The 56,335-nt window shown below is 68.7% G+C and carries 51 protein-coding genes and 1 tRNA gene (1 of these 52 cut by a window edge); 31 read left to right on the top strand and 21 right to left on the bottom strand.

Going from position 1 to position 56,335, the window contains the following annotated elements; all coding sequences use genetic code 11:
- Positions 1 to 95 precede the first annotated feature (95 nt).
- The 5 genes from HNR24_RS00540 to ahcY all read left to right on the top strand — a co-directional run bounded on the left by HNR24_RS00540 (position 96) and on the right by ahcY (position 4,675).
- Positions 96 to 578, top strand: coding sequence for a DUF3499 domain-containing protein (locus tag HNR24_RS00540; protein ID WP_182494683.1), 483 nt, complete (start codon positions 96 to 98; stop codon positions 576 to 578).
- Positions 579 to 714: 136 nt separating this feature from the next.
- The gene (locus HNR24_RS00545; protein ID WP_375139258.1) at positions 715 to 1,095 is read left to right on the top strand and encodes a helix-turn-helix domain-containing protein; all 381 of its coding nucleotides are present in this window, start codon (positions 715 to 717) and stop codon (positions 1,093 to 1,095) included.
- Between the two features lie 189 nt (positions 1,096 to 1,284).
- Positions 1,285 to 2,808 carry a SulP family inorganic anion transporter gene (locus tag HNR24_RS00550; RefSeq protein ID WP_058887304.1) on the top strand — a complete coding sequence of 508 codons (1,524 nt, stop codon included), beginning with the start codon at positions 1,285 to 1,287 and terminating at the stop codon, positions 2,806 to 2,808.
- A gap of 91 nt (positions 2,809 to 2,899) precedes the next feature.
- Positions 2,900 to 3,100 carry a hypothetical protein gene (locus tag HNR24_RS00555; protein ID WP_058887303.1) on the top strand — a complete coding sequence of 67 codons (201 nt, stop codon included), beginning with the start codon at positions 2,900 to 2,902 and terminating at the stop codon, positions 3,098 to 3,100.
- Between the two features lie 84 nt (positions 3,101 to 3,184).
- Positions 3,185 to 4,675 (top strand): adenosylhomocysteinase, encoded by a 1,491-nt coding sequence (ahcY, locus tag HNR24_RS00560; protein WP_058887302.1) that lies wholly within the window; start codon positions 3,185 to 3,187, stop codon positions 4,673 to 4,675.
- Between the two features lie 108 nt (positions 4,676 to 4,783).
- On the opposite strand, the gene HNR24_RS00565 is transcribed toward ahcY, so the two are convergent.
- The 7 genes from HNR24_RS00565 to HNR24_RS00595 form a co-directional block, all read right to left on the bottom strand.
- Positions 4,784 to 6,382, bottom strand: coding sequence for an NAD-dependent succinate-semialdehyde dehydrogenase (locus HNR24_RS00565; protein ID WP_182494684.1), 1,599 nt, complete (start codon positions 6,380 to 6,382; stop codon positions 4,784 to 4,786).
- 3 nt (positions 6,383 to 6,385) lie between these two features.
- Positions 6,386 to 7,801 (bottom strand): 4-aminobutyrate--2-oxoglutarate transaminase, encoded by a 1,416-nt coding sequence (gabT, locus tag HNR24_RS00570; protein ID WP_058887301.1) that lies wholly within the window; start codon positions 7,799 to 7,801, stop codon positions 6,386 to 6,388.
- Between the two features lie 108 nt (positions 7,802 to 7,909).
- A complete protein-coding gene (locus HNR24_RS00575) occupies positions 7,910 to 9,661 on the bottom strand; it encodes an amidase (RefSeq protein WP_058887300.1) in 1,752 nt (583 codons plus the stop codon).
- The gene (locus HNR24_RS00580; protein ID WP_232301657.1) at positions 9,658 to 10,779 is read right to left on the bottom strand and encodes an agmatine deiminase family protein; all 1,122 of its coding nucleotides are present in this window, start codon (positions 10,777 to 10,779) and stop codon (positions 9,658 to 9,660) included. Before HNR24_RS00580 ends, HNR24_RS00575 begins: the two co-directional genes overlap by 4 nt.
- A gap of 9 nt (positions 10,780 to 10,788) precedes the next feature.
- Positions 10,789 to 12,315 (bottom strand): APC family permease, encoded by a 1,527-nt coding sequence (locus HNR24_RS00585; RefSeq protein WP_182494685.1) that lies wholly within the window; start codon positions 12,313 to 12,315, stop codon positions 10,789 to 10,791.
- 14 nt (positions 12,316 to 12,329) lie between these two features.
- Positions 12,330 to 13,214, bottom strand: coding sequence for a universal stress protein (locus HNR24_RS00590; protein WP_182494686.1), 885 nt, complete (start codon positions 13,212 to 13,214; stop codon positions 12,330 to 12,332).
- A complete protein-coding gene (locus HNR24_RS00595; protein WP_182494687.1) occupies positions 13,207 to 14,679 on the bottom strand; it encodes a flavin monoamine oxidase family protein in 1,473 nt (490 codons plus the stop codon). The genes HNR24_RS00590 and HNR24_RS00595 overlap by 8 nt, the downstream gene beginning before the upstream one ends.
- A 172-nt stretch (positions 14,680 to 14,851) precedes the next feature.
- Between HNR24_RS00595 and HNR24_RS00600 the strand changes: the two genes are divergently transcribed.
- Positions 14,852 to 15,556 carry a TetR/AcrR family transcriptional regulator gene (locus HNR24_RS00600; RefSeq protein WP_182494688.1) on the top strand — a complete coding sequence of 235 codons (705 nt, stop codon included), beginning with the start codon at positions 14,852 to 14,854 and terminating at the stop codon, positions 15,554 to 15,556.
- Here the strand turns inward: HNR24_RS00600 and HNR24_RS00605 are convergent.
- Positions 15,537 to 16,967: an aminobutyraldehyde dehydrogenase gene (locus HNR24_RS00605; RefSeq protein ID WP_182494689.1), complete on the bottom strand. Its 1,431-nt coding sequence runs from the start codon at positions 16,965 to 16,967 to the stop codon at positions 15,537 to 15,539. The two genes, HNR24_RS00600 and HNR24_RS00605, sit on opposite strands and share 20 nt — an antisense overlap.
- Positions 16,968 to 17,118: 151 nt before the next feature.
- Here HNR24_RS00605 and HNR24_RS00610 point away from each other — a divergent pair, with 151 nt between their 5' ends.
- Positions 17,119 to 17,607, top strand: a complete 489-nt coding sequence (locus HNR24_RS00610; RefSeq protein ID WP_182494690.1) for a DUF4188 domain-containing protein — start codon at positions 17,119 to 17,121, stop codon at positions 17,605 to 17,607.
- Positions 17,608 to 17,720: 113 nt separating this feature from the next.
- Here the strand turns inward: HNR24_RS00610 and HNR24_RS00615 are convergent, their stop codons facing one another.
- Both HNR24_RS00615 and HNR24_RS00620 read right to left on the bottom strand, forming a co-directional pair.
- The gene (locus HNR24_RS00615) at positions 17,721 to 18,533 is read right to left on the bottom strand and encodes an RDD family protein (RefSeq protein WP_182494691.1); all 813 of its coding nucleotides are present in this window, start codon (positions 18,531 to 18,533) and stop codon (positions 17,721 to 17,723) included.
- A gap of 85 nt (positions 18,534 to 18,618) precedes the next feature.
- Positions 18,619 to 19,392, bottom strand: a complete 774-nt coding sequence (locus HNR24_RS00620) for an isocitrate lyase/PEP mutase family protein (RefSeq protein ID WP_182494692.1) — start codon at positions 19,390 to 19,392, stop codon at positions 18,619 to 18,621.
- Positions 19,393 to 19,481: 89 nt separating this feature from the next.
- Between HNR24_RS00620 and HNR24_RS00625 the strand changes: the two genes are divergently transcribed.
- From HNR24_RS00625 to cuyB, 3 genes are all read left to right on the top strand, one after another.
- Positions 19,482 to 20,471 (top strand): stage II sporulation protein M, encoded by a 990-nt coding sequence (locus HNR24_RS00625; RefSeq protein ID WP_179440670.1) that lies wholly within the window; start codon positions 19,482 to 19,484, stop codon positions 20,469 to 20,471.
- Between the two features lie 312 nt (positions 20,472 to 20,783).
- A complete protein-coding gene (locus HNR24_RS00630) occupies positions 20,784 to 22,481 on the top strand; it encodes a TIGR01906 family membrane protein (protein ID WP_182494693.1) in 1,698 nt (565 codons plus the stop codon).
- Positions 22,482 to 22,537: 56 nt separating this feature from the next.
- Entirely contained in the window at positions 22,538 to 23,269 is a 732-nt protein-coding gene (gene cuyB, locus HNR24_RS00635) for a cysteate racemase (protein ID WP_182494694.1), read from the top strand.
- 28 nt (positions 23,270 to 23,297) lie between these two features.
- On the opposite strand, the gene HNR24_RS00640 is transcribed toward cuyB, so the two are convergent.
- Positions 23,298 to 24,029 carry a GAF and ANTAR domain-containing protein gene (locus HNR24_RS00640; protein WP_179440667.1) on the bottom strand — a complete coding sequence of 244 codons (732 nt, stop codon included), beginning with the start codon at positions 24,027 to 24,029 and terminating at the stop codon, positions 23,298 to 23,300.
- A gap of 261 nt (positions 24,030 to 24,290) precedes the next feature.
- Between HNR24_RS00640 and HNR24_RS00645 the strand changes: the two genes are divergently transcribed.
- From HNR24_RS00645 to HNR24_RS00660, 4 genes are all read left to right on the top strand, one after another.
- Positions 24,291 to 24,722 carry a CBS domain-containing protein gene (locus HNR24_RS00645; protein ID WP_182494695.1) on the top strand — a complete coding sequence of 144 codons (432 nt, stop codon included), beginning with the start codon at positions 24,291 to 24,293 and terminating at the stop codon, positions 24,720 to 24,722.
- A 156-nt stretch (positions 24,723 to 24,878) separates the two neighbouring features.
- A complete protein-coding gene (locus HNR24_RS00650; protein WP_182494696.1) occupies positions 24,879 to 25,964 on the top strand; it encodes a hypothetical protein in 1,086 nt (361 codons plus the stop codon).
- Entirely contained in the window at positions 25,961 to 26,386 is a 426-nt protein-coding gene (locus HNR24_RS00655; protein ID WP_182494697.1) for a phage holin family protein, read from the top strand. Before HNR24_RS00650 ends, HNR24_RS00655 begins: the two co-directional genes overlap by 4 nt.
- Positions 26,383 to 26,961, top strand: a complete 579-nt coding sequence (locus tag HNR24_RS00660) for a DUF3618 domain-containing protein (RefSeq protein ID WP_182494698.1) — start codon at positions 26,383 to 26,385, stop codon at positions 26,959 to 26,961. The genes HNR24_RS00655 and HNR24_RS00660 overlap by 4 nt, the downstream gene beginning before the upstream one ends.
- 261 nt (positions 26,962 to 27,222) lie before the next feature.
- Here HNR24_RS00660 and HNR24_RS00665 read toward each other — a convergent pair whose 3' ends face one another.
- Complete coding sequence (locus HNR24_RS00665; protein WP_182494699.1) at positions 27,223 to 27,867, bottom strand: VOC family protein; 645 nt, start codon at positions 27,865 to 27,867, stop codon at positions 27,223 to 27,225.
- A gap of 137 nt (positions 27,868 to 28,004) precedes the next feature.
- Between HNR24_RS00665 and HNR24_RS00670 the strand changes: the two genes are divergently transcribed.
- Both HNR24_RS00670 and HNR24_RS00675 read left to right on the top strand, forming a co-directional pair.
- A complete protein-coding gene (locus HNR24_RS00670; protein WP_182494700.1) occupies positions 28,005 to 28,850 on the top strand; it encodes an SURF1 family protein in 846 nt (281 codons plus the stop codon).
- A gap of 6 nt (positions 28,851 to 28,856) precedes the next feature.
- On the top strand, positions 28,857 to 29,420 hold the full coding sequence (locus HNR24_RS00675) for a DUF3817 domain-containing protein (protein ID WP_179440660.1): 564 nt from the start codon (positions 28,857 to 28,859) through the stop codon (positions 29,418 to 29,420).
- Here the strand turns inward: HNR24_RS00675 and HNR24_RS00680 are convergent.
- Complete coding sequence (locus tag HNR24_RS00680; RefSeq protein WP_182494701.1) at positions 29,414 to 30,823, bottom strand: MFS transporter; 1,410 nt, start codon at positions 30,821 to 30,823, stop codon at positions 29,414 to 29,416. The genes HNR24_RS00675 and HNR24_RS00680 overlap by 7 nt on opposite strands.
- Before the next feature lie 190 nt (positions 30,824 to 31,013).
- Positions 31,014 to 31,811 (bottom strand): alpha/beta fold hydrolase, encoded by a 798-nt coding sequence (locus HNR24_RS00685; protein ID WP_182494702.1) that lies wholly within the window; start codon positions 31,809 to 31,811, stop codon positions 31,014 to 31,016.
- A gap of 283 nt (positions 31,812 to 32,094) precedes the next feature.
- Between HNR24_RS00685 and guaA the strand changes: the two genes are divergently transcribed.
- Entirely contained in the window at positions 32,095 to 33,675 is a 1,581-nt protein-coding gene (gene guaA, locus HNR24_RS00690) for a glutamine-hydrolyzing GMP synthase (RefSeq protein WP_182496040.1), read from the top strand.
- Positions 33,676 to 33,687: 12 nt separating this feature from the next.
- Complete coding sequence (locus HNR24_RS00695; protein ID WP_182494703.1) at positions 33,688 to 34,200, top strand: DUF456 domain-containing protein; 513 nt, start codon at positions 33,688 to 33,690, stop codon at positions 34,198 to 34,200.
- A 142-nt stretch (positions 34,201 to 34,342) separates the two neighbouring features.
- On the opposite strand, the gene HNR24_RS00700 is transcribed toward HNR24_RS00695, so the two are convergent.
- The gene (locus HNR24_RS00700; protein ID WP_198144663.1) at positions 34,343 to 34,870 is read right to left on the bottom strand and encodes a hypothetical protein; all 528 of its coding nucleotides are present in this window, start codon (positions 34,868 to 34,870) and stop codon (positions 34,343 to 34,345) included.
- 1 nt (position 34,871) lies between these two features.
- Between HNR24_RS00700 and HNR24_RS00705 the strand changes: the two genes are divergently transcribed.
- The 3 genes from HNR24_RS00705 (at position 34,872) to cpaB (ending at position 40,198) form a co-directional block, all read left to right on the top strand.
- The gene (locus HNR24_RS00705; RefSeq protein ID WP_198144662.1) at positions 34,872 to 38,651 is read left to right on the top strand and encodes a DUF4011 domain-containing protein; all 3,780 of its coding nucleotides are present in this window, start codon (positions 34,872 to 34,874) and stop codon (positions 38,649 to 38,651) included.
- Positions 38,639 to 39,019 (top strand): hypothetical protein, encoded by a 381-nt coding sequence (locus tag HNR24_RS00710; protein ID WP_182494706.1) that lies wholly within the window; start codon positions 38,639 to 38,641, stop codon positions 39,017 to 39,019. Before HNR24_RS00705 ends, HNR24_RS00710 begins: the two co-directional genes overlap by 13 nt.
- A 450-nt stretch (positions 39,020 to 39,469) precedes the next feature.
- Positions 39,470 to 40,198, top strand: a complete 729-nt coding sequence (cpaB, locus tag HNR24_RS00715) for a Flp pilus assembly protein CpaB (RefSeq protein WP_182494707.1) — start codon at positions 39,470 to 39,472, stop codon at positions 40,196 to 40,198.
- Here cpaB and HNR24_RS00720 read toward each other — a convergent pair.
- The 4 genes from HNR24_RS00720 to HNR24_RS00735 all read right to left on the bottom strand — a co-directional run bounded on the left by HNR24_RS00720 (position 40,178) and on the right by HNR24_RS00735 (position 44,350).
- Positions 40,178 to 40,531, bottom strand: a complete 354-nt coding sequence (locus HNR24_RS00720; RefSeq protein ID WP_058887278.1) for an FmdB family zinc ribbon protein — start codon at positions 40,529 to 40,531, stop codon at positions 40,178 to 40,180. The genes cpaB and HNR24_RS00720 overlap by 21 nt on opposite strands.
- A 72-nt stretch (positions 40,532 to 40,603) precedes the next feature.
- On the bottom strand, positions 40,604 to 41,419 hold the full coding sequence (locus HNR24_RS00725; RefSeq protein ID WP_058887277.1) for a 5-formyltetrahydrofolate cyclo-ligase: 816 nt from the start codon (positions 41,417 to 41,419) through the stop codon (positions 40,604 to 40,606).
- Positions 41,420 to 41,423: 4 nt separating this feature from the next.
- A complete protein-coding gene (locus tag HNR24_RS00730) occupies positions 41,424 to 42,578 on the bottom strand; it encodes a hypothetical protein (RefSeq protein ID WP_058887276.1) in 1,155 nt (384 codons plus the stop codon).
- Between the two features lie 92 nt (positions 42,579 to 42,670).
- Positions 42,671 to 44,350, bottom strand: coding sequence for a dolichyl-phosphate-mannose--protein mannosyltransferase (locus HNR24_RS00735; RefSeq protein WP_232301656.1), 1,680 nt, complete (start codon positions 44,348 to 44,350; stop codon positions 42,671 to 42,673).
- A 52-nt stretch (positions 44,351 to 44,402) separates the two neighbouring features.
- Between HNR24_RS00735 and rsmI the strand changes: the two genes are divergently transcribed.
- The 3 genes from rsmI (at position 44,403) to HNR24_RS00750 (ending at position 48,365) form a co-directional block, all read left to right on the top strand.
- Positions 44,403 to 45,338 (top strand): 16S rRNA (cytidine(1402)-2'-O)-methyltransferase, encoded by a 936-nt coding sequence (gene rsmI / locus HNR24_RS00740; RefSeq protein WP_058887274.1) that lies wholly within the window; start codon positions 44,403 to 44,405, stop codon positions 45,336 to 45,338.
- A gap of 54 nt (positions 45,339 to 45,392) precedes the next feature.
- Complete coding sequence (locus HNR24_RS00745) at positions 45,393 to 47,267, top strand: AMP-dependent synthetase/ligase (RefSeq protein ID WP_182494708.1); 1,875 nt, start codon at positions 45,393 to 45,395, stop codon at positions 47,265 to 47,267.
- A 174-nt stretch (positions 47,268 to 47,441) separates the two neighbouring features.
- Positions 47,442 to 48,365, top strand: coding sequence for a PDDEXK family nuclease (locus tag HNR24_RS00750; RefSeq protein ID WP_182494709.1), 924 nt, complete (start codon positions 47,442 to 47,444; stop codon positions 48,363 to 48,365).
- 53 nt (positions 48,366 to 48,418) lie between these two features.
- On the opposite strand, the gene HNR24_RS00755 is transcribed toward HNR24_RS00750, so the two are convergent.
- On the bottom strand, positions 48,419 to 48,568 hold the full coding sequence (locus tag HNR24_RS00755; protein ID WP_182494710.1) for a hypothetical protein: 150 nt from the start codon (positions 48,566 to 48,568) through the stop codon (positions 48,419 to 48,421).
- A gap of 1 nt (position 48,569) precedes the next feature.
- On the opposite strand from HNR24_RS00755, the gene HNR24_RS00760 reads away from it, so the two are divergent.
- From HNR24_RS00760 to HNR24_RS00775, 4 genes are all read left to right on the top strand, one after another.
- A complete protein-coding gene (locus HNR24_RS00760) occupies positions 48,570 to 49,589 on the top strand; it encodes a TatD family hydrolase (RefSeq protein WP_310735358.1) in 1,020 nt (339 codons plus the stop codon).
- Positions 49,586 to 50,644, top strand: a complete 1,059-nt coding sequence (rsmA, locus tag HNR24_RS00765; RefSeq protein ID WP_182494711.1) for a 16S rRNA (adenine(1518)-N(6)/adenine(1519)-N(6))-dimethyltransferase RsmA — start codon at positions 49,586 to 49,588, stop codon at positions 50,642 to 50,644. The genes HNR24_RS00760 and rsmA overlap by 4 nt, the downstream gene beginning before the upstream one ends.
- Positions 50,645 to 50,653: 9 nt before the next feature.
- Complete coding sequence (locus tag HNR24_RS00770) at positions 50,654 to 51,643, top strand: 4-(cytidine 5'-diphospho)-2-C-methyl-D-erythritol kinase (RefSeq protein ID WP_058887271.1); 990 nt, start codon at positions 50,654 to 50,656, stop codon at positions 51,641 to 51,643.
- A gap of 124 nt (positions 51,644 to 51,767) precedes the next feature.
- The gene (locus HNR24_RS00775) at positions 51,768 to 52,502 is read left to right on the top strand and encodes a hypothetical protein (RefSeq protein WP_182494712.1); all 735 of its coding nucleotides are present in this window, start codon (positions 51,768 to 51,770) and stop codon (positions 52,500 to 52,502) included.
- 52 nt (positions 52,503 to 52,554) lie between these two features.
- On the opposite strand, the gene HNR24_RS00780 is transcribed toward HNR24_RS00775, so the two are convergent.
- Positions 52,555 to 54,441 (bottom strand): ABC-F family ATP-binding cassette domain-containing protein, encoded by a 1,887-nt coding sequence (locus HNR24_RS00780; RefSeq protein ID WP_182494713.1) that lies wholly within the window; start codon positions 54,439 to 54,441, stop codon positions 52,555 to 52,557.
- 128 nt (positions 54,442 to 54,569) lie between these two features.
- Here HNR24_RS00780 and HNR24_RS00785 point away from each other — a divergent pair.
- The 3 genes from HNR24_RS00785 to HNR24_RS00795 form a co-directional block, all read left to right on the top strand.
- Positions 54,570 to 54,641, top strand: a tRNA-Gln gene (locus HNR24_RS00785).
- A 68-nt stretch (positions 54,642 to 54,709) separates the two neighbouring features.
- Positions 54,710 to 56,194, top strand: a complete 1,485-nt coding sequence (gene glmU, locus HNR24_RS00790; RefSeq protein WP_182494714.1) for a bifunctional UDP-N-acetylglucosamine diphosphorylase/glucosamine-1-phosphate N-acetyltransferase GlmU — start codon at positions 54,710 to 54,712, stop codon at positions 56,192 to 56,194.
- A 67-nt stretch (positions 56,195 to 56,261) separates the two neighbouring features.
- Positions 56,262 to 56,335: the start of a ribose-phosphate diphosphokinase gene (locus HNR24_RS00795; RefSeq protein WP_058887268.1), read on the top strand. 907 nt of this gene lie beyond the right edge of the window; the window shows 74 of its 981 coding nt (coding positions 1-74); its start codon is at positions 56,262 to 56,264; the stop codon falls past the right edge of the window.

Consider the following 56,335-nt stretch of genomic DNA (forward strand, 5'->3'; position numbering starts at 1 on the left):
GAGCTGCGGGCCGATCCGCCCCGATCAGCCCCGATCCGTCGCCTGCCGTTGCGCCTCACGGAGGTCTGGGGGAGTGGTTGCTAGGGTGGTCTCTCGTGGATTCCTTGCGTCGATGCACCAGAAACAGCTGTGAGCGGCCCGCAGCCGCCACTCTGACCTACTCGTATAAGGACTCCACGGTGGTGGTGGGCCCGCTGAGCGTCTACGCGGAGCCGCACACCTACGATCTCTGCGATCGGCACGCCGCCTCGGTCACGCCGCCGCGCGGCTGGGAGGTGCTGCGGCTGACGCTCAGCTCAGCACCGAAGCAGGAGGATGACCTGCTGGCACTGGCCGACGCCGTGCGCGAGTCTCCCGAGGTCCAGGCCGCCTGGGCGCTGGCACAGAAGGCTCAGCGCGAGGCGGAGCAGTCCGGCCGCGAGCAGTCCGGCCGCGAGCAGTCCGGCCGCGAGCCGGAAGCCGAGCGTGCCGTGGAGCCCGAGCTGCCCAGGCGCTCCTCCCGGGACCGGATGGCTCCACCCGTGCGCGCCGGGAGCCCCGGGATCTCACGCCGGCACCTGCGCATGATCCAGGACTGAGCTGAAGACTCCGCCCAGGATGCGCCGGAGGGTGCGCCGAAGAGTGCATCGGGCCGGCAGGGCGTGAGTGCTCAGGCCGGTCCACAGCATCGTCGCGCATTGGTAGAGTGACGTGCCAAAGACTCCGGGAGGTCACGTGGGAACAGGTCCGCACGCGCAGACGATGCACATCGGTGAACTCGCAGAACGCACCGGGCTCTCCCTGCGGACCATCCGCCACTACGGCGATGTCGGGCTGCTGCCAGCAAGCGGCCGCACCGAGGGCGGATTCCGGCTCTACAGCGAGGCGGATCAGCAGCGTCTGATGCGGATCAAGTACCTCAAGCCGCTGGGGTTCAGCCTCGAGGAGCTCACCGAGGTGGTGGCGCTGCTCGAGCTGGATTCCCTCGATGCTGACCAGCGGGAACGGGCACAGGCGTCTCTGGAGCACGTGGTGCGCGAGCGTGAGAAGCTCGCGGCCTATCTGGTCCAGGCAGACCTGTTGGCTGATCAGCTGCGCGGTCAGCTCAACAGCTGACGCTTCCCCGCAGCTGAGGCGTCGCTCACACAGTTCTAACCCTACCCTTACGTTAGGGTAGAGTCTTTGGTGTCACCGGTGGGAGCCTGCCTCACCGCGCCCCCATTCTTCTCCCGCATCGCCGCGCCCCCGCACGTCGCGGTGCTTCGCCTGGACCCGACTGTGTCCACAACCCGAGAACGGAGCCTCATGGCACCCACGCCGACCGCCGCCACCGAGGAGCTGACCCCGGAAGAACGTCAATCGGTTCTCCGGACGCTGAGATCCCCACGCCTGCTCAAGACCGAGCTGCTGGCCGGTCTGGTCGTGGCACTGGCCCTGATCCCCGAGGCCATCGCGTTCTCGATCATCGCCGGAGTCGACCCGCGGTACGGGCTCTTCGCCTCCTTCACCATGGCGGTCTCCATCGCGTTCCTCGGCGGACGCCCGGCGATGATCTCCGCCGCCACCGCGGCCACCGCCCTGGTGATCGCCCCACTGGTGGAAAGCCACGGCATCGACTACCTCATCGCGGCGGTGATCCTGGCAGGTGTGTTCCAGGTGCTGCTCGCGGTGCTCGGTGTCGCGAAGCTGATGCGTTTCATCCCGCGCTCCGTCATGGTCGGCTTCGTCAACGCCCTGGCGATCCTGATCTTCACCTCCCAGTTCCCGGATCTGATCGGGGTGCCCTGGCTGGTCTATCCGATGGTGGCGCTGGGTCTGGCGATCATCTACCTGCTGCCACGGATCACCGCAGTGGTCCCGGCGCCGCTGATCGCGATCGTGCTGCTCACCGTGTTCGCGGTGGTCTTCGCGTTCAACGTGCCCACCGTGGGAGACAAGGGCGAGCTGCCCGAGACGATCCCGTCGTTCTTCATCCCGGATGTCCCCTTCACCCTGGAGACCTTCCAGATCATCGCGCCCTACGCGCTGGGCATGGCCGCCGTCGGGCTGCTGGAGTCGCTGATGACGGCGAAGCTGGTCGACGACGTCACCGACACCCGCTCGGACAAGGTCCGTGAGTCCTGGGGTCAGGGTGGCGCGAACATCATCACCGGATTCTTCGGCGGCATGGGCGGCTGCGCGATGGTGGGCCAGACCATGATCAACGTGAAGGCCTCCGGGGCCCGCACCCGGATCTCCACCTTCGTGGCCGGCATCATGATCCTCGTGCTCGCGGTCAGCCTCGGTGAGATCGTCGCGATGATCCCGATGGCCGCGCTCGTGGCGGTGATGATCTTCGTCTCGATCGCGACCTTCGACTGGCACAGCATCAAGCCCTCCACGCTGAAGATGATGCCCAAGTCCGAGACCTCGGTCATGGTGGTCACCGTGATCGCCACGGTCTGGACGCACAACCTGGCCATCGGTGTCGGACTCGGTGTGCTCACCGCGATGGTGCTATTCGCTCGCCGCGTGGCGCACCTGGCCACGGTTCAGCGCCGGATCGAGACACACTTCGGGGAGAAGATCGCGAAGTACGAGGTCACCGGTGAGCTGTTCTTCGCCTCCTCGAATGATCTCTACACCCAGTTCAACTATGCGGAGGATCCCGATCACGTGGTGATCGACATGTATAACTCCCATGTCTGGGACGCCTCCACGGTGGCCTCACTGGACGCGATCACCGAGAAGTACTCCAAATACGGCAAGCGGGTGGAGATCTCCGGGCTGAACACCGCCAGCGCTGACCTGCACGGCCGGATGGCCGGCAACCTCGGCGCCGGTCACTGACCACCCGGCTCAGCAGGGCCGCACAGAGGGCCGGTGTCCGCAGATGACGACGCCGGCCCTCTGGCATGCCCTGCGCGGTAGGCTTGGAGACATGCCAAGTGCCCAGCCCTCCGCCGCGCCCAGACCGAACCGGGCCGCCGCCGCACTCCCCGCAGAACTGCTGGCGATCCTGCGCTGCCCGGTCAGCGGCAGCACGCTGCGGCAGGACGGGGATCAGCTGGTCTCCACCACCGACCCCAGCCTGCGCTACCCGATCGAGCGCGGCGTGCCGAAGCTGCTCGCCCCGCGCTGAGCCGGGCTTCTGCACCGCCGCGCGCCCTGACCGGCGCGCAGGCCCATGATTTTCCATCCGCGACCCGCAAAGGATCCCATACCTATGAGTTTTGACTACCGCATCGCGGACATCTCCCTGCACGAAGCTGGCCGGCACCAGATCCGTCTGGCCGAACATGAGATGCCCGGACTGATGTCCCTGCGCGCGGAGTACGGCGACTCCCAGCCGCTGGCAGGGGCTCGGATCGCCGGCTCGCTGCACATGACCGTGCAGACCGCCGTGCTGATCGAGACCCTCACCGCGCTGGGCGCCGAGGTCCGCTGGGCCAGCTGCAACATCTTCTCCACCCAGGACGAGGCGGCAGCCGCCGTCGTCGTCGGTCCCCATGGCACCGTGGAGGACCCGCAGGGCGTCCCGGTCTTCGCCTGGAAGAACGAGACCCTCGAGGAGTATTGGTGGACAGCCAGCCAGATCTTCGCCTGGCCCGGCGTGGATGAGGACCCCACCGTGGGGGCGAACATGATCCTCGACGACGGCGCGGATGCCACCATGCTGGTGCACAAGGGTGTGGAGTTCGAGGCCGCCGGCGCGGTGCCCTCGGCCCAGGAGACTGATCCCGAGGAGTACCACTACGTGCTGGCCACGCTGCGGAAATCTCTGGAGGAGAACCCGCAGCGCTGGACCGGGATCGCGAAGAACCTGCGCGGAGTCACCGAGGAGACCACCACCGGTGTGAACCGGCTGTACCAGTTCGCTCGCGAGGGAAAGCTGCTGTTCCCGGCGATCAACGTCAACGACTCGGTCACCAAGTCCAAGTTCGACAACAAGTACGGCGTCCGCCACTCGCTGCCTGACGGCATCATGCGCGCCACCGATGTGCTCATCGGCGGCAAGGTCTCCGTGGTCTGCGGCTACGGCGACGTGGGCAAGGGTGCCGCCGAGGCGCTGCGCGGACAGGGATCCCGCGTGATCATCACCGAGATCGACCCGATCAACGCGTTGCAGGCAGCCATGGACGGCTATCAGGTCGCCCGCCTGGAGGACGTGCTGGAGATCGGTGACATCTTCATCACCACCACCGGCGGCAAGGACATCATCTCCGCCGAGGCGATGCAGAAGATGAAGAACAAGGCCATCGTCGGCAACGTGGGCCACTTCGACAACGAGGTGGACATCGCCGGGCTGGCCGCGATCGACGGCGTGCAGAAGGTCGAGATCAAGCCGCAGGTGCACGAGTGGGTCATGCCCGCCGACGGCACCCGCGCCGAGGGTCACTCGATCATCCTGCTCTCCGAGGGCCGGCTGCTGAACCTGGGCAACGCCACCGGGCACCCCAGCTTCGTGATGAGCTCCTCCTTCGCGAACCAGACCATCGCGCAGATCGAGCTCTTCGCCAAGACCGCCCCGGACTACACCGGGGAGGACCGCTACGAGACCGACGTCTACGTGCTGCCCAAGGTCCTGGACGAGAAGGTCGCCCGACTCCACCTCGATGCCCTGGGGGCTAAGCTCACCGAGCTCTCCAAGGAACAGGCCGACTACCTCGGCGTGGACGTGGCCGGGCCGTACAAGCCCGAGCACTACCGCTACTGATCCACCGCGACCACGACGACGGCGCGCCCGCCAGCCTTGTGCTAGTGGGCGCGCCGTTCGCGTATGGCCCCGGCGAAGAGAAAGCTGCGTGCCGAAGCCGGCGCCAGCTCATCCGCTCCAGGGGTTCTCGATCCCGATGTACTGGGTGCTGGTGTACTCCGCGAGGCCCTCGGCGCCGCCCTCGCGTCCCAGCCCGGACTGCTTGACTCCGCCGAAGGGCGCCGCGGCGTTGGAGATCACCCCGACATTGAGGCCGAGCAGGCCGAAGTCGATTCGGTCCCCGATGCGCAGCCCGCGGGAGATGTTCTCCGTGAACACGTAGGAGGCCAGCCCATACTCGGTGGCGTTGGCCATCGCCACCGCCTCATCCTCGGTGCTGAAGGTCAGCACCGGCGCCACCGGCCCGAAGATCTCCTCGCGCACCACCCTGGCATCGGGGGAGACGTTGCGCAGCAGCGTGGGTTCGAAGAAGTGCCCGGGGCCCTCGCCCCGCTGGCCCCCGACCACCACTTCCGCGCCCCGGCGCACCGCGTCCTCGACCAGCTCCGCCACCGAGGTGCAGGCCTTCGCGTCGATCAGCGGGCCGACGTTGACGCCGTCCTCGAGCCCGGACCCGACCTGCAGCGCGGACATGCGCTGAGCCAGCTTCGCGATGAACTCCTCGGCCACCGATTCCTGGACCAGGATCCGGTTGGCCGCGGTGCAGGCCTCGCCCATATTGCGGAGCTTCGCCGCCATCGCCCCGGCCACAGCCTTGTCCAGGTCTGCATCCTCAAACACGATCAGCGGCCCGTTCCCGCCGAGCTCCATAGATGTGCGCAGCACGTTCTCGGTGGCCTGCTTCATCAGATGCTTGCCCACGGCGGTGGAGCCGGTGAAGGAGATCTTGCGCAGCCGAGGGTCCGCCATCAGCGGCCCAGAGATCGCCGCGGGGGAGTCGGTGGGCAGCACGTTGAGCACCCCGCTGGGCAGTCCCGCCTCAGACATCAGAGCCGTGAAGTACAGCGAGGTCAGCGGCGTCAGGGCTGCCGGTTTCAGGATCATCGTGCACCCAGCGGCCAGAGCCGGGGCGACCTTCCGGGTGGCCATCGCCAGCGGGAAGTTCCACGGTGTGATCAGCAGGCAGGGGCCCACTGGTTTGCGGGTGATCAGCATCCGCAGGTTCCCCTCCGGAGTGTCCGCGTAGCGTCCATAATCACGCACCGCCTCCTCGGAGAACCAGCGCAGGAACTCCCCGCCGTAGCTGACCTCTCCGCGGGACTGCGCCAGCGGCTTGCCCATCTCCAGGGTCATCAGCAGCGCGAGCTCCTCGGCATGGTCCTGGACCAGGTCGAAGCCACGCCGCAGGATCTCCGCGCGGACCCGGGAAGGGGTGCGCGCCCAGGAGTCCTGGGCCTCGGCTGCCGCGTCCATGGCGGAGAGCGCATCGGTCTCATCCGCGGAGGCCACCCGGGTCAGGGTCTCTCCGGTGGCCGGGTCCTCCACCGCGAAGCTCGCCCCTGAGGAGGCCTGCCGCCACTGCCCGTTGATGAACAGGTCGGTGGGCGTCGCGGCGAGCAGCGCGTCGATGCGCTGCCGGCTTGGAGTGGTTCGGCTCTGCGTGGTGCGGCTCTGCGTGGTGCGGCTCTGCGTGGTGCGGCTCTGCGTGGTGCGGGTCTGGGCGGCGGCGTCGTCCTGGACCGGGTGCTGGGATGCTGGGGTGTCCATGGTTCAGCCCTCTCCGCCGGTGATGCTGTGCCGACGCAGCGCGTTCTCCAGGACTCCCAGTGCGTCCTCGAGCAGCTCCTGGCTGATCACCAGCGGGGGCAGGAGTCGAATCACGTTGCCGTAGGTGCCGCAGGTCAGGATCAGGACACCCTGAGCCAGGCACTCCGCGGCCACGGCCCGGGTGGTCTCGGGGTCCGGTTCGGTGGTGCCGGGCTTGACCAGCTCCAGGGCCAGCATCGCGCCACGGCCCCGGATGTCACCGATGGGGCCTTGATCGGTGCCCAGCTCATCGGCCAGGGTGCGCAGCCGAGGCAGCACCAGTGCTTCGATGGCGCGGGCCCTCCCGGCGAGGTCGTGGTCCTTCATGGTCTTGATCGCCGCCAGGGCTGCGGCGCAGGCGACCGGGTTTCCGCCGTAGGTGCCGCCGAGCCCGCCGGGGTGCACCGCGTCGAGCAGCTCGGCGCGTCCGGTGACCGCTGAGAGCGGCATGCCTCCGGCGATCCCCTTGGCCATGGTGACCAGGTCCGGGACCACTCCTTCGTTCTGGGAGGCGAACCAGTCGCCGGTGCGGCAGAACCCGGACTGCACCTCATCGGCGATGAAGACGACGCCGTGCTTCTGCGCCCAGTCCGCCAGGGTGGGCAGGAACCCTTCGGCAGGAACGATGAATCCACCCTCGCCCTGGATGGGTTCGATCAGGATCGCGGCGATGGAGCTGGCGCCGATCTGCTTCTCCATCTGATTGATCGCCCGCTTCGCCGCGGTCTTGCCGCTGATCTTCGGGTGCGCGTCGCGGTAGGGGTAGCTCATCGGCATCCGGTAGACCTCCGGGGCGAAGGGCCCGAAGTTGGTCTTATACGGCATGGACTTCGCGGTCAGCGCCATCGTCAGGTTGGTGCGCCCGTGGTAGGCGTGGTCGAAGGCCACCACGGCCTGCCGGCCCGTGGCGAGCCGGGCGATCTTCACCGCGTTCTCCACCGCTTCGGCTCCGGAGTTGAACAGCACGGTGCGCTTGGCGTGCTCGCCCGGGGTAAGCCGGGCCAGCTCCTCGGCGACTTCGATGTACCCCTGGTAGGGGGTCACCATGAAACAGGTGTGCGTGAAGTGCGCCACCTGCTCCGCCACCGCGGTGACCACGGCGGGGTCGCTGGCGCCCACCGAGGTGACCGCGATCCCGGAGCCCAGGTCCACGAAGCTGTTGCCGTCGACGTCGCGGATCACGCCGCCGTCGGCGTCGGCGACGTAGACCGGCATCACGGAGACCGCGCTGGAGGGCACGGCGGCCGCACGGCGCTGCGCCAGCTCCCTGGAGGCCGGTCCTGGGACCTCGGTGAGCAGCTCGCGGCGCTGCGGGAGCCGGGTCGGCAGGTCCGCGAGCGACTGGGGCGGGCCGGGGGTGGTGCTGGTCGGGGTGGTCATCGGAGTCTGCCTTTCACAAGAGGGATGTGCTGCGCTGGGGTGGGAGCGGGGAGTCGGCGCGAGGTGCGCGCGCCGGCCCAGTGTCGGTTCTGGCGTGAACGGTGCGGTTCAGAGCCGCGGGGTCAGCGGCGGCTCGGTGCGGCGCCTGCCCGTGGCCTCGAATGCGGCGGCGATCTGCAGCAGCCGGGTGTCGTCATGGGCGCGCCCGGCGAAGGTCAGCCCCACCGGCATCGATGTGTCGGCCATGGTGCCCATGGGCACGGTCACGGTGGGAATCCCCAGGTGGCGCCAGACCAGGTTGCCGTTGGCCACCCAGACCCCGTTGCGCCAGGCCAGCTCGGCCGATGCCTCGGAGGTGTCGGCATCGGCGGGGCCCACGTCGGCCACGGCCGGGAAGGCGATCAAATCGAAACCGTGCTGGTCCATCCACTGCTCGAAGTCCAGCTCCCGGGTGCGCAGGAGACCCTCGATGCCCTCGCGCATCAGCGGCAGGGTCTCCAGGCGCAGGTTGGGGTGCTCGCGCACAAGCTCGGGCAGCGTCGCGATGTCATCCTCGAAGCCGTCGTAGCGATCCGGCAGCGCCCCGGGCGGAGCCGGGAAGATCTGCGCCCCGTCCACGCGGACCATGCTGTGCAGCGCAGGATCCGCGTTCGCGGCCAGAAAGTCCTCGCAGGCCCAGGCGGAGAGCAGCCCCACCTCCTGGCGCAGGTACTCCGGCGGGACGAGCCCCCGGGTCGTGATTCTCGGCGCATCGGGCCGGTCGCCCTCGTAGTTGGAGACCACGGGCAGGTCGCTGCGCGTGAGCCTGGCACCGGCGGCGCGAAGGCTCTCTGCGGCGGTCTCCCACAGGGTGAGCACCGAGGCGCGCGGAGATACCGGGCGCCCGGTGGACCCGCCGATGCCGGTGATCCCACTGGGACCCGGGCCACGGGTCCCGGCCTCCGGGTCCTCGCCCAGGTACATCCGTGGCACGCCGATGCTCACCCCGGTGAGGACCTCGCGGGCGGTCTCCTCATCTGGTGCGCCCAGGCTGGTGTAGGAGGCGGGGCGCAGGGCTGAGGTTGGCGGCAGCCGGTGCCAGGGCTGGACGCGCCAGAAGTCTCCCCGGGGGTGCGGATCATCGGCGACGACGACCTCCAGGACCTCGAGCATGTCGGTCATGCTGCGGGTGTGCGGCACGACGACGTCCATGGTGGGCACCAGCGGCCAGTTCCCGCGCATGGAGATCACCCCCCAGGAGGGGGTGTACGCGCAGAGCGCGTTGTTCGACGCCGGGGCGCGGCCAGAGGACCAGGTCTCCTCCGCCAGGCCGAAGCTGGCGAAGCTGGCCGCGGTGGCGGTGCCGGACCCGTTGGAGGACCCCGAGGCGAAGGCCGAGGTCAGGTACTCGGAGTTGTATGGGCTCTCCGCCCGGCCGTAGAGGCCGCGCTGCATCCCGCCGTTGGCCAGCGGGGGCATGTTCGTGAGCCCCAGCAGGATCGCGCCGGCGCCGCGCAGCCGCCCCACCACGAAGGAATCCTGACCAGCCACCAGTTCCGCGAAGGCGGGGGAGCCGGCGGCCACGGTCAGCCCCTCCGCCTTATAGCTGTCCTTGGCGGTGTAGGGGATCCCTTCCAGGGAGCCCAGCGGCTCACCGGCGGCGCGCCGGGCGTCGCTGGCCCGGGCTTCTTCAAGGGCGCGTGGATTCAGCACGACCACGGAGCCCAGCGCGGGTCCGTGGCGGCTGGCACGCTGGTCATAGGCCTCGATCCGGTCCAGGTAGGCCTGCACCAGCGCCTCGCTGGTGACCTCGCCGCCCTCCAGAGCCGCGCGGAGCTCGGGGATCGTGGCTTCGACGACGTCAAAGGTCGTGGCGCTCATCCGCGACCCGGTCCTGCGCTCTGGCCTGGCGGTGTGCTCTGGTCTGCCGGTGTGCTCTGGTCCAGCGGAGCGGCGCGGTTGACCGGGGCCGGCTGCTGCTGGGTGATGCAGTGGATGCCACCGCCGAAGCGCAGGATGTCCCGGGCGTCGAGAAGCTCGATGCGCCGGTCGGGGTAGGCCTGCGCCAGGATCGCGGCGGCGTCGTCGTCGTGCGGGTCGTCATAGGCGCACAGAAGCACCACACCGTTGGCCACATAGTGGTTGATATAGGTCCAGTCCACGTGCTCACCGTCGTCCAGGATGGTCTTCGGAGCCGGCACGTCGATGATCTGGAACGGCTCGCCGGCGGCGTCGCGCGCGGTCTCCAGGAAGGCGCGCAGCTCACGGGTGACCGCATGGTCGGGGTGTTCCGGGTCATCCTGCCGGTGCAGCAGGATGCTCCCGGACGGGGTGAAGGCGGCGAACATGTCCACGTGGCCGCGGGTGCCGAACTCCTCGTAGTCGCGGGTCAGCCCGCGCGGGAACCACACGGCCTGGGTGGTGCCCAGCAGGGCGTGGATCTCGGCTTCGACCTGGGCGTGGGAGAGCTCCGGGTTGCGGCCTGGATCGCGCTGCACCGTCTCGGTGAGCAGGACCGTGCCGCGTCCGTCCACGTGGAAGGCACCCCCCTCGTTGACCAACAGGCTGGAGACCCGGGCCGCTCCGGTCACCGCGGTGATCGCGGCCGCGATGTGTTCATCCTTGGTCCAGGTGGCCCAGCTCTGGGCACCCCAGCCGTTGAACACCCAGTCCACGGCGGCCAGCTCGCCGTCGGCCCGGTGCACGAAGCTGGGGCCGATATCGCGCATCCAGGCGTCGTCCAGGGGCATCGGGCGCAGCGTCACGGCATCGCCGAGCAGCTCCTGGGCGATCGGAAGGTCCAACGGCGCGCTCACCACGGTGACCGGCTCGTACTCAGCGATCTTCCGCGCCACGCGTGCCCAGGCCTCCCGGGCGGCGTCCAGAGTGGCGGAGCCGGGCTCCCCGAAGGTGGCATTGGCGGGCGGGAACGCCATCCAGGTGCGCTCATGAGGGGCCCATTCCGGCGGCATGCGCAGGGTGGTGTCAGGGGAGGTCATGGGGCTCCGTCAGGTGGTGGGGAACTCGGTGGTCTCGAAGCGGCGGCGGAAGAACTCCGGCCGCTTGTGGTGCTGCCAGAACATCGCGGCGATGCCCAGGACGAAGACGAACATGCCCAGGATGAAGACCAGGCCGACGCCGCCGATCTCCGAGCCCGAGCCGTAGTCCGGGTCCATGGAGTCCCAGATGGTCTGGAAGAAGAAGATCAGCAGCAGGATCCCGCCCACCAGAGGGGCCAGGAGCTTGTTGAAGAAGTCTCCGGCCGAGGCCGTGGCCTCCTTGCGGAAGTACCAGACGCAGGCCAGGGCGGTGATCCCGTAGTAGAAGCAGACCATCATGCCCAGGGTGGTGATGGTGTCCCACAGGACGTTCTCCGAGATGATGCGCATCACCACGTAGAACGCCGAGGCGATCACCACCGCGACCACGGTGGCGTAGGCCGGCGTCTGGTAGCGCGGGCTGACCTGCGAGTACTTACGGTTCAGCGCTCCGTAGTGGCCCATGGCCAGCATCGTCCGGGCCGGGGAGATCATGGTGGACTGCAGCGAGGCCGCCGAGGAGGAGAGCACCGCCAGGGACATCAAGATGGCCATCGGTCCCATGACCGGACCGGCCAGCACGGCGAAGACGTTCTCCTGGATGTCTGGGTTGCCCAGGCCGAACTCGCCGTCGGAGACCCCGGAGAAGGTCAGCGCACCCAGGGTGACCACGGTGTAGAGGCTGACCACCACCAGGATGGTCAGGATGGCGGCTCGGCCCGGGGTGGTGGTGGTGCCGCGGGATTCCTCGTTCATGGTCAGCACCACGTCCCAGCCCCAGTAGATGAAGACCGAGAGCGCGATGCCTGCGGAGAACGCGGAGAAGGACTCGATGCCGAAGGGGTTGAACCACTCCCAGCTGAAGGCGGTCGCGTCGAAGGCTGAGCCTGCCGAGGCCTGTCGAAAGGCCGCGACGGCGAACCACAGCAGCACCAGCACCTGGAAGGAGACCAGCACATACTGCACGGTCTTGGTGGTCTCCATGCCCCGGTAGGAGACATAGGCGGCCGCCGCCATAAAGATCACGCAGGTGATCACGTTGACCGGAACATTCCGGGTCAGCTCCGCGATCGAGTCGACCCCGGTGATCTGGCTGATCGCCAGGTAGAAGAAGTCCACCGCGATCCCGGCCAGGTTCGAGAGCACCAGGATGGTCGCGGCGAGCAGCCCCCAGCTGCCCATCCAGCCGATCCACGGGCCGAAGGCCTTCGACGCCCAGGTGAAGGTGGTCCCGGCATCGGGCATCGCCCGGTTGAGCTGACGGTAGCCCAGTGCGACCAGCAACATCGGCAGGAACCCGACGATGAGCACCGCCGGCAGGTGGTCCCCGACGGCGGAGGCGGTCGGGCCCAGCGCCCCGGAGAGGGTGTAGGCGGGGGCGATCGTGGACACGCCGATCACCACGGCGCCGAGGGCACCGATGCTGCCGATGCTCAGTCCCTTGCTGTGCGTGTGCTGGCCTGGCGCCTGAACGCCGGTGCTGCGTGGTTCGGTCATGATGGTCTCCTCGGTCAGCGCGCGCCAGGCGCACCGGTGTCAGGGTCGCGCGGCAGCAGGACCATGGGGATCGGAAGGTGGGAGAGCACCCGGGCGGCCGTCATGCCCAGGAAGATGTGCCGGCGTCGTGCCAGCGGGGAGGAGCCGATGAGCAGGATCCCGCCCTGCGGCCAGTCCACCGTGCCCACTGCGTGGCGCAGCGTGCGTCCGGTGGCGAGGATGTGCCGGCCCGGCTGTTCGGATCCCGTGTCGGACCCGGCAGGACGTTGATCTCCGGGCCCCGCAGCTGCGGCGCTGGCCTCTCCGGCGCTGTTGCCGGCGCTGGATTCCTTGTCCTCAAAGGTCACATACGTCAGCTCGGTGCCGAGCTGAGCGGCCCAGGACTGACCGGAACGGGTCACCTGATGATCCGGGTGAGCCGCGGAGACCGCCGCCATCACATCGGTGATCTGGGTCTCCGCGCGGTATCCGGAAGGGGCCAGGGCGACCGGCACCGGGGAGCTGTGCAGCAGGGCGGTCACCGCAGGGTGGGTCATGATTCGGCCGAACCCGATGCCGGAACCGGTGACCAGCACGTCGGACTCCAGCTCTTGGACCGCGCTGACCAGACCCTCGGCCACCGAGCCTGCCGGGCGGATATGGCTGTGGTGCCGGATCTGCTCCGGGATGACGGCCTCTGCCTCGGCGATCCAGCGCTGCGCCTGTTCGGTGATGATCTCCACCACGCTGCCCACCGGGGGGTACTCCTGTTTGAACGCCGAGTCCTGACGGACCACCAGGATCAGGTCCAGCCGGGCCTGGGCCGCGCGGGCCAGGGCGATGCCCAGCGCCAGGGCATCGTGGCTGCGCTCATCGCCGCCGAAGCCCACCGCCACCCGGCGGATGCCGTGTTCAGCCATGGTTCACCTCCATAGGATCGGTCTGCTCCGCGACCTGGTCGCCGCGCTGGCCGTTGTGGTCGCCGTGATCGCCGCCCGGGTTGAGCCGGTGCACGATGTCCTGGGCGGCCCGCCGTCCCTGCCGCAGGGCGCCGTCGACGTGCTGGTAACCCTCTGCGGCCAGGTCCGAGCAGGCCCAGTGCAGCGGTCCCACGGCGCTGCGCTGATGCGCGCCATAGCGGGAGAGGCCGCCGATGTCGAAGCTCGCCGCGTAGGCGCCCCGGGTCCATTCCTCGGCACCGAAGTCCGATTCGTAGTAGACCTCCGGAGTCAGCGCCTGCTCGCCCAGGTATGCGGCCAGGGACCTCAGGATGGATTCCCGGCGCTCCTCGGCGGGGAGGCTGAACATCTGATCGGCCAGCTCGTCCGAGACGAACGCGACCAGCGTGCCGCGACTGTCCAGGTGGTTGGTGTTGTCATAGACCTCCTGGCAGATCTCGTTGGGACCGAAGCCGGTGCCGGAGAGTCCCTGTTCGCGCCAGAAGGGGCGGTCGTAGACGGCGTGGACCTTGATGACCAGGCCCATGGACTGATGCTGGTGCATCTGATGCTGAAGCCGCGGCAGCGGCGGTTCGAAGCTGATCCGCGAGTACAGGTTCGGCGGCACCGCGACGACGACTTCCCGGGCACGGACGGTGAGCCGGTCCGAGAAGACGGTGGCTCCGCCTGCGGGGTCCCAGGCGATGGTGCGCACCGGGGAGGAGAGCCGCACCGAGTCCTCCGGGAGGCCGGCGTGCATCGCCTCAGAGACGCTCTGCATCCCGCCGACCACACGCCGGTCCAGGATGAAGTCCTCATCCACCAGGTTGCTGAAGGATCCTGCGGAGGCCGCCATCAAGACCGCCTGCAGCGCGGAGAATGCGTGGTCGGGCTTGGTGAGCATGCCGCCGGCGAGGAAGATCGCGATGTTCTCCCGCGCCGCCTCATCCTCGGTCTGGCTGCGCAGCCATTCATTGAAGGTCACCGTGTCGAGCTCGCGCGCTGCGGGGTGCGCCCAGGGCTCCTGGGGTCCGATCGACGCGGCCAGCTCATCGAGGGTCCCGATGATCCGCTCCATCTCCGCAACCGTCTGCTCGCTGGCGGGGAACATCTCGCCGGCGAACTCGTGGCGCACCCCGCTCCGGTCCAGGTAGACGCTGGCTCCTTCGCGGTAGCGGGAGAAGGTCTCCATGCCCAGCTCTTCAAGCAGCTCCAGGAGCACCGTCTGGTCCGGTGAGACCCACTGGCCGCCGATCTCCAGGAAGGCTCCGTCGATCTCTTGGGACCAGGTGCGTCCCCCGACACGGTCGCGCGCCTCCAGCACGATCGTGGAGAGGCCGGCTGCACGCAGCGTCCGGGCAGCCATCAGTCCGGCCGGCCCGGCACCGACGACGACGACGTCGCACTCTCGCGCCTGGCTGCTGCCCAGTGATCGCTTGGCATCCATAGTGTTCCCCTTCACAGATAAATTAACTATATTCATTAACGGACAGCCGCAGACCGTTGTCAAGGCCTGGGGCAGATTTTCATCGGCGCGAGGTCGGGCTCATAGACTGACGATCTGTGACCGACTGCCACGGGACCGACCGAGCGCGTGGCAGCGCCCGCATGTGCGGGACATGAGCAAAGGAACGAGCGCAGTGACGCCGGAGAAGATGCGATCTCGAGGACGAGGCCGACCGACCTCCCCAGTGCTCTCCCGTGCGGTGATCGCCGGGAAGGCGATGACCCTGGTGGAGGAGCGCGGGTATGACCACCTGACGATGGCGGGCCTGGCGCGCAAGCTCGGAGTCTCGGCCTCTGCGCTGTACAACCATGTCGCGTCCAAGCAGGACGTGCTGGTGCTGATCCAGGAACGCCTCAACGAGGGAATCGACTGCAGCGCCTTCGATCGCCTCCCGTGGCCTGAGGCGCTGACTACCTGGGCGCGCTCCTACCGGGAGTGCTACATCGAGCACACCGAGCTGATCCCGCTGATCGCTGTGCTGCCCGTCGCCGATGCCCCGCAGTCGCTGCGGATGTACGAGCGGGTCTTCCATGCGCTGCATTCCGCGGGGATCGAGGGCCGCGACGCGGTGGACATCATCGTCGGGATCGAGGCGCTGGTGTTCGGGGCCGCCTACGACGCCTCAGCCCCGGCGAACATCTTTGACCCCGGCGCCAGCGTGGAGATCGCCCCCACCTTTGCACAAGCCGCTGAGCTGCGAGCCGTCGACGCCCGCGCCTCGGCGGACCGAGCCTTCGAGATGACCCTGGAGATCCTGGTGGAGGGGGTCGCCCGACGGGTTCGCAGCGGTGAGGCGTTCAGTCCAGGGCATGCATGACGTGCTTGACCCGGGTGTACTCCTCCACTGAGTAGATCGAGAGGTCCTTGCCGTAGCCGGAGGATTTGAATCCGCCGTGTGGCATCTCCGCCACGAGCAGCAGGTGGGTGTTGACCCAGACGCAGCCGAAGTCGAGGTCCCGGCTCATCCGCATCGCCTGCCCCTGGTTCGTGGTCCAGACGCTGGAGGCCAGTGCGTAGTCCACCCCGTTGGCCAGCTCCACGGCCTGTGCCTCGGAGCTGAAGGGCTGGACCGTGAGCACGGGGGCGAAGGTCTCCTCCTGGACCAGCTCGTCGTCCTGATGCAGGCCGGTGATGATCGTGGGCTCCACGAAGAATCCGGCGGCGTCCTCCGCTGGGGCGCCACCGGTGATCACGGTGGCGTGCTCGGGGATGTTCTTCAGCTTGTTGCAGACGGTCTCGAAGTGGCGGGCGTTGTTCAGCGGGCCGTAGTCGTTCTTGGCGTCATCGAGCTCCCCGGTGGTGAGCTTCGCGGCCTGGGCGGCGAGCAGCGCCACCAACTCGTCGTGGACGCTGTCCTGGACCAGCACACGGGTGACTGCGGTGCAGTCCTGACCGGCGTTGAAGGTGCCGAAGGTCAGGATCATCTCCGCGGCCTTCTCGAGGTCCGCGTCGGCGAAGACCACCGCGGGAGCCTTTCCGCCGAGCTCCAGGTGCGCGCGTTTGACCGATTTCGCGGCGGAGGTCGCGACCGCCTGGCCGGCACGGACCGAGCCGGTGATCGCCACCATTGCGGCGGTGTCATGTTCTGAGAGCAGCTGTCCGGTGCTGCCGTCGCCGAGCACCACGTTGAAGACTCCGGCGGGGAAGACCTCCCCGGCCAGGCGCGCGAGCACCAGCGTGGATTCTGGGGTGGTCTCTGAGGGCTTGAGCACGATGGTGTTGCCGGCGGCCAGGGCGGGCCCGATCTTCCACACCGCCATCATCAGCGGGAAGTTCCACGGAGTGATCTGTGCGACGACGCCCAGCGGTTCACGCCGGACGTAGGAGGTGTGCCCTTCCAGGTACTCTGCGGCTCCGCGTCCTTCGAGCAGCCGTGCGGCGCCGGCGAAGAAGCGCAGCTGGTCCGCACCCGCGGCCACCTCTTCCTCCGCGATGATCCTGCGGGGCTGCCCGGTGTTGCGGTGCTGCGCCTCGACCAGCTCTTCAGAATGCTGCTCCATCTTGTCCGCCAGGGCCAGCAGGCAGCGCTGTCGCTCGGAGGGTGTCACCGATCTCCAGGAGCCGAAGGCTTCTCGTGCCGCGCGGAAGGCGGCGTCGACGTCGTCCGCGTCGGAGACCGGAGAGACCGCGACGCGCTCCCCGGTGACCGGGCTGGTGACGTCGAAGTCCCCCGAGCCACTGGCCGCGACGAACGATCCGTTGATGTAGTTCTCAAGCCGCGAGCTCACAGAGATCTCCTCCAGATGCAGATAATGATTCCGGTTCATTTTACGATGGGTAGATGTGATGCGCAACACTGGTGGAGAATCTTCATCAGTTCAACCCCTGGGGTGCACCGGTCTGATCGAAGGGGGCACAGATCTGATCGAAGGAGTGCGGATGCGCAAGGTGATGACCGGTCGACGCACGCATCATCACGAGGGGGACCTGGTGGTGTTCATGGTGGGGATGACGATCAATCAGCCGTTGCGGGTGCGCAGCTGGTTTCCGGTGTTCGCAGCGATGCCGAAGATGCTCGAAGAGCTCATGCGGGACCCGGCCTCAGGTCTGCTCGGCTACCGACTGGTGATCGGCCGAGGGGGCCCGCTGTGCATCCAGTACTGGTCCTCCGCGGAGCGTCTCTATGACTATGCCTCGGATCGGGAGGGGCTGCATCGACCGGCATGGGCTGCGTTCAACCGGGGTGCGAAGAAGGTTCCGGGCGCCGTCGGGATCTGGCACGAGACCTATGTGGTGGCGCAGGCAGAGTCGGTCTCGGTGGACACGCCTATCGCGGGGCTCAGTGCGGCGACCGAGTCCGTGGAGCTTGGGCGCGGTCAAGACAGCGCGCGGGATCGGCTTCGGCGAAGGTTCCCTACTCAGGCCTAGCGGAGCGGGTGCCGCCGCATGCCCCACCCGCTCCTCGCCCTTCCTGGCTGGTTGAGTTATCCGGTCCAAACGTATTTACCGGATTACTCAACCAGCCAGGAAGACGGGCGGGTTCAGCTGTAGGGCAGCTGGTGCAGCCGCTGGCCGAGTTGGTGCTGGCGTTCCGCCTGAATGCGCATCCGCCGGTATTCGCGGTTGCGACGCTCGGCCATCACAGCCACGAGGAACTCGGTGGCCGAGGAGGGCGGAGCCGGGGGAGCGACGTGACCGGCGATCTCCCGGGCGAGCCGGTCGGCGGTGTGCTCCAGGGCCTGGGAGTTGTGCCCCCGCGGACTCTCCTGGATGGTGCGCAGGAAGCGTGACGTGCGGGCGGCCACGGTGTCCGGGATCCGCCCCAGGTCAGCGATCTGGGTCCAGGAGGTCAGCTGAGGTGGAACCGGGAGCAGCATCGGTCGCACCACCGGCTGGCGGACCCGGATCACGTAGGTGCCCGCGACCATGTCGCCCAGACGCTTGGTCCGCCTGCTGAACATCCCGGCGAAGAGCGGGATGATGCCGAAGCTGAGGTAGATCTCCCCGAAGCCGACCAGCGCGCGGATGCCGGCATGCCGGAGTCGGATCGCGCCGCCGTCGTCGCGCACCACCCGGGTGCCGAAGATCAGCCGGCCCACGGATCGGCCCCGGGAGAGGGCCTCCACCGTCATCGGCAGGATCACCAGGCACAGCACTGCGCCGCCGAGCATGATCGCGGCCTCCATGGCGGGGTCCACGACGCCGGCCCCGGCGGCCATCCCGGAGAGGATCACGAAGGCCAGCAGCGCGACCCAGGCGAGGATCAGATCCACGATCAGCGAGGCCGCGCGCGTGATCAGCGAGGCCGCTGGAAGTTCAAGCTCGACGCCTTCGCCGGTGATCACATTGCGCATGGCTCAAGCCTAGCGGTCGCAGCCCATGGCGGAACCCGAGGGGCCTGCACCGCTGCCAGGCGCAGGCCCCTCGGGGCAGGGGCTGCTACGAGGCTGGGGTCCACGGCTGGAGGATCTCGTGCATGGCGTCGGTGAGGCTGCGCTGGAGCAGCGGGCCGAAGGAGATCCGCTTCACGCCCATCGCGGAGACCTCCTGCAGGCTCAGTCCCTCGGGGACGGCGCCGTAGACCGGGTGCGCTGTCACGTTCAGTGGAGTGCTCACCGCACTGAGGATCTTCTCCAGGTGGCCCCGGGTGGGGACCTTCACCGGGTAGAGCGAATCGGCTCCGGCCTGCTCGAGCAGGCGCAGCCGGTGCAGGGCGTCCTTCAGCTGGGCCTCCGGGTCCGCGTCTGTGGTGAACGCGTCGGTGCGTCCATTGATCACCAGATGCGTGTCTGTGGCGTCGGCGGCCGCGCGGATCGCCGCGATGTAGGCGGCGTGCTCTTCGGCGGATCGCATCTCATCCATGGAGTGCACCGTGTCTTCGATGTTGATGCCGACCGCCCCGGCCTCCAGGGTCCGGTGCACCAGCTCCTCCGCGGGGGTGTCGTATCCGGACTCCAGGTCCACCGAGACCGGGATCTCGACGACGTCGGTGATCCGCCGCACCACGGCGAGCACCTCGCTGAGCTCCATGGCCTCGCCGTCGGCCTGTCCCAGGGAGTCCGCCACCGGGTGGCTGCCGATGGTCAGGGCCGAGAAGCCCAGGCTCGCGCACGTCTCGGCGGACCATGCGTCCCAGACGGTGGGCAGGATGACCGGAGTGGCCTGATGGTGCAGCTCGAGGAGGCGCTTGGCGTGCTGTGCTGAAGTAGTCATCCCCGCATCGTGGCACATGCTCGACCCTGTGGGAAGGCGACTCGGGGGTCTCCCGCCGGGGCTGGGGCTCGAGACGGTAGTCTCATGGCGTGGACATCGACGCCTTCATCGCCGTGCATCAGCATGAATGGGACCGGCTTGCCAAGCTGGCCTCGCGCCGCAGCCTCTCGGCCGGCGAGGCCGATGAGATGCTGCGCCTCTACGAGCGGACCTCCACGCATCTGTCGATGATCCGGGCCGCCGAGCCGGACTCCCCGGTGGTGGCATCGCTCTCCGCCCCGCTGGGGCGCGCTCGGGCGCATCTGACCGGGACCGGAGAGAACGTCTTCGTCTCGAGTGCCTACTTCTTCACCCAGACCCTGCCGGTGGCGTTCTACCGGATCCGATGGCTCACCGTGATCTTGGGAGCCGCCTTCATCGCGGTCACCCTCGCCTTCGCGCTCTGGACGATCCACCACCCGCAGATCGATCTGCTCATGCCTGAGGAGGCCCGGCAGAGCTACGCGGGCACCGAGTTCGTCAACTACTACTCCGAACACCCCAACTCCAGCTTCGCCGCCCAGGTGTGGACCAACAACGCCTGGATCGCGGCCCAGGAGGTCGCCTTCGGGGTCACCGGGGTCTTCGTCCCCTTTGTGCTCTTCGTCAACGCTCAGGGCCTCGGCGTCGCGGCAGGGGTGATGGCCGAGCAGGGCGAGGCCGCCACCTTCTGGCTTTACATCCTGCCGCACGGACTCATGGAGATCACCGCGATCTTCATCGCCGGCGCCGCCGGACTGCGGATCTTCTGGGCCTGGGTCGCGCCGGGTCAGATGCGACGCTCCGCCGCGCTGGCCGCCGAGGGGCGCCGACTGATCACCGTGGCCTTCGGCCTGGTGCTGGTGCTGCTGATCTCCGGAGTCGTAGAAGGCTTCGTGACCCCTTCGGACCTGCCGCATTGGCTGCGCATCGGCATCGGCGCGGCAGTGCTGGCCGGGTACTGGGTCTACACCCTGGTCCTGGGTGGCCGGGCGCACCGGGCCGGAGTCACCGGGGACCTGGGGAAGTACGACGCCGGCGCGGTGGAGCTCACGGCCTGAGCCTCTGCGGGCGAGACGCGCCCCGCGGAGCCGCTTGCGCAGGTTCATGGTTCACCAGGACGGACCCGCGTCTCCCGGGGTCTGAATCGGCCCAGGGAGGACCTCTGGCCCAGGCTCGGTCCTGCTCAAGGACGCTGATCGATCACTTTCGTAGGCGCGAAGGGGCCATCAGGCGCAGCTGAACCACTCGACGCCCGGCCCTCGACCGCATCTGGAGGGATGCTCCTCGCCGACTCTCCGCGCCTCCTCCCCACATTAGACCCGCCGCGCTCATACTGTTGTGGAGAGTCAGTAATGCGTGGAGAGGCAGATATGAGCGCGAATTCCGATCGGAACGAGGCCGGCAGGCCGGCCGGCGAGAACGAAGATTTTGAATCCGGACTTGACTACGGTGCATTCGCATCCGAAGAGCCCGACTTCCCCGATGACAACCTCAATGCCGCGCGGGATCAGTCGGCTGCCCGAAGAGCAGCGCCGGAAGCCAGCCGGGCGGAGACCAGCCGGTCGGAACCGATCCAGTCGGAACCCGGTCAGCCGGACACCCAGGCCACTCAGGCCCTGCCGGTGACGCGCGAGTCCCAGAGTGCGCCGGACCGGACCGGGCAGGGCCACGACGCGCCCACCGAGACCGTGGCACGGACATCAGCTCGAGAGGCCGGTGGCGAGAGTCCCCACGCCACGCGCTCCCTGGATGATGTGCGCACGTCCCGAGAGAACCGGTCCATGGACGACACGGCGACCTTCACCGGGGCGGCCGCCGCCCAGGGGGCCGGCACCTCCGCCTCAGGTGCCGCCGCAGCGCCCCGGACCGCCCAGCAGGACACGCCGAGCCCGACCCCCGCCACGTCGAGCCATGGTTCCCACGTCGCCCACCAAGGCGCTGACACCGAGCAGCCCACGGAGAACGCGGCCGAGCTCAGCCGACGCGAGCAGCGTCGTCGCGATCGTGCGGCCACGAAGGACGAGGATCAGGACACCGCGGTGGTTCCCGCCACCGGAGCAGCCGCCGCCGGCGCGACCGCGGCCGCCACCGGCGCAGCCGCAGGCAGCTCGAGCGGGACCGGCACGCGGGGAGGGTCCGGGGATCACTCCGACCGGACCGCTGCGAGCCAGTCCCAGCTGTCCACCCGCTCGGACGAGTCGGTCACCGACGCTGACCTCGACGAGGAGGTGGCCCGCTCCAAGCGCGGTGTCTCCCGCTTCTTCCAGGTCCTGATCGCGATCTTCACCCCGATCCTGCTCCTGGTCGCTGCGGTGCGGCTGGTCGCCTCCCCGCTCTTCCTCTGGCTGGCATATAACCGACCCTGGATCCCCGAGGGCGCCTATTCGATGAACCCCGATGACCGGCTGGTCTACGGCTCCTACGGCACGGACTTCCTGACCAACCTTGCGAACTCCCGCTACCTCTCGGAGCTCGCCCCAGGGGGTCAGGCGCTGTTCACCGACGCCGAGGTCTCGCACATGGTCGATGTGAAGTTCGTGGTCCTCTGGGCCATGCTGGCCGGAGTCATCCTGCTGGTGCTCACCTTGATCCTGGCGCTGCTGCTGCGTGCCTGGCGCCCCGGGGGAGTGGCACGCGGCCTCTTCGCCGGAGCCTGGGTGACCCTGGGAGTGATCATCACGGTCGCGGTGCTGGCGATCATCGACTTCCAGCTCTTCTTCGCCGAGTTCCACCGGATCTTCTTCGCGGACGGCACCTGGACCTTCCCGAACGACTCCACGCTGATCCAGCTCTACCCCGAGCAGTTCTGGATCGACGCCGGCGTCGCCGTCGTCGCGCTCGCGGTGCTCTTCGCAGTGATCCTGCTCATCGCGACCTGGCCGACCCGCCGTCGTCGGGCTCGCCGGGCGGCCCGCCTGGCCGAGGTGCACGAACGCCGCAAGGTGAAGCTGGTGGATGAGCTGAACAAGGGCAATGGCGCATACACCGAGACCCCCGCGCACACCCCGGCCCGTGGCCGGAAGGCTGATCGCCGGTTCGATCAGGATCAGACCACCCCGGTGGGCTGATCCGAGAGTGCTCGAGGGCGCCTGTCCTGCAGGCGCCACGGGTACACTCTTCGCTGATGACCAGTGATAACAGCGCCGCAGCCGATGCCGCCCAGGGCCCTCTCGTGGGGATCCTGGGCGGCATGGGTCCTGCCGCCACCGTCGACTTCTATTCGAAGCTGATCGCCGCCACCCCCGCGGCCACCGACCAGCAGCACCTGCGGGTGATGATCTGGGCGGATCCCACCGTCCCGGACCGTTCTCAGGCGATCGTGGGACGCGGGGAGGACCCCACCGCGAAGCTCGTAGAGGGCGCCCAGAAGCTCAAGGACGCCGGGGCCGCGTTCTACGTAGCGGCCTGCAACGGCTCCCACGCTTTCCTGCCGCGGGTCCGGGAACAGGTGGAGCTGGACTATGTCTCCATGATCGAGGTGACCGCAGAGCACCTCAGCGCGCTGCCCTACGTGAAGGCAGCCGGCCTGCTCGCCACCGATGCCACGCTGAGCGCGGGGCTCTACCAGGACAGTCTCACCGCTTTCGGGGTGGCACCGATCGTGCCCCAGGCGGCGGATCAGCACACCGTCATGGAAGCGATCTACGCGGTCAAGGCAGGCAGCCTCACCGCGGAGCTGCGGGCCGGGCTGATTCGAGTCGCGCAGTCTCTGGTGGCTCAGGGTGCCGATGTGATCGTGGCGGCATGCACCGAGATCCCGCTGGCGATGACCACCGAGGAGTCTCCTCGCCCCCTGGTGGATCCCGCCGTGCTGCTGGCCAACCGAGTGGTCACCAAGGCCGGCACTCTGCGCTGAAGGCGAGCCATCGAGACTTCGACTCGGCTCAGGGTTCGAAGCTGGTGGAGGGCGTGGCCTGGCCCACCTTATTGGTGATCTGCTCCGCAAGCTCACGCAGCTTCACGTTGCGGTGGTTGGACGCGGCCTTGAGGATGCCGACCGCCTGCTCCTGGCTGCACCGGTTCTGGCCCATGATGATGCCCACCGCCAGATTGATCGCGGTGCGAGACTCCATCGCTCTCCTGCGGTCCTCCGCGTCCTCGGCGTGCTGCGCGATGCGCAGAGCGATCGCGACCATCTGAGAGGCGACTTCGGTGTAGCGCTGGGCGATCGCGATGTCGGTCTCATCGAAGGATCCGGTGTCACGGGCGTAGAAGTTCATCGCCGCCGTGGCGGTGGTCCCGATCTTCAGCGGCACGGCCAGGATGCTGCGCAGCCCGTGGTCGCGGACTTCCAGCATGTACTTCGGCCATCGGTTCTCGTGCCGCACGTCCGGAACACTGATCAGGGCTTCCGTCTTCTGCGCCTCTAAGCATGGACCCTCGTCGAAGCCGGCCTGATGTTCGTCCATGACCTGCGCCTCGGCGGAGCTGGTGGCGACGACGGTGTTCCGCTTGGCACGTTTGAGGATGATGCCGCAGAGCACCACCCGGTCCCCGGAGAGCTGCGCCGCGGCGAGCTCGGCGATGGCTCCCAGCACCGCGGGCACATCGTGGTCGCGCAGCAGCACCTCGGTCAGCTGGGCCGCAAGGTCAGGCGTCGGCTCTGGGGTGTTCATCGGGGCTTCCGTTCCCTCAGCGTATGGCCTCCGGGCGAGCATGGCGCTGTGCCAGGAGCTTCCCTGGGTTTCATCGTGTCACACAAGCGCAGACATCACGCGGGCGGAAGACCCTCGAAATGAACTCCCGGGTGCGGTACGCTCGCACCAGCTCCAGCAACGGGCTCTTGTTTCTGAATGCAAGGGAGACCCATGGAGCCCTTCTCTTTACGATCCAGCCACTCTTTGACCGCCCGCAGCACGTCCTTCCCGGGGTCCGGGATGACGACGGTCCGTGCGCTGATGACACCGATCCGACGCCGGATCTCCGTCACACAGTCCTTGGGAGAGGCGGCACGCCTCATCGACGGGGTCGATGGCGGCGCCGTGCTGTTAGACCTCTCGCACCGACCGGTGGGGCTGATCACCGAGTCTGATCTGGCGGAGCGGGCTGCCCGGCACCCCGAGCGGTGGCGCCGCATGCGCTGTGCCTGCCTGGTCAAGTCGACGGCGGACTTCCTCGCTCCAGGAGATCCCGTGGAGTGCGCGCTGGCCAGGTACCGCACCGGCGATCCGCTGCCCCTTCTGGTGCTCGATCGGATGCAGGCCGTGGGCACGCTGCTTCCCGATGACGTCTTCGCCTGGTGTCTGGCGCATTCCATCTCCATCGACGCTGCGTCTGGCAGCCGGAGTCGGCGACTACCTTCAGCCTGAAGTCGCTGCGCTGCAGCACGGGAAGCACCGACCAGGACGCGCATGCGTCCCGGCAACTGCCGGGAGATCGTCAGGCAAGACTCAGGAACCGAACTTACCGTCAGGTCCGTAATCACCGTTAGAACATGTCAGGCAGTACCTCTTCGAAAGGCAGTCATGACAGAGTCCCACGTCACACCCCCGCGATCAGAGCCCCATGACGAGGATCCGCAGGAGACTTCCCCGACCGATCCCTCACCTGCCTCAGCCTCTGAGATCACAGCCCCCGTACCGGTGGTCGACGCGGCGCCTCCCGGGCTGGAGTCCGTGACCGGTGAGCCGGGCTACTCGGCCCGGCATGCCTCAGACGTGCAGCCTCCGGGCACCACCGAACGATCCCGGGCTGAGCAGCCCCGCACCGGTCCACCCAGTGCCGGGCAGCCGGGCGGCCAGCAGTCGGGCGCCGGTCAGCCCTCTGCAGGCCAGACCAGCGACGGCCAGCACAGCACCGGGCAGCCGGGCGACCGCAACGGTGCCACCGGGGACAGCAGGGCCCCGCAGGCCCAAGAGGCTGCCCGGGATGTGGCCGGTGACGCCAAGGGCGCCGGCCGGGCAGTCCGAGACGCCGCAGCGCAGGAAGCTGCCGGGGTCAAGGACGATGCCGTCCGTGAAGCCAAGCGTCTCGGGGGCCAGGCCAGCACAGTGCTGGAATCCCAAGCCTCCGAGCAGCTGGACCGAGCCGCCGGCACAGTGCGCAGCTTCAGCGACGACGTCGGCCGCATCGCTCGCGGAGAAGAGCCCGAACCAGGAGTTGCGAAGGACCTTTTGAACCAGCTCGACTCCAGGGCCGAGGCCGCCGCGACCTGGCTCGAGCAGCACGACCCCAGGGAAGTGCTCCAAGAGGTAGAGAGCTTCGCCCGTCGTCGCCCGGTCGCCTTCCTCGCGATCGCCGCCGGGGTCGGCTTTGCCGCCGGACGGCTGACCCGCGGAATCGCCCAGAACCATGCCGAGGATGCCGGCCCGCACTCCGCAACCTCGCGGGACGGTTCGCAGGACACCCCGCGGGACCACACCGGCTACGGGTCCGGCCCGCGCACCGAGTCCATCACAGGGGCCATCCCCGACATCGTGCGGAACGACGCCGTGCGGGAGGACCAGTCGGGTGCGCCTGTGCCAGGCGCCCCGATCTACCATGCGAATTCCGCCGGCCCCGCCTCCGGTGATGCCCACGCCACGGACCCATACCTCGGTGGTGGCCGATGAACAGCATCCATCCAGCCACCGAACCGGAGCGCAAGGCAGAGCAGGAGTCTCTGGGCTCCCTGATGTCCCAGGTCAGCAATGACCTCTCTACTCTGATCCGGCAAGAGACGGCCCTCGCGAAGGCAGAGCTGTCCGAGACCGCCAAGAAGGCCGGGAAGGGCGCTGGAATGCTCGCTGGCGCCGGCGTCGCTGGTCATTTCGTCCTGCTCTTCCTCTCCATCGCACTCTGGGCCGGCCTCAGCACCACCGACCTGGGCGCTGCCTGGTCTGCGGTGATCCTCGCCGTGATCTGGGCGATCATCGCCGCCATCCTTGCAGTCCTGGGCAAGAAGAACATCGACCAGGTCCAAGGTGTCCCGCAGACGGCGCAGACCCTCAAAGAAGTTCCCGACGCTCTCACCCCCTCGAAGGACACCCGATGACACAGCAGACTCCCGAAGAGATCCGCGCCGATATCGAGCGCACCCGCAGCAGCCTTTCCCACGACGTCGACGCGGTTGCCGATAAGGTCTCCCCGTCCAAGGCCGCCCAGCGCCAGACCGAGAAGATTCGCAGCACCGTCGGAGGTTGGAAGGACAGTGTGATGGGCTCCGCCGAGGAGGCTTCCGACAAGGTCTCAGATCATGCCCACAGTGCTGCCGACGGCGCGCAGCGGGCACCTGAGCAGGTTCAGCGCAAGACCCGAGGGAACCCGCTGGCAGCCGGTCTGATCGCATTGGGGGCGGGCTGGCTCGCCGCCTCCGTCCTTCCGGCCTCTCAGCCCGAGAAGCGGGCAGCTGCGACGCTGGAGGACCACGCGCAGCCCGTCCTCGATGACGCGAAGCAGCAGGCGCAGTCCATGGCCGAGGAGCTCAAGGAACCCGCGCAGGAATCTGCGCAACGTGTCCGGGAATCCGCCGGCGAGAGCGCCCAGAACCTCAAGTCTGAAGGTCAGCAGCAGAAGGATCAGCTCACAGACTCCGCCAGATCCTCGGCGGAAGAGGTCCGCCGGAGCTGAGGCCTGCAGCGCTGGGGCAACGCCCGCCCGGCCGGGGAGCTGTCATGAATGCCAGCTCCACCGACGTGTGAGCGGGGACCGCAGGAGTCGTCCAGGACGCACTGAAGCGCAGCCAGCACTCGCAGGACTGGAGATCGCGGGGTCCGCCGTCGGCGGACCCCGCTCCTCTGTGCGACGGACCTCAATGCGCGTGACCTCGATGCGCCGGAAGACCGAGGGGGCTCTGCGCCCGCCCCTGCCCTGACCGGCCGACATCGCACCTCAGATGGTGACGTTGCCCTTGGGGCTCTGGAAGGTCACGGACATGATCCCGGGAGTTCCGGAGGGGGCGATCCATTCGACATCGACATCCTCAAAGGGATCCACCCTCGGGCTGTCGAGCCACTCGGTGACCCGGTCCGGAGAACCGGCGATGCTCAGCTTGGTCAGCGTCGCCTCGGGGGGATAGGCCTGCGAGGGGTGCAGCTCGTCGCTGCCCTCGTTCCAGCGCAGCAAGTAGGGCACCTGGGGGTCAGCGATGAGCCCCTTGATCCCGATCTGCTGCCAGGTCAGCTCCTGGCCGTCCGGGAACTTGCGGTTACCCGGCACCGCTTTGCGTCCCAGCCGCTCCTCGAAGGGGGAGAGGTCATCGACGCACACGCACCAGCCCATCCAGCCTCCGCCCACCAGGGAGCGGTTGCGCACCGCCTGGCCGAACGGGGCCTTATCGGCACTGGGGTGGTCCAGCACCTCGACGATCTCGAGGTACTGCCGGTTCTCGAGCGGGATGATGGCATTGCGAGTGCCGAAGCGTGGATGGATGCCGCCCCGGACGCGTTCCACGCCCAGCGCATCGGTGATTCGTTCCACCGTGGCTTCCATTCCATCGGGACCAACTGCATAGGAGACGTGATCGAGGCGCATCATGAGAACATCATGGCACCACTGACGCGCAGATATAAATCCTGATGAATATTCATACTTATTCCACATTTTTCTACTGAATGTAGAAATATCGCGACGCCGACGCACCCGGCCCCGCACATGACGCGTATCCTTGATAGGTGCTCAAGACCGCTCTACAGCCCAAATGGATCGGGACCCTCGCCCTGGCGCTGCTCCTGGCCACGGTCTTCGTGGTGCTGAGCGCCTGGCAGTTCAGCGAATCGAGCTCTGAACCGCCTCCCACCGAGGAGATCACCGAGACGGCGGCTCCGCTCACCGAGGTGCACGAGCCGCAGCAGCCGATGACGGTGGCCGAGGCCGACCGGATCGTGGACACCAGCGGCGAGTTCCTCGAGGACACCCAGGTGCTGATCGAGGAACGACTCCAGGACGGGGAATCCGGCTACTGGGTAGTTGCGGCATTCCGCCCTGAGGACGCGCCCGATGAGAACATCATCCCGGTGGTCCGCGGCTGGGTCGAGGACCCTGGCGCAGCCGAGGAGCTTCCGGCTGAACAGCCGCTGGAGATCCAAGGCCGCCTGCTTCCCCCCGAGGCTCCCGGTCCCGGTCAGCGCGGGATGTCCGCCGATGGGACACAGATCTTCCCCACGCTCTCCCCGGCCGAGCTGATCAACGTGTGGGACCAGCCGGGTTACTCCGGCTTCCTCGTGGCGTTCCAGACCCTGGACGCTGAGGGGACGGAGCTGGGCGCGGCGTCGTCGTCCTCCACCATGGAACCGGTGCGGGTCGACCCACAGCCCGAGACCTCGGACATCAACTGGCTGAACCTCTTCTACGGGGTCGAGTGGACGGTCTTCGCCGGCTTCGCCTTCTACCTGTGGTGGCGCCTGGTCAAGGATGCCCATGAGAAGCAGCTGGAGGAAGAGCGGCTGGACCGCGAATGGCAGGAGCAGTGGCGCGCCGAGCAGCTCGCCCTGCGGCAGCAGAACCAAGCGAAAGACTAGAGACCCATGAGTGACTCCCGTACCGGCGACCACCTGACCGACGCCTCGGCGACCGATGCCTCGACGCATGACGCCTCGGTGCACGAGGCCGGCGTGCACGACGACCTCCCGCCGGCTCCGCCGCGGCCCCGGCAGCGCCGCTTCGGCGGGACCGCCGCGCAGATCCAGGGATCGCTGACCTTCTATAAGGCGTTCGCCTTCATCACCGGCATCATGCTGCTGATCCTGGTCGCCAAGATGATCATGGACTACGGCTTCGGCTACGAGCTCTACGCCGGCGGCACGACCGCGGACGGAGCTGAGAACACGCTGGGCTTCCACCCCAAGGACTCGGTCGTGGACGGCACCGGGATCTCCTACTGGATCGCGGTGATCCACGGCTGGATCTACGTCGTCTACATCATCGCCGGATTCCGGCTCTGGTACCTGATGAACTGGAAGGTCGGCCGGCTGGTCACCATCGTGCTCGGTGGCGTCGTGCCGTTCCTGAGCTTCGTGGTGGAGCGCAAGATCGCCCGCGAGGTCAGGGTCGACATGGAGTCCAACCCGGAGGCCGTGCGCCGCTACTGAGCGGGTTCCGCTGACCGCGCGGGGGAGCGGCGCGCCCAGAACAGCACCGGGATCAGCAGCAGCGCGAGCAGCCCACCACCCAGCGAGAGGTGCTCGAAGCTCGTGGCGGAGACCACCATGCCCGACATCGCGCCGCCTCCGGCTCCAGCGAGGGCGATCAGCACATCCACACCGCCCTGGGTGCGGGCGCGATTCTCCGGGACGGTGGCGTCCACGACCAGCGCAGTGCCAGCGATCAGGCCCACATTCCAGCCAACCCCGAGCAGGATCAGAGCCAGGATCAGCAGACCGAGCGAGTCTCCGGGGGCGACGGCGCCCACCAGCCCGGCGCCGAGCAGGATCACAGCTGCCGTCACGCTCATTGGGATCCGTCCCCACCGATCCACCAGCACTCCGGTGATCAGCGAGGGCAGCCACATGGCGCCCACATGAAGCCCGATGACCAGACCGACCGACCCCAGGCTGTGACCGTGGGCGAGCATGTGGATCGGAGTCATGGTCATGATCGCGACCATGACCACCTGGGTCAGCACCATCACGGTGGCGCCGATGTATGCACCGGTGCCGGGTCTGGCGGCGGGGGCGGGAGGTGCAGAAGCCGAGGATCCTGCCCCGGAGGTGGGGTCGGCATCGCCTGTGGAGGCGAGTTCGGCCTCGCCTGCGGAGGCGGGTTCGGCGGCTGATGCAGCGGCGGCTCCGGAAACGGCTTGGGTGATGCTGGAGGCCTCGGCAGCCTCGATCTCCGCGAGCTCCCGCGCCAACAGGAACGGATCCGGGCGCAGGAACACGAACAGGATCGCTCCGGCGGCAAGGTATGCCCCTGCGGCGAGCAGGAAGGGCCCGGCCAGCGGTGGGATGCCCAGGCCCGCTGCAAGATCCCCCAGCGGCTGGACCAGGTTCGGACCGGCCACCGCACCCAGGGTCGTGGAGACCATGGCGATGCTGATCGCCGTGGCGCGGCGTGATTCTGGCGCCAGGTCAGTCCCGGCGTAGCGGGCCTGCAGGTTCGTCGCAGTCCCAGCCCCGTAGACGAACAGCGCCAAGAACAGCAGCGGGACGTGATCCGCGATCGCCGCGGCCACCACGCCGATCGCACCGAGCCCTCCGGTGGTGAAGCCCAGACCCAGCCCGACGCGGCGGCCCCAGCGCTGACTGACCCGCCCCACAGAGAACGCGGCCAGCGCAGAGCCCAGCGTGAACAGTGCGATGGGCAGCCCAGCCAGGCTCGCAGAGCCGAGCATCTCCTCCGCCAACAGGGCACCCACGGTGACCCCTGCCGCCAGTCCGGCGCCGCCGAGGATCTGGCTGAAGACGACGACGACGAGCGTGCGCCGCTGCACCGCGCTTCGCTCCGCCTGGGTTCCCCGGGTGAGTATCCGCGGCTGAGCGCCCCCGTGAGTCATGCACGCATCATAGACCGCCGCCTGCTCCGATCTTCCGCTGAGCTGAGGCGTCATTCCCGTCGCGGGGGCGCAAACGGGTGTTCTGAGCTCGCGTGACGCGATGATTCCGCCTGTTTGCGCCCCAGCAACGCCGATGCCGGCGCGGGGGCGCGGATGACGGCGCGGGGGAGCGCCGTCGTCGTTCTCGGGGCTAGTCCGCCGTGAAGAAGGCTTTGAGCACGGCCGAGAAGACCTCGGGCTTCTCCGCGTGGACCCAGTGACCCGCGTCCTTGATCGTCGTCAGGCTCACGCGCGGGAACAGCGCCCGCATGGCAGGAGCGAAGTCATCCTGCACGTAGTCGGACTCGGCCCCGGCGATCCAGAGCACGGGCCCCTCGAACGTCTCTTCGGTGAACTCCGGGAAGCCCCCGATCTGCGGCAGAGACTCGTGGAGCAGGTCCAGATTCACCCGCCAACGGAACCCTTCGCCGTCGCGCACCAGGCTCTGCAGCAGGAAACCGCGGACCATCCGCTCGGGGATCGGCTCTTGCAGAAGCTCATCGGCCTCGCCGCGGGAGGAGAGCTCTGCCAGGTCCAGGCGGCTCAGGCTGCCGATGAGATGATCGAACTCACCCATGGACTCCCGCGCCACCGGGGAGATGTCGACCACAGCGAGGCTGCTGATCAGTTCTGGGTGCCGCAGGGCCAGCACCATCGCGACCTTGCCGCCCATGGAGTGCCCCACCAGGTGCACCGGACCGTCACTGGCCACTGTGCGGCGCAGATGCTCCGCGACGAGGTCTGCCTGCTCGATGTAGTCAAACGTCTCGGTCCACTCGGAATCGCCGTGGTTCGGAAGATCGATCAGCACCGATTGCAGATCCGGGGTGAGCGCCTTGGCGATCTGCGTGAAGTTCTTGCCCTGCCCGAAGAGCCCGTGCAGAAACACCACGGTCTCACCCGTCTCACCGACGTGCTGGGCGTGGAGCTGAGCTGGCTCGGCAGTCATGGTGCGTCTTTCCTGTCCTGCATGGGGCGCTTGTGGTCCCGTACATCCTAGGCGCGACCGCCAGCGTGGCGGGAACGTGCGGTCGAGCGCAGCACAGATGGAGCTGCATCGCTGGGGCGCAGACGGGCGCTATCAGTGCCGCATGCGCGGTCATTCCGCCGCTTTGTGCCCCAGCGATGAGCGAGCACGAGGGCAGGGGGCCCGGAAGCCGCCTGCCCGCCCGGGCCGCTAGGATGGGACGGTGACTTCTCAGCCTGATTCCGCAGACTCTGCCGTCCCCGCCGTGGAACGTTCGAACTCCGAGGCCCAGACCGTTCTGGTGGTGGACTACGGCGCGCAGTACGCCCAGCTCATCGCCCGTCGCGTGCGTGAGGCCCGGGTCTACTCCGAGGTCGTCCCGCACACCCTCGCCGCATCTGAGATCATCTCGCGCAACCCCTCCGCCGTGATCCTCTCCGGCGGACCGGCCTCGGTCTACGCCGAGGGCGCCCCCGCGGTCGAGTCCGAGCTCTTCGAGGCCGGCATCCCGGTGATGGGCATCTGCTACGGATTCCAGGCCATGGCGCACAGCCTCGGCGGCGAGGTGGCCCGCACCGGTGACCGCGAGTACGGCAAGACCGAGGTGCGCAGCGTCAACGCCCCGCATTCCCTGCTCACCGGCACCGATGCGGTCCAGTCCACCTGGATGTCACACAGCGACTCCGTGCAGCAGGCCCCCGAGGGCTTCCAGGTCCTGGCCTCCTCCGAAGGTGCCCCCGTGGCGGCCTTCGCCGATGAACAGCGCAGGCTCTACGGCGTGCAGTGGCACCCCGAGGTGCGCCACTCGCCCCAGGGCCAGCAGGTCATCGAGAACTTCCTCTATAACGGCGCCGGTCTGACCCCGGAATGGACCACCGGCAACATCGTCGTGGAGCAGGTCGCCGCGATCCGCGCCCAGGTCGGTGACTCCCGGGTGATCTGCGGGCTCTCCGGCGGTGTGGACTCCGCCGTGGCGGCAGCCCTCGTGCAGAAGGCCATCGGGGACCAGCTGACCTGCGTGTTCGTGGACCACGGGCTGCTGCGCGAAGGTGAGGCCGAGCAAGTGGAACGCGATTTCGTCGCGGCCACCGGTGCGAAGCTCTACGTGGCCGATGAGCGTGAACGCTTCCTGGCCGCTCTGGAGGGCGTCACCGATCCCGAGACCAAGCGCAAGATCATCGGCCGGGAGTTCATCCGCGCCTTCGAGGGCGCCGAGAAGGCAGTCCTCGCCGAGGCTGCGGCCGACGGCGCCAAGGTCGAGTTCCTGGTCCAGGGCACGCTGTACCCCGATGTGGTCGAATCCGGCGGCGGCGAGGGTGCCGCGAACATCAAGTCCCACCACAACGTCGGCGGCCTGCCCGAGGACATGGTCTTCAAGCTGGTCGAGCCGCTGCGTGCGCTGTTCAAGGACGAGGTTCGCGCGGTCGGCGCGGAGCTCGGACTTCCTGCCGAGATCGTCCAGCGCCAGCCGTTCCCCGGTCCCGGCCTGGGCATCCGGATCATCGGCTCGGTCTCCGAGGACCGACTGCGCATTCTGCGCAAGGCCGACGCGATCGCCCGCGAAGAGCTCACCGCCTCGGGTCTCGACCAGGAGGTCTGGCAGATGCCGGTGGTGCTGCTCGCCGATGTCCGCTCGGTCGGGGTCCAGGGCGACGGCCGCACCTACGGTCACCCGATCGTGCTGCGGCCGGTCTCCTCCGAGGACGCGATGACCGCCGACTGGTCCCGCCTGCCATATGACCTGCTCGCGAAGATCTCCAACCGCATCACCAACGAGGTGGAAGAGGTCAACCGGGTCACCCTGGACGTGACGTCCAAGCCCCCGGGCACCATCGAATGGGAGTGAGTCGGAAGACTCATGCTTGACTCTGCCGCCGCCGAGACGTTCACCACCGTCCTCGTCGGGCTGCTCGTGGTGCTCGGCGCGCTCGGTGTGGTGCTGCCGATCCTGCCGGGTTCGCTGCTGATCATCATCACCCTGATCGTCTGGGCGGTGCTGCTCGGCGGCCCGGTGGTCTGGACCGCCGCGCTGCTCGGCGTGGTGCTGGCCGTGATCGGCTGGGGCAGCTCCACCGTCTTGACCGGTCGCTCGCTGCACCGGCAGCAGATCCCGCGCGGGCCGATCCTGATCGCCATCGGGACAGGGCTGATCGGGATCTTCGTGCTTCCGCCGCTGGGTCTGTTCATCGGCTTCGCGGCAGGGCTCTTCTGCGCAGAGTTCGTCCGCCGGGACCGGGACTTCCGTGCCGCGGGCACCGCGAGCCTGTACGTGCTGCGCGCCGTGGGTCTGGGGATCCTGCTCGAGTTTCTGCTCGCCGGGCTGGCGATCTCGGCGTTTCTGATCGGCTCATTGGTCCACTTCCTGGGCTGACCGGGAGCGGACCGGCGGCTTCAAGGTCAGGCTGAAACCTGTTGGAGGTTGGGCCCACGGGCTCATTAGACTTCAAGCCATGTCATTATCAGCGATCCCCGTCATCTCTGAGGGAGACGGGGATGCGGGAGTGGGCGTAAGCTCATCCCTTTGGGGATTGTGGAAGGTCGTCTGTGAGTAGAGAACCAGCCGCTGGGGAGCGGGACCTGCCGTTCGAGAATGCGCAGGCCGCAGCTGCGGGCCAGGAGCACACCGCCGACGACGACGCCCGCGCCGCCTCGCGACCTTCTGGGTCTGCGGGGAATGAGGACTCCGGGGGCTCGGCCGCCTCGGCGCCCACCACGGATTCTGCCGGTTCGCCGGGTTCGCCGGGTTCGCCCGACTCGCCGGATTCCCCGCGCTCTGCGGGGTCTCCTGCCTCGCCGCATTCGCCTCCCTCGCCGAGCTCCCCGGCCTCCCCACATTCCCCTGCCTCGCCGGGCTCCGCAGATTCTCCCGACTCCCCGGGATCTCCCGCCACGCCCGCTTCGGCCGCCTCTGCCGCGTCTGCTGACTCCGCGGCCTCTGCAGATTCGGCGGCCTCCGCCGATCCGACATCCATGCGGGACCAGGGCCGTGATCCGGTGGCTGCCTGGTTGGAATCGGTGGGCTCAGGGACCGAGAACGACACGATGCTGCGCTTCTCCCCAAGCCAGCACAATGCCATCGACCTCACCGACGCCAACGCCTCAGGCATGATGCAGCTCATGGCGGGCCGCAAGACCCGGCTCTCCACGCTGCTCAATGACCAGAGCGCGTTCACCCTGGGCAAGCAGGCGGCGCAGGGCATCCGGGCGAAGACCCGGGAGATGTCTGAGGAGCGCGGGATCGACGTCGGCTTCCTGGCCGCCGGTGTGGTCAGCTGGACCGAGGACGCCGGCGAGGTCTCCTCCGGAGAGCGCTTCACCGAGGACTTCACCGCTCCGGTGATGCTGGTGCCGATCACGCTGCGACCACGTGAGGACGGCTCCGGGGACTTCGAGATCCAGTTCAGCGCCGCGGCCCGGCTCAACCCGGCCCTGGTCCGCCACCTGGCCACCCGGCACAGCACCCGATTGGACCCGGTGGAGTTCCACAACACCGGCTACGTGACCGCACGCTTTGATCCGAATCGTCCGGCCGACGCGCTCGCCCGGATCGCCGGCGGCGTGCAGACGCTGCACTCGGTCCAGGTCTGGCGCCAGCTCTACGTCTCCACCTTCGCGGACCTGACCTTCCTGGGTGATCCCTCGGGACTTCAGTTGGATCATCCCGTCATTCACGCGATGGCCACCGGTGAACCCCTGGGGCAGACCCAGGCGGAGCAGGCGCGGCAGCAGCTGCCCCCGGTGGACCAGCGGGAACCACGCGACGAGCGTCTGGTCGCCGATGCTGACCCGGACCAGCAGGCGGCCCTGGATGCCGTGCTCGCCGGGCAGTCGGCGGTGATCTCCGCCCCGGCTGGGACCGGCCAGACGCAGACCGCGATCAACGCCGCCGCCGGGCTCGCGTGGCAGGGCAGACGGGTCCTGGTGCTGGCCGAGCGCACCGCGACGCTGGAGCAGTTCAAGCACCGGCTCTCCGAGGTTCACCTGGGCACCCTGGCAGGCAACATCTCCGCGGCCTCGACCTCCGAGGAGATCCGTGACCAGCTCATTCGGGCCATCCGCCGCAACGAGCGGGCCGAACCCCCGCGCTTGGGGACCCTGCAGTCGAGGCTGAAGAAGTCCCGCCACCAGCTGCTGGATCACGTGAAGTCGCTGCACAATGTGCGCCGCCGCTGGGACTGCTCGCCCTACCAGGCCATGCAGGCCCTCGCGGCGCTGACCAGCCTGAACCCGGCGCCGTCGACCTCGGTCCGGCTCAAACGCTCGGTGCTGGACAACACCGTGGACCGCAGCCAGATCACGGTGAAGCTCAAGCGCGCCGCAGAGCTCGGTGCCTTCTCCGTCGAGACCCGCAACAGTCCCTGGTTCAACGCCCGTCTCTCGAACCGCCAGGAGACCCGGGACGCGATGGCCCTGGTGGTGCAGCTGCGCGAGGAGCTTCCCCAGCTGCAGAAGATGATGGTCTCGGCCTGTCAGGCCGCCGGCATCACCCCGGGAGCGACCTTCAGCGAATGGAACAGCCAGGTGCTGCTCTTCCAGCGGGTCCAGGAATCTCTGGGCAGGTTCAGCCACGACGTCTACGTCCGCGCGGTGGACGACCTGATCGCTGCCACCGCCCCGGGCTGGTGGCGCCGGCAGAACAACGTGGAGATGACGTCGGTGACCCGCTCGCGGCTGCGCCGGGTCGCCAAAGAGTACGTCCGCCCCGGTGTGGCCATCGGGGATCTGCACTCCTCGCTGATCGACGTCCAGTCCGAGCGGGAGGAATGGAACCAGTGGGCCAGGTCCGGCTCCGCACCGAAGGTGCCGCACCGGCTGGACCAGCTCTGCGACACCTTCGGCAAGGTCCAGGCCCGGCTGCAGCGGCTCGACGAGGTCGTGGAGACCGGAGCGCTCAGCGAGATGCCGGTGGAGCAGCTGCTGGAGACCGTGGAGACCCTCGCCGCCGACGAGAAGCCGCTGGAGACCCTTCCGGAGCGCACCCTGCTCGGTGAGCAGCTGCGCGAGCAGGGTTTCCGGGACCTGATGGAGGACTTCTCCGAGCGCGAGATCAGCGCGAACGTCGTTGCCGAAGAACTCGAGCTCGCCTGGTGGCAGTCCGCACTGGAGGCGATGATCTCCGGGGACGACTACCTGGCGATGACCACCGGAGAGAACCTGCGCAGCATCGAGGAGACGTTCCGCGACGCCGATGCCGGGCACATCGAGTCCAGCGCGCAACGGCTGGGCCATGCGCTGGCCGTGCGTTGGAAGTCGGCCGTGGAGGCCCATCCGCAGGCCGCCGCGAGCCTGCGCGGGATGCTGCGCGATGCCACTCCGAGCATTGAAGCTCTGGAGGCGATCAACCCCAAGGTGACCCAGCCGCTGGTCCCGATCTGGATGACCTCCCCGCTCGGGCTCGGTGAGCAGTTCCCGATGGACTACCGCGCCGACGTCGTCATCCTCCTCGACGCCGAGTCCCTCGCCGTGCCCACCGCGCTGAATGCGGTGACCCGGGCCGAGCAGGTGATCGCGTTCGGCGACCCGGTGGCAGGGTCACCCACGCCCTTCCACGTCTCGGCCGATCCGCTCGCGCGCGAGACCGAACAACACCGCCCGGCCTCCATCTACAACGAGCTGGCGGCCGTGCTGCCGCACTATGCGCTGCGCCAGGTGCACCGCGGGGTGGACCAGGAGCTCACCGGGCTGCTCTCCTCTGCCCTCTACGAGAATCAGCTGACACGGCTCCCCGACGCCGCGCAGCTCACCGGCCAGGACCGCCGGTTCACCGTGGAGCTGGTGGCCGGCGGACGAGCCGGATACCGCGACGCCGTAGAGTCGCCCACCGGTGAGGTCAACCGGGTGGTGGACATGGTCTTCGAGCACGTGCGCTCCCGCCGAGGCCATTCGCTGGCCGTGGTCACCGGCTCCGCCTGGCATGCGCGCCGAGTCGCCGATGCGATCCGGCTGAATCTGGCCAACCACGTCTGGGCCAAGCCGTTCTTCACCCAGGGCGCCCATGGTGAGGGCTTCGTCGTGACTCCGGTGGAGCGCGCGGCGGGCCTGGTCCGCGATGACGTGATCTTCAGCCTGGGCTTCGGGCGTTCTGTGAAGGGCGAACCCGCCACCCGCTTCGGCGAGCTCTCCGAGGCGCGCGGCCAGGAACACGTCGCGATCGCACTGACCCGGGCGCGCGAGCACCTGCGGGTGGTCACCTCGCTCTCCCACACCGATATGGACCGCGGCTCGCTGACCGGTGGTGGCGCCCAGATCCACGACCTGATCAGACTGGGCCTGGAGGGCTCGGACAACCCCACCGCCTCCGCGCAGCTGACCGACCCGCTGGTGCTGGACCTGGTGGATCGGATCCGGGCTCGCGGCGGACGGGTGGAGGACGGGTTCCGTGGCACCCTGGACCTGGCCGCCTGCTCCCGCAGGTTCACCCCAGACCAGTCGATGGTCCCGGTGGCCATGGTCTCGGACGGGACCAAGAGCTACGGCGCTATGTCTGTGCGTGAACGCTCCCGGCAGCGCCCTGCCGCATTCGAGGCCCTGGGCTGGAGCTACATGGCGCTCTGGACCATCGAGGTCTTCTCCAACCCGGTGCGCTGCACCGAGTTCGTCGCCGAGCAGGTCGGGCTGGCCTCGGGGCCGGAGTTCGCCGAGTCAGGCCGGATCACCGTGCACACCTCCGGGGAGACCGCGCGCAGCCGCCGGGCCCGTGAACAGCAGGCCCGCAGCGAGGGCATTCGGTTCGGCGGAGCGGCTGACCTCGCGGATGAGGATTCGCACCGCAAATCCAAGAAGTGGCTGCCGCCCAGGGAGCGCGGGGCATGGAAGCAGTAGAGCCTGGTTCACAGGGGCAGCAGGACCAGACCTCCCGGGCTGGAGGTGCCGGTCGGCAGGGGCGGCGGCGGGGCCCACGGCGCGTGGTCGCGCCCCCGACCTCGGGACAGTCCCATGAGGTCGAGTCCGCCTTCACGGACCCGTTCCTGGCCCCGGAACCCGACGATTCGGCAGGCTCGTCTGGGTCGACACGGCGACCCGGCGCGACAGCGCCCGACAGCACAGCGTCCGACGGCGCAGAGTCGGCCCCAGCAGCCCCCGGAGAGACTCTGCGCGGCGCGACGGTGCGCCGCGACGTGGCTGCTGCCGTGCCGTTGAGCGCCCACGAGGCCTGGATCCTCAGCCAACGCCCGCCGCACTGGGGCTGAGGCTTCAGTCGGCGCCGGCGTGTTGGGGTATTCCCCAGCGTGTCGGCCCGGCCGAGGCCGCACCTGATCTCCACAGATCCGCCCTCGACGACGCCTCAGAGGGCCGCTCCGGCGACGCTGGGAGGCATGCAGAACGCCGATTCAGCTCGCCGGATGCCGGCGGCTCCCCCTGAGACCACCGCAGCGTTCATTCCGCAGCGACCCCGGCGGGCACGAATGCCGGTCCCGGGACCGGGTCCACGACGGGGCGGACCCAGCAGTCTGGCTCGCCCGGGCAGCTCGGGTCGCCAGGGTCGCAAGGGTCGCCCGCGAGGCCTGGACAGTTCGGGCAGCCTGGGCAGTTCGGGTCGCTTGGAGAGCCTGGCCAGCTCCGGTCGCGCGGTCCGTTCGGAGCGCCGGTCTTCCGCGCCTGACGTGCCGGGTCGGAGGAGGAGGGTCCGTGAGTCCTCGGTGCGACCACCACGGGTCAACCGGCGCCTGCGTGGTCCTGGCCTGCCGCGATGGGTGCAGCGTTTCCGGATACCGCTGGCACTGCTGCTGGGACTGGGCGCCGCCGCGGCGTCGGTGCTCGCCGGTGCCGAAGGTCAGCTGGAGACCACCTCGGCGCTGCGCGTGACGGCTGATCTCGGCGTGGGAGAGCGGCTGAGCGCCGCCGTGATCGAGGAGGTCCAGGTCGACGCCGCGGCGGTCCCGCGCGACTACGACGTGGAAGTCGAGCAGATGCTCGGGCGGCAGGTCGCGGTTCCGATACCGGCAGGAGCGCTGATCCACCCGGAGCAGCTGGTGGGCCCAGGCCTGCTCGCCGGGCAGGACCCGGGCACCGTCGCGGTGCCGGTGCGACCGGCTGATCCTGCGATGGTGGCGCTGCTCACCCCGGGCCAGCGGGTGGACGTGCTGGCCTCCAGCGACACCCTGGAACGCGGCTCATCCTCGCAGCTCGTGGCGACTGCGGCGCCTGTGCTCTGGACTCCGCGAGACGACTCGGAGACCTGGCTGCCCAGCGGGAACGAGCCGGGTGGGGTGGTGATCCTCGCCGTGGACCCAGCGACCGCAGAGTCCATCGCCGAAGCCACGCAGGAGGGACGGCTGCACCTGAGTCTGCGCGGTACCGTGGAGCCGTCCGGCCCCGCAGATCGGCAGAGGGGACCCGCCGGGGGTTCAGCTGGAGGAGCTCGATGAGCCCGAGCTGGAGGCCCCGGCCTTCGAGGCCTGCGCCCCGGACGCGGCCTTGCTTGCGCCGGCTCCCGAGCCCGATTTCTCAGAGGAGCTGCTGGAGCTGCCGGATGACCCGTCCCCGCTCGAGCGCTTCGAGGAGTCGGTCCCGGCGCTGGACGCGGCCCGGGAATCCGTGCGGTAGAAGCCGGAGCCCTTGAACGAGACTCCGACCGAGCCGAACTTCTTGCGCAGCGTGCCCTGGCATTCGGGGCAGATGGTCAATGAATCGTCGCTGAAGGTCTGCACGATGTCGAAGGCATGGCTGCAGTCCTTGCAGGCATAGGCATAAGTGGGCATCGGTTCCTCAGAGGTGAAGGTCGCTGGTAGGTCAGCTGCCACCGGTCGGCCGGGGGCAATGCTGCCAGTCGATTATAGAGCCCTCAGCCTGGTGGCTCCGCGCTCGGTCGCGATGGCGTGCACCCGCAGGTCATGGGGCTCCACGGGGAAGGACCCCGGGCTGAGCACCTCTGCGGCGTGCACCACGGCGATCAGACGCAGCGCGGCACCGAGGTCGCTGCCGGCGCCGAGGTCGCTCCCGGCTCCGAACGAGGTGTCATAGAAGCCGCCCCCCTGGCCCATGCGAGCGCCGTGGTCGTCCACGGCCAGGCCTGGAACCAGGATGGAGAGTCCCTGCGTGTGAAGTTCCTGCAGTGCCTGCGTGCTCAGCCGGTCACCCTGGGGCTCATCGATGCGGGCGAAGGCGCTGCGCTGCAGGACCGCCTCAGGAGTCCAGCGCACCCACTCGAGGACACGGCGGTCCGGGCTGGCGATCACCGGGACGTACACGGCGCCCCCGCCGGCGGCGTGATCGGAGAGGAAGGCGCGCACGTCGGGCTCCCCGGGCATCGGCAGGTACCCCGCCACGGCGGCGCCCGGGGGCACCAGCGTGGCCAGGACCCTGGCCAGCGCCTGGCCGCGGCTTGCGATCTCCGCGGGTGTCAGGCGCCGCCGTGCCGCTCGAAGCCGGGCTCGGGCTGCAGCCTTGGCAGCTGCGCCGCCGGGCTCGGCGCCGTCCGTCACCCGCGCTGAGCCGGGAGCCGAGTCGAGCGCTGAGCCGGGAGGTGAGCCGTGCGCCGAGTCGGGCAGACCGGCTGCCCGGTCGGAACCCTCGCCTGCCGGGTCGGAGAGTGCGGGTCGGGGTTCCGCACCGAGGCCCGGGGTGCTCTGGGGATCGTTGTCTGCCATCGGTTCAGCGCAGGGATTCGGACTGGACCAGGCTGGCGCGCAGAGCCTCCGCGGCGTCGGCCAGACGGGGGGAGAAGGTGAACTGGGCACTGAGCCGCAGCAGTGCAGCCCGCTCGTAGGCTTCCAGGGCGTCGGCGGGGACCCCGTTCCGGTAGGCCGTGTCATTGATCAGTCCCACGACCACCGCGCGACTGGCGGCGTCCCAGAGCCCGCGCAGCTCGTTCCATTTGGCGCAGGCGCGCAGCCCGCCCAGATCCAGTGCGGGATGCGCCCACCCGGCATTGGAGACCTTGACCAGGGCCGGTCCCTGATCGGCGGAGTAGAGCAGGTCCTCATCGCGGAGCTGGCGGTGAGCCGGGACCATCCGACGCTCCGGGATCGCCGCCAGGGCATCACAGGCCGCGCTCACGCTGGCGTGGAAGAGCTCAGGGCCGAGGATGTAGGGACGGATGAGTGATTCCCAGTGCTGGAGTCGTCGGATCTCCGCGGCCGCTCCGTGCACCGGGGCGCTGGCGGGAAGCTCGCCGGGGTGCTGGATCGCGGTGGACCAGGCATCCAGCGACTGATCCCAGGCGGTCTCCCAGACCTCGGCGCCGAGCCGGTGCGGTCGGTGCAGGGAGACCCCGGGCAGCGCCTGGAAGGTGGCGGTGGAATCGCAGTGGCCGGTCAGCCGGGGGAGCCGGAACGGACCGGAGAACGCCTGAGCGCGCCGCAGACCGTCGAGCAGCGACTGCGCCTGGCCGGGGGGCAGCACCACGGTGTAGCTCTCCTCCGATCCGGTGCGGTGATGCACCACGGCTCTGAGTCCGGGTTCATGGGCGATCACGACTCCGGCGTCGGCAGCCTGGTGCAGAGCGGGCAGTCCGGGATCGGTATGGTGCGGGAACAGGTCCAGCACGGCGGTGCCGCCGGCGGCGCCGTCGTCATCCTGGACGCGGTAGTGGCCCGCCCGCCGAGCACGCCGCGAGGTGGCAGAACCGCGACGCCCAGCACCGGCCGGAGAATCGGGCCGCTGGGTCTCATCGCTCTCCTCGGCGGAGATGACTTCCACCGCCAGCACCCGTGGCTGACCGGGCACCGGCCAGGCCCGCTCCACCGACCAGCGAGCGCCCTCGGCCCACTGGGTTCGCGAGGGCAGTGATGCAGCGGGGTCAAGCATGCGGGTGGCGTTCCTTTCGGCAGGTTCTGCTCTCTCCAGCTTAGGCCCGGCCCGCCGGAGACCACCGCTGCAGGCCGGGCGTGTGGGCAACCTCAGAGCCAGGAGTCGATCCAGATCCGCATCCGCCACTGCTGGTAGGGAATCATCTCCGCGGTCCATAACGGCAGGAAGAACGCCGAGGCGGCGACGCAGAGCATCACGAAGCACAGCAGGATCACCGTGTTGCGCTGGCGCGCCGCCAACACCGCCGCGACGCTGCGCGCGGTGCCGTCGGCCCGGTGACCACCGGTGCCGATGCGCAGCACCAGAGCGGCGACGGCGGTCAGGGCCAGGATCAGGAACGGGTGGTAGCTGATCGTGTAGAAGAAGAAGGTGGTCCGCTCGGGGAAGAGCAGCCACACCAGGTACCCGGCCGCGAAGCCCGAGAGGATTGCGCCATAGCGCCAGTCCCGGCGTCCTGCCCAGAGCAGCGCCACCAGCAGCAGCGCCAGCAGCCCTGCCCACCAGATCACCGGGTTCGCCAGGTCCAGGACGGCGGAGGAGCAGGTCTTTGCCCCGCACACCTCCCCGGTGGGCTCATGGACCTCCCCGGCGGAGATCGAGTCGTAGTGCATCGAGACCGGCCGCCCCATGAACGGCCAGGTCCACGGGGAGGACGCATAGTCGTGTCCGCTGCTGAGCCCCTGATGGAACTCGGTGGCGGAGACGTGGTAGTTCCACAGTGACCGGATCGGGTCCGGGATCAACCGGGCGAGACCCTCTGCCGGGTGCGAGAGGTGCCACTGCCGCCCCCATCCACCCTGCGAGCTGAGCCAGCCGGTCCAGCTGGCCAGGTAGGTGGCGGCCGCGACGGGGAGCACCGTGAGCACCGCAGGCACCGCGTCCTTGAGCAGCCCGGACCGGGCCCAACGTTCGACGCCGGCCAGGCGCCGTGCCTGCAGATCCCACAGGATGACCATGATCCCGAACACCGCTAGGAAGGCCAGTGCCGAGAGCTTGACCGCCACAGCCGCCCCCAAGAGCACACCGGCCAGCAGACGCCACGGCCGGACTCCCAGCCACGGTCCACCCGCCAGAGCCCGCCCCAGGTCAGATTCGCGGCTGAGCGCCCAGGCGGCAAGCCGCCGTCGTCCGCTGTACCGGTCCGCCAGCAGTGCCCCGAACGCCGCCAGCACGAAGAGCATCAGGAAGATGTCCAGCAGCGCCACGCGGCTCATCACCAGGTGGTGGCCCTCGATGGCGGTCAGCAGTCCGGCGAAGGCGCCCAGGAAGACGGAGCGGAACATCCGCTGCGCGATCAGAATGATCAGCAGCACCGCGAGAGTTCCCGCCACGGCCGCGGAGATCCGCCAGCCGAAGGCGCTGTCCTGCCCGAAGACCCGCAGCCCGGCAGCGATCAGCCACTTACCCAACGGCGGGTGCACCACATAGGAGCCGTCCTCGGTGGGCTGCGGGTTACCGGCGAGCCAGGCGTCGTCGGCCTCCTCCGGCCAGACCAGCTCGTACCCGGTGAGCATCAGCGCATAGGCGTCCTTGGCGTAATAGGTCTCGTCGAACATCAGCAGATGCGGGGTGGAGAGGTCACGCAGACGCAGAATTCCAGCGAAGAGCGTGATCAGCGCGGGAAGCACCCAACCCCAGAGACCAGGCCGGAACGGTTCGGCGTGGAGTCGACGCTGCAGCTGAGCGAGCCGATCGGCCGCGGGCTCGCGAGGGCCACCGGTCACCCCGGCAGGGTCCGGCTTAAGGCGGGCAGGCTCAGCGGGGATCACTATGGGTATGCTACTTGGCGCAAGCCGGTCACCGATCAGAAGCGGGCGTGTCATGGATCCAGCCGAGACCTCGCGACCAGCGAGCACCCGGGAGCCCGCCGATGCCAGCCTCTGGGACACCCCGATCGTGCTCGCCGCGACTCCGATCGGGAACCTGGGCGATGCCACCGACCGGCTCAAGCGTCTGTTGGCGAGCGCCGAGGTGATCGCCGCCGAAGACACCCGCACCGCGCGCCACCTGGCCAGGGCGCTGGAAGTCACCTTCCATGCCCGGATGGTCAGCCTGCATGAGCACAATGAGGCGTCCCGGTCCGAGGAGCTCGTGGAGCAGGCCAGAGCAGGCACCCGGATCCTGGTGGTCTCCGACGCCGGCATGCCCTCGGTCTCTGATCCGGGCTTTCGGCTGGTCGAGGCGGCCATCGCCGCCGGCGTCGGGGTGACCGTTGCCCCCGGAGCCTCGGCGGTGACCACGGCGCTGGCGCTCTCCGGGCTGCCCACCGACAGGTTCAGCTTCGCCGGGTTCGTCCCGCGCAAGGCCGGAGAGCGCAAGAAGCTGCTCGACCGGCTGGTCACCGAAGAGTGGACGACGGTGCTCTTCGAGTCCCCGCACCGGATCGCTGCCACGCTGCGTGAGTTCGCCGTGGCGCTGGGCGAGGACCGTCCGGCGGCGCTGGCCCGGGAGCTGACCAAACGCTACGAGGAGGTGCTGCGTGGGGGGCTCGGTGAACTCGCCGCAGAAGCTGCGCAGCGCCAGCTCCGCGGGGAGATGGTCCTGGTGATCGGCGGCGGCTCAGCCGCCGGGGCCGGCAGTGAGCCGATGAGCCTCCAGGAGCTGGCCGGCGTCGTGCTGGACCGGGTGGCCGAGGGGGTCAAGCTCAAGACTGCGGCCAAGGAGATCGGTGCGGCGCACGGGGTCCCGGCCAGCGAGATCTACGACGCGGCCCTGCTCCGCAGGCGCGCCGAAAGGTCAGCGGGAACAGTAGACTGAGCCGCACAGCGGAGAGGCACTCCAGCGCAGGGGAATCGATGAGCAGGCGGGGCCATGACAGAGGAGCACACGGGCAGCGAACAGGCTGCTCAGACGAGCAGCACGACCATCCGCGAGGCGGCCACGGCGCAGGTCGCGTGGCTTCAGCCAGAGCGCAACGCCACTGACGGGGTCCTCGATCTCTTCGCCGCCCGCCCGAACCAGCCGGTGTACGCCGTGCCCAACGGGACCGGGGGCTGGGTAGACGTCTCGATCACCAGTTTCCTCGACCAGGTCCGCGGCGTCGCCAAGGGCCTGATCGCGCTCGGCCTGGAGCCCGGAGACCGGATCGCGGTGATGGCGCCGACCTCCTACAACTGGGCGGTGGTTGACCAGGCCATCTGGTTCACCGGCGCGATCTCGGTGCCCATCTATGAGACCAGCTCACAGCACCAGGTCGGTGAGCTTCTGGAGGACTCGGGTGCGAAGCTGGCACTGGCCGGCAGCAGCGAGCTGCAGGACTGCCTGCGCGCCGCCGGGGCGAAGCTGAAGGCGAACCGGCCCACTGTCCTGCCCATCGAGGAGCTGCGTCAGCTCGACGACCTCGCCGCCTCCGGTGAGCACATCTCCGACGATCAGCTCGAGGCCGCCCGTTCCCGGGCCGGGCTGGACGACGTCGCCACGCTGGTCTACACCTCGGGGACCACGGGTCGGCCCAAGGGTGTACGCATCACCCACCGCAACCTGGCCGAGGGGGCGGCGAACATGCTGCCCTTCGCGGACGAGATCCTGGGCGAGGGGGAGTCCCGCACGCTGATCTTCCTGCCGCTGGCCCATGTGCTGGCACGCGCGGTGCAGCTGATGTGTCTGCACCGTGGGGTCCAGGTGGCGCATTCCCCCGGTTCAGCGACGCTGCTCGAAGACCTCGCCAGCTTCCGGCCCACCTGGCTGCTCGGAGTGCCGCGGGTCTTCGAGAAGGTCTACCACGGGGCGGCGACCAAGGCCCGAGCCGAAGGCAAGGGCAAGATCTTCGAGGCCGCACGAGAGACAGCGGTCGCGTACTCCCGGGCGCTCCAGGTCGAGGCCGCGGGGGAGGGGCCCGGCCCCTCGGTGCGGCTGCGAGCCCGGCGAGCGATGTTCGCCCGGCTGGTCTACTCCAAGCTGCATGCCCGTCTGGGCGGCAGCGTCCGCTACATGATCTCCGGCGCCTCCACGCTGAACTCCGAGATCGCGCACTTCTTCACCGGAATCGGGCTGCCGGTCCAAGAAGGCTACGGGCTCACCGAGTCCACGGCGCCGATCACGCTGAACATCCCTGGTGCCACGCGCATCGGCACCGTCGGGATCCCGGTGCCGGGCAACACCGTCCGGATCGCTGGAGACTCTGAGGTGCTGCTCAAGGGCCCGGTGGTCTTCGACGGGTACCACAACAAGCCCGAGGCGACCGCGGAGTCCTTCGACGACGACGGCTTCTTCCGCACCGGGGATCTGGGCACCCTGGACGAGGACGGGTTCCTCACCCTGACCGGGCGCAAGAAGGATCTGATCGTCACCGCAGGCGGCAAGAACGTCTACCCGATGCCGATGGAAGAGGTCATCCGGGCACACCCGCTGGTCGCTCAGGCCCTCGTCGTGGGAGACGACCGTCCCTATGTCGCGGCGCTGGTCACCCTGGATGCCGATGCGGTCGCGGACTGGTGCCGGCTCAACGGGTACCGGTCACTGTCACTGATCGACGCCGCCAAGCACCCCAAGGTGCGCCAGGAGATCGGCCTCTCGGTGGAGGCCGCGAACCGGCGGGTCTCGCGGGCAGAGTCCATCCGGAAGTTCGAGCTGCTCGACGTCGAACTCTCCGAGGAGTCCGGGTACCTGACACCCTCGCTGAAGCTGCAGCGGCACCGGGTGCTCGCCGACTTCCAGGGCGTCATCGACTCGGTCTACGCGAACTGACCCGCCGGGTCGCGGGCGTGCCGCTGCATCGCTGGGGCGCAAACGGGTGGAATAGCCCCACATGCAGTGCCTGTTCCACCTGGATTCGCCCCAGCGATGCCGAGATCTCGATTCTGCGGGCCTGGGACTGTGGAGAACTCGGAGGGACCCCGGAACTAGGTCAAGATGTTCCCCATGCGGCGTCCGCAGCAGCTTCCTCCGAATCTCAAGGACCGGGCGTTCTCACGTGCCGATCTTCGCTCGCTCGAACTCTCGGAGGAACGGGTCCGTCGTCGCGACGTTCGCCGCCTGACCCAGGGGCTGTACACCGCGGTTTCAGAGCAGGGTTCCCTCAGCGATGCACTGGAGCTCGCCCGCACGCTGCCGGAGTGTTGGGTCTCGCACGCCACGGCGGCCCGACTCTATGGATGGGACCTACCGCGCAGGTTGGGGGAGCGCGAGAGCATCCATCTCACTCAGCCGCGGGGTTCGAATCGTCGAATCAGGCGCCTCGAGGTGATCAGTCACCGGCAGGCCGCCGACGCTGAGGATCAGTGGATGATCGCCGGGGCCCGGGTGGCGAGCCCGGCGCGAACCTGGTTGGACCTCGCCGGGCAGCTCGGGGAGGTGGAGCTGATCTGCTTCGGTGATCACCTGGTGCGTCATCCCTATCCGCGATTCGAGGCGAGGCGAGGACCGTATACGACGATCCGCGAGCTCCACGTGACTCTGGCCCGCGCGAACGGCGTCCCGGGTCGACGTCGTGCGTTGGAGGCTGTGCGGCACGTCCGCGTGGGAGCTGACTCGGCCGCGGAAACCCGGCTGCGCTTGTCTCTGGTGCGTGCCGGGCTGCCTGAACCTTCGCTTCAAGTCCCTGTGCACCCTGGGGACCTGCGGGCGCGGTGCGCCGACCTCGGATATCCGGATCTGAAGATTGCCATCCAATACGAGGGTGCGACCCATTTCAGCGCAGAGCAGGCGATGGCCGATCAGAGGCGGGACAACGTCTTTCTCGCCGCAGGCTGGATCGTGCTGCGCTTCAACGCACGGGATCACGCCGAGGGGTTCGCCTCCGCAGTGCGTCAGGTGCGCGGCGTCATTGCACACCGTCGAGGGTGACCTACCAGGCATCCGTGGGGCAGAAACGGGGGTTATGGGCACGGATTCACGCGTCATTCCACCTGTTCTCGCCCCAGGGATTCAGCCGGGTCGCTGTGCGGGGCCGCCGCCGGGCCGCCGCCGGGCTGGTGCCCGGTTGCTGGGTCGGCGTCACGGGCGGGGCGCGGGCGGTCCAGCAGGGGGTGGGCGATAGAGTTGATCACCGTGAGTCAACAGCAGCGAAACCTCGCAGAGGCCGAGTCCAGCCCCGCTGCGGTGCCGGGGGAGACCCCGCCCGCCTACCGTCCGGCGCAGTCCGACGACGACGCGCGCTCGACCGCCGCCGCTGCCACCGGCGCGGGGTCCGGTCCCGCTCGGGACCAGACAGAGGAGAAGTCCGGGAAGAAGCGTCGGCTGCAGTACCCGCCGGCCCCCGAGCCGCTGTCGGTCCCGGTGATCGACAACCACGCGCATCTGGACTTCCGGGACGGGCAGATCGCGGTCTCGGTGCAGCAGGCTCTCGAGGCCGCCCGGGCCGTCGGGGTTCTCGGAGCGCTCTGCGTGGGCTACGACGTGGCCTCCTCGGAGTTCTCCGTGACCGCAGCCGAAGAACACCCCCAGCTCAAGGCCGCAGTGGCGCTGCACCCCAATGACGCTCCGGTGCTCGCGGCCCAGGGAGACTACGACGCCGCATTCGCCAGGATCGCCGAGCTCGCCCGCCATGATCAGGTGGTCGCGATCGGGGAGACCGGGCTGGACTTCTACCGCACCGGTGAGGAGGGCATCGCCGCCCAGCGACGCAGCTTCGAGGACCACATCGCGCTCGCCGTCGAACGCGGACTTGCGCTGCAGATCCATGATCGCGACGCCCACGCGGAGGTGGTCGAGGTGCTCGACGCCGCGCCGGCGCTGCCCCGCGCGGTGGTCTTCCACTGCTTCTCCGGAGACGCCGAGCTGGCCCGGATCTGCAACGCCAACGGGTGGTACATGTCCTTTGCCGGCACAGTCACCTTCAAGAACGCCCATGCGCTGCGCGAGGCGCTCGCGGTGGCTGATCCGCAGCTGATCCTGGTGGAGACCGACACTCCCTTCCTGACCCCGCACCCGCACCGCGGCCAGCCCAACGCGCCATACCTGATCCCGCAGACCATGCGGTTCATGGCCGAGGTGCGCGAGACCGGCCTGGACTCGCTGTGCCAACAGGTCATGCTCAACACCACGCAGGCCTACGGGAGCTGGACATGAGCGATCAGCCAGCCCCGCAGGAACCGGCCCCGCAGGAACCGACGCCGCAGGAACCGACGCCGCAGGGTTCAGCCCCGCAGCTGCTCTCTGCTGCGCATGTGCGTGCGCTGGCCGAGCAGCTGGGCGTGCGCCCCACCAAGCAGTGGGGGCAGAACTTCGTGATCGACCCCAACACGATCCGGCGGATCGTGAGCCTCGCGGAGCTCGACGGCAGCGAACACGTGCTCGAGGTCGGCCCGGGGCTCGGCTCGCTGACCCTGGGTCTGCTGGATGAGTCCGCGATGGTCAGCGCCGTCGAGATCGACCCCAAGCTGGCGGCTCAGCTGCCTGAGACGGTGCAGCGGTTCCGACCCGAGCGTGCCGGAAACCTGCGCGTGCTGGAACAGGACGCGCTGAAGCTCACCCCTGCCTCCTTCACCGACCTCGGTGACGGTCAGGGCCCGTCGGTCCTGGTCGCGAACCTGCCCTATAACGTGGCGGTCCCGGTGGTGCTGCACCTGCTCCAGATCCTGCCCTCGCTGCGCAAGGGCCTGGTCATGGTGCAGGAGGAGGTCGCGGACCGGCTGTGCGCGGGTCCCGGCTCCAAGATCTACGGTGTTCCCAGTGTGAAGGCAGCCTGGGACACGAACATGCGCAAGGCTGGCGTGGTCGGCAAGCGTGTGTTCTGGCCCGAGCCGCGGATCTCCTCGGGACTGGTCCGCTTCGACCGGCGCGCCGAGGCCTCCGATGAGCTGAGCCGCGAAGAGGTCTTCGCCGTGATCGACGCCGCCTTCGCCACCCGACGCAAGACCCTGCGTGCCTGCCTCGCCGGGCTTGCCGGCTCGCCCTCCCGTGCCGAGGCGGCGCTGCGAGCCGCCGGGGTGGACCCCTCGGCCCGCGGTGAGACCCTGGAGATCACCGGGTTCACCGCGATCGCCGCCGCGCTGCGCGACGCCCCGGCCGACGCCGACGCAGATGTCGACGACGTCGACGCCCCAGCCGGTACCGAAGCCGCGGCCGACGGCGACGACTCGGGTCCAGCCGGTGCGGCTCCGCGTGTCAGTGGCGAGAAGTAGGGTCGAGGCATGCGCGATAGCGAATTCTTCGGACATGTCACCGCCGTGGCTCCGGGCAAGATCAATGTGAGCCTTCGGGTCGGTCCGCTGCGCGAAGACGGATACCACGAGGTCGCCACGCTCTATCTTGCGGTCTCCCTCTACGAGGAGGTCTGCGCCGAGCGGCGCGAGGACAGCGCGATCACGGTGAGCCTCTCGGAACACTCCGTCTTCACCGAGGTCCAGACCCGGGACCCGGAGACCGGTGAAATCGTCGCCGCGGCGATCCCGCTGGACGAGCGGAACCTGGCGCACCAGGCGGCCTCGAAGCTGCGCGACCGGCTGGGGATCACCGACGGGGTGGACCTCACGATCACCAAGAACGTCCCGGTCGCCGGGGGCATGGGCGGAGGTTCCGCCGATGCAGCCGCCGCGCTGGTGGCCTGCTCGGCTCTCTGGGAGGCGGGGCTCTCCAAGGAGCAGCTGGCGGAGATCGGCGCCGAGCTCGGCGCCGATGTGCCGTTCGCGATCCTGGGCGGAGCCGCCGTGGGACAGGGCGTGGGTGACCAGCTCTCTCCGCTGCTGACCAGGGGTGAGCTGCATCTGGTCATCGTGCCGGCCAACACCGGGCTTTCCACGCCCAGCGTGTACGCCACCCTGGATGAGATGCGCGCCGCGGCAGGCGTCCAGGCCGAGGCGCCGGAGCTGGATTCCGACCTGGTGCGGGCCGTCTGCACCGCCGACGCCGAACTGGTGGCCTCACTGATGGCCAACGATCTCCAGGCCCCGGCCGTCGCCAGCCTGCCCTCCCTCGAGGACATGATGGACATCGGCATGATCGAAGGGGCGCTGCAGGGCATGGTGTCCGGTTCCGGACCCACTCTGGTGTTCCTGGCCCGGGATGCCGAGTCCGCCCACCAGCTGTGCACCAGCCTCGAGGAACGGACCGAGGTCTGGGCCGTGCCCGTCACCGGCCCAGCCCCCGGGGCGCGGCTGATCAACAGCCGGGAGAGCGACTGAGCTGACCCCGCGCGAAGCAGCTGCGCCAGCCACCCGTCTGATTCCCCGCAGGTCAGTTCCGCAGCAGAGGATTCCAGGGCATACTTCAGGCAGCTGAACTCCTCCTCGCGAAACAGGTCTGACCATGAACCGCAGAGTGTTCCACTCCGTCCTCTTGATTCCCGCCGCGGCGCTGAGCATGGTGGCCTGTGCACCTGCGACCTCTGCTGTGGAGTGGCTCGTCTCGGCGGGCTCGGACTGCGGCGGTTCGGAGCGTGCGGAAGCTTCCTCGACCCATTCGGAGGACACCACCGAGGCGTCCGAGGTTCTCGAGGTCCGCGCGGCCATCGAGGACTTCAATGACTCGCTGGCTGAGGTCGACGTGGAGGGCATCTACGAGCGGCTGCCCGAGGAGGCGGACGTGGGCTGGACGCAGTACAAGCCCCAGGTCTACGAAGAATCCAGAGGACACCTGGGCGAGGTGCTTGAGCACACGGACTACGCCGGGGATGTCGCCGATGAGGAGACTAGCGCCAGTCCGGAGGACATCGACGACGTCGTGCTCGCCTTCACCCACGCGTCGTACTTCCACTACGCATATGCGTTCTTCAACGAGCTCGAGACGCCGTACATGATCTTCGACAACGACTACATCGTCGTCGACGACCAAGGCACGCATGCTCAGGTGTACATCGTCCCGAACCCGGAGGTGGACGGTTCAGGAGGCGGGTGCTCCCAGGAGGTTGTCTGGGCGCTCATCGATGACCAGACTCCGATCGAGCTCAACAAGGCGCAGGACGGCACCTGGGTGATCGACGCCAGCACCCTCGCCCCTGAAAGCGGCCCGAACTACCTCGAAGTCGGCGACGAGTGGCTGTGACCGCTCGCTTCCAGCATCAGCCGGTCTGAGCCTGCTTCGCGACCGCCCAGCCTCAGCCGACCTTCTCGGAGAGCTCCAGCCAGCGCTCCTCCAACTTTTCGTTCTCGGCCTGCAGCCGGGTCACATCGGCGGTGAGCTTGCCCAGACCCTCGAAGTCGCTGGGATCGTGATCATTCATCTGGCGCTGCTTCTTCTCGATCTGGGTGATCAGCTTCTGCATCTTGCGCTCCAGCGAGCCGACCTCCTTGCGGACCTCGCGCTCCTCGGCGCCGCTCAGCGTGGTCCCGCCGGCCAATGACGGGGAGGAGGTCTTCCTCGCCTCACGGCGTGCCGCGGCCGCGGCCTTCCCGGACGTTGCCCCGTTGTTGGCGGCGCCACCTCCAGAGCCGGAGCCCCCTGAGCCGGCGCCCTTCGGCTCGCCGGAGCCGCCGTTGGCGCGGGCGGCCTTCAGTCGCAGATACTCCTCCACGCCGCTGGGGACATGGCGCATCTGGCCGTCGAAGATCGCGTACTGCTGATCTGTCACGCGCTCGAGCAGGTACCGGTCGTGGGAGACCACGATCAGGGTTCCGGGCCAGGAGTCCAGCAGGTCCTCCATGGCGGCGAGCATGTCGATGTCCAGGTCGTTGGTGGGCTCGTCGAGGATCATCACATTGGGTTCGGAGAGCAGCACGAGCAGCAGCTGCAGGCGGCGTCGTTGTCCGCCGGAGAGCTCGCCGACCCGCGCGGAGAGGTGCGCGGTGGAGAACCCGAGGCGCTCCAGCAGCTGCGCCGGGGTGTGCTCCTTGCCGTCGATGACCACCTGGGTCTTCTCGCGGGCCAGGACCTCACGGACCCGGTCGCCCTCGATGGCCGCCAGCTGGGAGAACTGCTGATCCAAGGTGGCCAGGCGCACGGTCTTGCCGCGCTTGACCCGGCCGGTGTCTGGCTCCAGCTTCCCGGCCACCAGGTTGAGCAGCGTGGACTTCCCTGCGCCGTTGGCGCCGAGGATTCCGGTGCGCTCACCAGGACCGATCCGCCAGGTGACCTCGTTGAGGATCGGCTTGCCGTCGAAACCGATGGAGGCATCCAGGACGTCGACCACGTCTTTGCCCAACCGGGCGGTGGCCATCTTCTTGAGCTCGATCGGATTGCGCGGAGGCGGGACGTCGGCGATGAGCGCGTTGGCCGCCTCGATGCGGAACTTCGGCTTGGTGCTGCGGGCGGGGGCGCCGCGACGCAGCCAGGCCAGCTCTTTCTTCATCAGGTTCTGCCGCTTGGCCTCCACTGTGGCGGCCTGACGGTCCCGCTCCACACGCTGCAGGACATACGCCGCGTAGCCGCCGTCGAAGGGCTCGACCACACCGTCGTGGACCTCCCAGGTGGTGGTGCTGATCTCGTCGAGGAACCAGCGGTCGTGGGTGACCACCAGCAGGCCGCCGGAGCTGCGCGGCCAGCGACGGTTCAGGTGGTTCGCCAGCCAGGAGATGCCCTCCACGTCGAGGTGGTTGGTGGGCTCATCCAGCGCGATGATGTCCCATTCGCCCACCAGCAGCTTCGCCAGCGCCACGCGACGCCGCTGCCCGCCGGAGAGCTCGGAGATCTTTGCCTCCCACGGGATATCGGCCACCAGCCCGGCGATCACATCCCGGATCTTCGCATCGGAGGCCCACTCGTGGTCATCGGCGTCGCCGACGACCGAATAGCCCACAGTGTGCTCATCGACGAGGTCATCGGACTGGTCCAGCACACCGAACTGCACCCCCTTGCGCCGGGTGACCTGACCGGCGTCGGGCTCCAGCCGACCGGTGAGCATGGCCAGCAGCGAGGACTTGCCGTCGCCGTTGCGTCCGACGACGCCGACGCGGTCGCCCTCATTGATGCCGATCGTCACCGAATCGAAGACGGTGCGGGTTGGGAATTCCAGGTGAAGGGCCTCGGCCCCGAGAAGATGTGCCACCCATCCAGGGTAATGGCAGGCCCGCGCACCGGTTTCATCCGGTGAGTCTGCGCATGCGAAGATGGAGAAGCGCGTGGCCGGAGCTGAGAGTGTTCGCAGCGCCGAGCACTCTGGAACCGCCGTCGCACTCCGCCTTGGTGTAATGGCAGCACGCCAGCCTTTGGAGCTGTGCAGTCTAGGTTCGAATCCTAGAGGCGGAACGGCAGTCAAGATCGCCGGGCCTGCCTACACTGAGGAGTCCCATGAACCGCGTCGAGGAGCAGCCTTCGTGACCAACGCCCAGACCGCCCAGCCCACCGCCGTGATCGTGCTCGCGGCCGGAGCCGGGACCCGGATGAAGTCCAGCACGCCGAAGATCATGCACCCGATCGGAGGCGTCTCCATGATCGGACACGCGCTGGGCGCGGCGAAGGGTCTGGACCCGCAGCATCTGGTCGCGGTCGTGCGGCACCAGCGTGAGAAGGTCGCCGGGCATATCGCCACGGTCGAGCCGGGCGCCGTGATCGCCGATCAGGACGAGGTCCCCGGCACCGGACGCGCCGTGGCATGCGGCCTGCAGGCGCTCACCGCCGCGGGTGCACCCGCCGAGACCGGCACCGTCGTCGTCACCTATGGCGATGTCCCGCTGCTGCAGACGCAGATGCTCGCCGAACTGGTGGACGCCCACGAGCGCGACAGCAACGCCGTCACAGTGCTCTCGGCCGTGCTCGAGGACGCGTCCGGCTACGGTCGGATCCTGCGCAGCGAGAAGGACCCGCAGGACGTGCTGGGGATTGTGGAGCATAAGGACGCGACCCCCGAGCAGCGCCGCATCACCGAGATCAACTCCGGGATCTACGCCTTCGACGCCGCGGTGCTCAACCGCGCGCTGGCCCAGGTCACCACCGAGAACGCCCAGGGTGAGATGTACCTCACCGATGTGCTCTCCATCGCTCGCGCCGAGGGCGGCCGGGTCTCCGCGGTGGTCACCGAGGACCGCTGGCAGGTCGAAGGCGCCAACGACCGGGTCCAGCTGCAGGCCCTGGGCGCTGAGATGAACCGCCGCATCGTGGAGGGCGCCATGCGGGCCGGCACCACGGTGATCGACCCCGGGACCACCTGGATCGACGCCACCGTGACCTTGGAAGAGGACACCACCATCCTCCCGGGCACCCAGCTCCACGGCGCCACGCACATCAGCCGCAACGCCACCGTGGGCCCCGACACCACGCTCACCGACGTGATCGTCGGCGAGGGCGCCACGCTGACCCGAGTCCACGGCTCTGGAGCCCAGATCGGCGCCGGCGCCAGCGTGGGACCGTTCACCTACCTGCGTCCGGGCACCGTGCTGGGAGAGACGGGCAAGATCGGTGCCTTTTACGAGACCAAGAACGTGAGCATCGGACGCGGAAGCAAGCTGAGCCACCTCGGCTACGCCGGAGACGCGACCATCGGGGAGTTCACCAACATCGGCTGCGGCAACATCACCGCGAACTACGACGGCGAGAACAAGCACCGCACCCAGATCGGCTCCCACGTGCGCACCAGCTCCAACACCGTGTTCGTCGCCCCGGTCTCAGTGGGCGACGGCGCCTACACCGGTGCCGGCGCGGTCGTGCGCAAGGATGTGCCCGCCGGTGCGCTGGCACTCTCCATCGCCCCACAGCGCAACGCCGAGGGCTGGGTCCAGGCCAAACGGCCAGGGTCCGCCGCCGCCGATGCGGCCAATGCCACCGGGACCGCCGAGAAGACCACCGGTCGCGACGCCCTGTAGAACAGATCCACCCGAGACCACAGACTTCACCACCCACCAGCAACGCCGGCGAGAGGCAAGAACACCCATGGACGAAATCAGGCTGAGCGGGGAAAAGACCCTGGTGCTGGCATCCGGGCGCGCACACCCGGAGCTGGCAGA

The sequence above is a fragment of the Nesterenkonia sandarakina genome, assembly GCF_014138825.1.
GTDB classification, from domain to species: Bacteria; Actinomycetota; Actinomycetes; order Actinomycetales; family Micrococcaceae; genus Nesterenkonia; species Nesterenkonia sandarakina.

What these genes read in the sequence shown, in the direction of transcription:
- HNR24_RS00550 (WP_058887304.1), top strand. Translation starts at nt 1,285, where the DNA reads ATGGCACCCACGCCGACCGCCGCCACCGAGGAGCTGACCCCGGAAGAA.
- HNR24_RS00555 (WP_058887303.1), top strand. Translation starts at nt 2,900, where the DNA reads ATGCCAAGTGCCCAGCCCTCCGCCGCGCCCAGACCGAACCGGGCCGCC.
- ahcY (WP_058887302.1), top strand. Translation starts at nt 3,185, where the DNA reads ATGAGTTTTGACTACCGCATCGCGGACATCTCCCTGCACGAAGCTGGC.
- HNR24_RS00565 (WP_182494684.1), bottom strand. Translation starts at nt 6,382, where the DNA reads ATGGACACCCCAGCATCCCAGCACCCGGTCCAGGACGACGCCGCCGCC.
- gabT (WP_058887301.1), bottom strand. Translation starts at nt 7,801, where the DNA reads ATGACCACCCCGACCAGCACCACCCCCGGCCCGCCCCAGTCGCTCGCG.
- HNR24_RS00575 (WP_058887300.1), bottom strand. Translation starts at nt 9,661, where the DNA reads ATGAGCGCCACGACCTTTGACGTCGTCGAAGCCACGATCCCCGAGCTC.
- HNR24_RS00580 (WP_232301657.1), bottom strand. Translation starts at nt 10,779, where the DNA reads ATGACCTCCCCTGACACCACCCTGCGCATGCCGCCGGAATGGGCCCCT.
- HNR24_RS00585 (WP_182494685.1), bottom strand. Translation starts at nt 12,315, where the DNA reads ATGACCGAACCACGCAGCACCGGCGTTCAGGCGCCAGGCCAGCACACG.
- HNR24_RS00590 (WP_182494686.1), bottom strand. Translation starts at nt 13,214, where the DNA reads ATGGCTGAACACGGCATCCGCCGGGTGGCGGTGGGCTTCGGCGGCGAT.
- HNR24_RS00595 (WP_182494687.1), bottom strand. Translation starts at nt 14,679, where the DNA reads ATGGATGCCAAGCGATCACTGGGCAGCAGCCAGGCGCGAGAGTGCGAC.
- HNR24_RS00600 (WP_182494688.1), top strand. Translation starts at nt 14,852, where the DNA reads ATGAGCAAAGGAACGAGCGCAGTGACGCCGGAGAAGATGCGATCTCGA.
- HNR24_RS00610 (WP_182494690.1), top strand. Translation starts at nt 17,119, where the DNA reads ATGCGCAAGGTGATGACCGGTCGACGCACGCATCATCACGAGGGGGAC.
- HNR24_RS00615 (WP_182494691.1), bottom strand. Translation starts at nt 18,533, where the DNA reads ATGCGCAATGTGATCACCGGCGAAGGCGTCGAGCTTGAACTTCCAGCG.
- HNR24_RS00620 (WP_182494692.1), bottom strand. Translation starts at nt 19,392, where the DNA reads ATGACTACTTCAGCACAGCACGCCAAGCGCCTCCTCGAGCTGCACCAT.
- HNR24_RS00630 (WP_182494693.1), top strand. Translation starts at nt 20,784, where the DNA reads ATGAGCGCGAATTCCGATCGGAACGAGGCCGGCAGGCCGGCCGGCGAG.
- cuyB (WP_182494694.1), top strand. Translation starts at nt 22,538, where the DNA reads ATGACCAGTGATAACAGCGCCGCAGCCGATGCCGCCCAGGGCCCTCTC.
- HNR24_RS00640 (WP_179440667.1), bottom strand. Translation starts at nt 24,029, where the DNA reads ATGAACACCCCAGAGCCGACGCCTGACCTTGCGGCCCAGCTGACCGAG.
- HNR24_RS00645 (WP_182494695.1), top strand. Translation starts at nt 24,291, where the DNA reads ATGACGACGGTCCGTGCGCTGATGACACCGATCCGACGCCGGATCTCC.
- HNR24_RS00650 (WP_182494696.1), top strand. Translation starts at nt 24,879, where the DNA reads ATGACAGAGTCCCACGTCACACCCCCGCGATCAGAGCCCCATGACGAG.
- HNR24_RS00655 (WP_182494697.1), top strand. Translation starts at nt 25,961, where the DNA reads ATGAACAGCATCCATCCAGCCACCGAACCGGAGCGCAAGGCAGAGCAG.
- HNR24_RS00660 (WP_182494698.1), top strand. Translation starts at nt 26,383, where the DNA reads ATGACACAGCAGACTCCCGAAGAGATCCGCGCCGATATCGAGCGCACC.
- HNR24_RS00665 (WP_182494699.1), bottom strand. Translation starts at nt 27,867, where the DNA reads ATGATGCGCCTCGATCACGTCTCCTATGCAGTTGGTCCCGATGGAATG.
- HNR24_RS00675 (WP_179440660.1), top strand. Translation starts at nt 28,857, where the DNA reads ATGAGTGACTCCCGTACCGGCGACCACCTGACCGACGCCTCGGCGACC.
- HNR24_RS00680 (WP_182494701.1), bottom strand. Translation starts at nt 30,823, where the DNA reads ATGACTCACGGGGGCGCTCAGCCGCGGATACTCACCCGGGGAACCCAG.
- HNR24_RS00685 (WP_182494702.1), bottom strand. Translation starts at nt 31,811, where the DNA reads ATGACTGCCGAGCCAGCTCAGCTCCACGCCCAGCACGTCGGTGAGACG.
- HNR24_RS00695 (WP_182494703.1), top strand. Translation starts at nt 33,688, where the DNA reads ATGCTTGACTCTGCCGCCGCCGAGACGTTCACCACCGTCCTCGTCGGG.
- HNR24_RS00705 (WP_198144662.1), top strand. Translation starts at nt 34,872, where the DNA reads ATGCTGCGCTTCTCCCCAAGCCAGCACAATGCCATCGACCTCACCGAC.
- HNR24_RS00710 (WP_182494706.1), top strand. Translation starts at nt 38,639, where the DNA reads ATGGAAGCAGTAGAGCCTGGTTCACAGGGGCAGCAGGACCAGACCTCC.
- HNR24_RS00720 (WP_058887278.1), bottom strand. Translation starts at nt 40,531, where the DNA reads ATGCCCACTTATGCCTATGCCTGCAAGGACTGCAGCCATGCCTTCGAC.
- HNR24_RS00725 (WP_058887277.1), bottom strand. Translation starts at nt 41,419, where the DNA reads ATGGCAGACAACGATCCCCAGAGCACCCCGGGCCTCGGTGCGGAACCC.
- HNR24_RS00730 (WP_058887276.1), bottom strand. Translation starts at nt 42,578, where the DNA reads ATGCTTGACCCCGCTGCATCACTGCCCTCGCGAACCCAGTGGGCCGAG.
- rsmI (WP_058887274.1), top strand. Translation starts at nt 44,403, where the DNA reads ATGGATCCAGCCGAGACCTCGCGACCAGCGAGCACCCGGGAGCCCGCC.
- HNR24_RS00745 (WP_182494708.1), top strand. Translation starts at nt 45,393, where the DNA reads ATGACAGAGGAGCACACGGGCAGCGAACAGGCTGCTCAGACGAGCAGC.
- HNR24_RS00750 (WP_182494709.1), top strand. Translation starts at nt 47,442, where the DNA reads ATGCGGCGTCCGCAGCAGCTTCCTCCGAATCTCAAGGACCGGGCGTTC.
- rsmA (WP_182494711.1), top strand. Translation starts at nt 49,586, where the DNA reads ATGAGCGATCAGCCAGCCCCGCAGGAACCGGCCCCGCAGGAACCGACG.
- HNR24_RS00770 (WP_058887271.1), top strand. Translation starts at nt 50,654, where the DNA reads ATGCGCGATAGCGAATTCTTCGGACATGTCACCGCCGTGGCTCCGGGC.
- HNR24_RS00775 (WP_182494712.1), top strand. Translation starts at nt 51,768, where the DNA reads ATGAACCGCAGAGTGTTCCACTCCGTCCTCTTGATTCCCGCCGCGGCG.